The following is a 56,376-nucleotide window of genomic DNA, read 5'->3' as shown; positions in this document are numbered from 1 at the left end:
TCCACATGACGAAGCGATTCGAGGTCGGTGACCTCGTCCAGATCAAGTCGGAGTATGAGGTACACGGCAACCCGAGCCTCTTCCGGATCCGCGAGATCGCCGACGGCCAGGCACGGGTCGGCCAGTTGAGCAGTCAGTACGACGGGTTCGTCGGCGCCGACCCGTGGATCGACCTCGACGACCCCGAGTTGATCGCGCCGCACCCAGAGATTCTGCAGCGCTACGCCAGGCGCTATAACTAAACCGCCCCAGCAACCAACGGAAGAGCGACATGCGATATGTCCTGGGCGCCGGCGGGGGTGGCGACACTGTCTGCCTCGACGTTACGGCCGACCAGCTGCACGGCATTGTGATCACCGGCGCCACCCGAAGCGGCGCCTTGCTCCCAAGCTCGCTCGTGCTGTCGGCGACCGAGGCTCAAGACCCCGACACACTGAGGGTGTGGCTGGTCCGACCCGATCGGACTGATCCAAGCATCCTCAAAGCAAAGCTGGCCTTCCTCGAACAGCAGCTACCGTCGACTGACCTGACGCAGCTACGTCAGGAAGTCGATGGTCGCGTAGAGGCATTCCACCGTGACACGCTGCTAAGCGCACTACCTCATGTCGACCACTTCATCGCCGGCGACGGCAGCGCCGCCATGCTCGCAGAACTTGCAGCCGCAGAAATCGACCGCCGACTCGATCTCCTGGATCGGGCCGGCACACAGGACTGGACGGACTACACCTGGCTGCGCAATCATCAACGGGCAGACCTCGCGCCGTTACCGCAAATCCTCATTCAAGCCGACCAGTACCCAACCCTGTTGGCATCCGAGGGGACAGACCCCCAAATCGCTGGTGCACTCAACAGGCTATGCGCGGCGGGCCGCTGTACGGGCATCGCACTGCAACTCTGTTCGACCGCGCTCACCTTCGAGACCGGCCGCAGTCTGCTGAGTTCCATGTCGTACGCGATCGCGATGGGCGACGTTGATCACGAAACTCTACGGATACTCGGCCGATCAGACATTGAAGCTGCCGCCCGGCCGGGCCGCGCCGTTCTGCACTATCGCGGCAATCTGACGACGTTCACGCCCACACACACGATGTGATCGCGGGGGTTCGCCATAAGGGGGTTAGCGGGCAGCCAGTTCGGTGCTTGCGCCACGCGCCAAGATCCACGACGGCCTGGCTGCTCACTGTTGAGCCCACGGAGCAACGGGGCCTTCGACTTGAACTCCTAGCCCTAGCGAATTGTCTCCTCTGGTGGGGGCTGAATCCGCAGTTGCCGTCGGGAAGGCAAGTGCACGACCGTGATACCAACATCACCGCATGCATCAACACCGGCTAACGGAGCATCGTCAACGGGCCATTCCTGCTGTCCCGCCTCACCGAACAGGGCGACTGCGTTAGGCCGCGGCCCTGTCGTGAACCGTGTCTGATAGCGAGTGCCGGATAGGCCACTCCCGTGGAATGCTGCCGCCCAGGCCTGCGGAAGACGGTAGTCCGCGCACGTCCCCAGCTCGCGCGTCAAACCGAAATGTGCTGCGCCATCGTGGCACGTGTTGGCCAACCATCGCCCTGCCGGCACCCGCAGCCTCGACACATGAGTCCGCGCCGCAGCCTCGAACGTGACCACGCCCTGATTGACCAGAGCGTGACCGAAGCGTTCACGCAGGGCCGTTTCGAGATCCGTTGCCAAATAACATGTTCCATTCGGCGGGACAAGATCGAACCGCCCAGAAAGATCGCTGGAGAACCACCACGGCGACAGTCCGACACCGTGCGCACGCAGTAGGTCGTGCGTCGGCCGCAACCGCCATTTAGGAAACCGGACGATATCCTTCGGCGGCGGCCTGAGTGCTGTCCGCTGACGTCGCGTAGTCACGAATCCCAGCCCGCAGCTGTCCGCCGCGCAGCTTCAAGGACCAACTCGGGGTCGCGGCCGCGACGCAGCCAATCACTTGGCCGATCACCGTCGAGCTCGTCGTTCGGGGCGCGCATCCACAACGCGATCATCCAGGCATCATCGGTGCCGGCGGCCAGTGCCTCCAGAACATCGGCCAGGTGGGGGATCGTCGCGCGGTTGGTCAGGAACTGCCACGCGGGATACACCGACCCGCCGTCAGAGAGAGGGCACGCCAGGATCGCCTGGCGACCGACCTTCTGGTGAAGCGCCTGACGGCTGATGCCTAGCCAGCGGGTCAAGCCCGCAGTGTCATAGAACGGGCCCGAGATTTTGTCGTAGACATGGCCGAGTGGCAGGACGGCAGCCATAGCTTCGGCTAGCTCCTCAGGATCCCCAAACATCGCGACGTCAACGTTGGCGTCGTCGGCGTTGCGCAGGCGCTCATGCACCTTTCCGCTCAGCGAACTGATCAGTCGCCGCTCGAACGCCCCGACATCGGTCATAGACCCACAGTAAACACGGCCCGTCAAGACGGTCAAGCAGGTAACGTCAACCGTGTCAAGCAAAACAAGAACGCTATGGGTCGCAACATGCATGTCGCCGGCACGTAACCACCGGCCCGTACCCTCGCCGCTATGCCCGCTGCAGAATCGACCGACCTGGCCGAAAAGATCTTCCGCGAGCTGCTCACCGCGGCTATCGCAAGGGGCCGCCAACCCCACCACACCGCGGCGCTGGGCCCCACAACATGGCTCGCCATCGACGTGCTCGCCCGCGAACACCCCGAAGCCACCCCGGACCACATCGTGGCCGCGCACGACGCCTTCAACCGAGAGCACCGCGGCACCCCCTGCGCCGAATACGGCGACGATCCACACACCGCGCGAGCCGCGGAATACGCGGCCATCGACAACCTCGTAGCCCAACTGCGAATCACATATCCAACGGTCGCACCCGAGGCGATCGCCACGACCGTCCGCCGCATCCACGCCGACTTCGACACCCACAACGACCGCGACTTAATTCCCCTGTTCGTCGAGCAGGCCGTCCGCGAGCACCTCGCCTGACCAAACTGGCGCGTCGCCGACGGCTGCCGAGGCCTGAGGAAGGCCGCTCCGAGGCCTGCTAGTTTGCTGATGAGGCGCTCTACGACAGGGAATCTGGGAGGGAACGTGAAGATCACCACGTCAACGAACCTGATGGTCGCTGCGGTTACCGCCGCTGCGAGCGTCAGCGTCTTCTACGCGCCGGCGGCGATTGCCGACGACTCGGTGACCCACACGCTTGGCAGCGCCGCGGAGCTGAACAACGGTGATGTTGTGCAGGCCTGGACCGTCGGTGACCTGAAGCCCAGTTCCGACGCCATTCCCTATCCGGTGGCAGGAACGCTGTGGGAGGCGACGGCTACCGATCACGCGATACGCGGGACAGTCGTTCCGATCGTGTCCAACCTGAACGCCCGCGCGCGCAGCGGACAGACCTATCGGGTGCTGTTCGGCGTCGCGACACCCCAGGGTGTGAACCCATCGACCCTGCCGCAAGGCCAGAAGACGACCGGCAAGGTCTACTTCGACGTGACCGGCGACGCCCCGGACAGCGTGGTCTACAACGCTGGCGGCCCTGATTTGGCGGTGTGGGTACAGCCACCGCCGGCGCCACCGCGATCGTCGTCGACCGGCTCCGGTTCGAGTTCGTACACCTCTCCGGGGACCGGCGCGTCGACGCCGACGCCGGCCGGATCCGCCCCAGTATCGCCGACCCCGACCGCCGCGCCAGCTGCAGCACCGGGCGCCCCGGGCGCCCTGCCGCCAGAAGGCAGCCAAGGAACGCCGTTGCCGCCAGTGAGTCAGGGCACGCCGCTGCCGGCGGATAGTCAAGGGACGCCCATCCCGTCCACACCGGGCCCCACGATGCCGGGTGCGCCGACCACTTCTGCGGTAACCCCAGCGCCGGCGGCCGCGGAACAGACCCCGGCTCCGGCCGCGGCGGACAGCGCGGGCACACCGGTGACCCACGGTGGAGCTGGGCAAGCCCCCGGAACCGCCGCGCCGGCGCCGTCGACGACGATGGTGGTCCCGCCGCCGGCGACCTAGAGCCAGCAAAGGGGAGATCTGCGATGGGTTGGGATTCGATCCCCGGCACTGAGAGCGGAGCTCGGCCCCGACTGTCGATCGCTGCGGCGCTGCAGCGTGAGTACCCGAATGCAGTCGCGATCGACGCGAGCGTCGCGAAGGGCCGTGCCTATCTTGCCGTCCGCTGCGAGGACGGAGAGGTGCGACCGTTGTACCTCCTACTAGACCGCGAAGGATTCGCACACCTTGGTGACCCGGGCGATGATCCCGTGTGGGCCAAGGTGTTTCCGCTCGAAGAATCGCCATTGCGCTGGCCCGAGAAGGTAGCGCATGCGCTCACAACCTGGGACTGGCCGACAGTTCGGTGAAGCCGGCATTCCATGACGAGCGCCTGAAGCGGCTGCAGTGTGACACGTCGACATCGCCAGGCCGGCTCTCGGTTACCGGCGGCGTAGGTTGACGCCGAGCATTGCCGCCAGGAACGCATCGAGTGCGTCGGTGGCCGGTCCGAAGTTCCTCGGGCCGGCTGGTTCGTCCGGGTGCTCGACGCTGGTCTCGACGGGTTCACCGCGGTTTTGGCTGACCAGGAATCGGCGGCCGCCGCGTTCGACGGCGTAGATCATTCGCTGCTCCACGCGGTCCGGGTGTTGGGGGACTGCGCCGGCGGCCGCGGCCCTGGCTGCGTTGTCCCATTCGTCTGCATTTGCGGGCACAGTCACAGACCACGCTTCGCAGAAGAACGCCAGGCCGAACAGTCCTGGTGGAACTGCCCGCCGTAGTGCGTCCTGCTGGGCGGCGACCTCCCGGGCCAATCCGGCCAGCACATCAGTAGGGCGATGCCCGGTGTCGAAGACACTCTGGTCAATCGGGAATAGGTGCATCGTTACCTGGCCGGCGGTGAGTTCGAGCCAGTACAGCTGAGCGGCTTCGTCCCATTGGCAGCGGGCGGTTATGTTCTCGACCAGTGCGCGCGAGACCTTCTCGACGAGTCCCACGGCGATTACCGCCGTCCTCGGGGCGCGGCGGCGGCCACGACGTGCTCGCGTTGAAGCAACAACGGGTGTCCTTTCCGGGGCGCGAAGCGCAGCCCTGCGCCGACATACGCGCACTACGCGCGCAGGTTGGTGACGACGCGTTCCGTGTCAAACCTAGCGCGTCACAGGCGCCTGCCCACCCGGCCGACCTACCATGGAAACCGGGAGGACCACCGTGATGGAACAGCAGCTCAGCTTCGAAGATCTCGACGCCGAAGCGTTCGACGCAGTATCCGCAGTCGCCGACGACACCCGAGGTTGGCGTGGACCGGCAGCATGCGCCGTCGTGGGCATCACCTACCGACAACTCGACTACTGGGCACGAACTGAGCTGGTCCAACCATCCATCGCCACCGCGTCCGGATCCGGAACCGTGCGTCTCTACAGCTTCCGCGACCTCCTCGTCCTGCGGATCGTGAAACGACTCCTCGACGCCGGCATATCTCTGGCCAACATTCGCACCGCCGTGGCAGCGCTACGCGATCGCGGCGTCACGGACCTCACCGGACTCACCCTCGTCTCCGACGGTGTCGGCATCTACGAATGCACCACCGCCAGCGAAGTCGTCGATCTGCTCGCCGGAGGCCAAGGCGTCTTCGGCATCGCCGTGGGCGCCTCCCTGCCTAGCCTCCGTGAAGACATCCGCCAATTCCCATCAGAAACAGCCACCGGTGAGCGCCAACCCGGCGCCGTCGACGACGAACTCGCCAAACGGCGCAACCAAGTCGCCTAGGAGTGTTCGTGAAGGAATTTGACGGCCATCTCAGCGAAAACGATGAGTTGCTCGTCGACAAGGGCGTCGACGTTGGCGTCGCGATCGACACGAACGAGCAGATGTCGCTCGTCGAGATCACGCCGAACCTGCTGGCCGAACTCCTCGGCGATCACGCCGAAGGGGTGAGCGTCCGATCCGGAATCGTCTTCTGGTTCAGCGCAGCCGGAACATGGGCGACGGTCAACAGGATGGCGACCCTGAACCTGCTTGCAGCCAGTTCATTTCTGCCGCGCACCGTCCCCCTGCTATGGGGCCCGGTACTCATCACCGGCGCCGCGGTCGATGGAAAACCACAAGGCCTCACCGACCCGCAAATCGACGTCCTGACAGACGGACCGGAACCGAACTGGCTCGAACAACGCGTCCTGTACCTACGTCAGCAGCGAGCCGAACGACGGCGACGCAACAGCACACTCCACCGTCCGGCGTAGCGCCCTTGTGTCACATGAATGTTGGGCTGCCGTCGAGCGTTGACTGGTGAGCGGAACGGGTAAGCGCCGGGTTCATTTCTGCCTCGTCCTGCCTGGAACATAGATCCCGCACTCGGTCATCGACGACACAGCCTCGGCCACTGCGTCATCGATCGAGTCGTACACGAGCGTGTTTCCGAAACCAATCTCTTGGAATTCCCCATCGCATATCTGCCGTTCGAGCCGATAGGAAATCCGGTATTTCTCTCTCGTCGAATCCTGCAGCGCCATAACAACCACCCCTCTCAGTTTGGTGCGCCGCAGGGTAAACCGATGCACCGACAACCTCCGCGAGGCAAAGGCTAAACGCGGTAGGCCATCGACAATCGCGCGACGAGCCATCTCCGCCCTCCCTGGGAGCAACAACCGTGTCGAGGTGCAGCATCGCACCGGGCACCGACAACGCTCGAAAACACACGCCGTGGCGAAGGGCTTGCTGGCCAGACAGGCGCCACAATGTCGTACCCGCCGGGCACGATGACGAGACAGAACGAATAGGGCGTCCCCGAGAGGAACATCAACAGCATGAACGAGAAGGAGCAGTGTCTTGGGATACCGGAAGACGACCCCATTGCGTGGTGGCGAGCACACGCGGCACACCTCCGCAGTGACCTCAACGAGGTTTGCATTCCCGCCTACAACGGGTTGCCCTATGCGCCAGTAGAAGTCGTCGACACGGCGGCCGCTGAATCACATCATCATCACGGCGCCGGCGAGGAGGAGACCAGCACAACCTCGGCGCTCCGTCGTCCGGCCGATTGGGACTGCTGGCCTGAAGTCAGCCTGCAGCACGACAGCACACGGGCCTTCGCCCATATCGCGGAGCTGGCCCACCACCGCGAGTGTGCCGAGACCAGCTGCATCACGGTGTGGGCCAATGCCCTGCAGCGCCAGCGATCATTCGGAGCGCGCACCTTCGTATTCGCGACCAGCCCGATTGTCTCCGAACGATTCGTTCCAACAGTGCTCCCGATCGACAATTGTGCTGGTCGCCTCAAACACCTCCGCTGGACTGGCATGACGATCGACGACTTGCCGCCTTTCTACGAGGTAGCGCCCCACACTGCGGACGATCTGCGCGCTCAGCGGATGCCCACCGCCCCACCTCTCGACCCGACCGAGTACGTCAATCACTCCGATGCGCCGCCGCAAGCGGAGTGATCGGTCCGACCAGTGAGTGCCGACGAAAATTCACAGAACAGACTTCAGCTACGGACTCGTCGGCCGATTGCGGCGCTGAGGGCATCCAACTCCAACAGCACATCGCGAGCCGCCCAGATCCGATTCCGGCGTGATGCAGACACCACTTCAAGCACACCGGCCTCCGTGAGCCGATCCAGCGCCTTGTACGTGCTCGGCTCACTGGTCCCGGTGATCTCAAAAGCGGTCGCGGCGTTCAGGATTGGCGTATCCAGGAGCCGATCCACCAGGTTCTCGTCGGCGGAATTCGCCCGCGGCCGGGCCATCGAGCGCCAGTGATCGGGTAGCCCGCTCAAGCGGGCCGCGGACTGCTCGGCCGCCGAGCTCGCGATCACTGCCGCCTCCGACACGTAGCGCACAAAACTATCTGCATCGCCGCGGCGGTATGCGGTCAACTCACCGAAGTAGCGGCTGATGTCGGCGAGCATCACCGACGCCAGCGGAACTGTGACCCGCCGGGTGAGTCCACGCCGGCGCAACGTCGCGCTGATCAACGCTCGCCCGATGCGCCCATTGCCGTCGGTGAACGGGTGAATCGACAGAAACTGCGCGTGCGCGATGGCCGCCTGGGCCACGGTGGGCAGGTCTGTGCGGTCGACGAAGGACATCAAATCGGCCATCAGGTCCGAGACCAGCTCGGGCGGGGGAGCCACGTACATCGCATCCAAGGGCGTGTAGTCGCTGCCGCCGATCCAGTTCTGCACCGTCCGCAGCGCACCGCTCTCCGCGGCGGCGTAGTAGTCCGGCGACATGAGCAGCCGATGCGCCTCCAGGACGCCAGCCAGCGTGATCGGACCCGCTCCTGCATCGTCGACCATCGCCGCCAGGGCCCGCGTCGCCGCCAACTGCGACTGAGCTTCGTCGCTGGCCCGCCCACCCGCGACCGCCTTGGCAAATGCCGGCCAACCAGCATCGACATGCTCGATCTTCGACGATGCGACCGACTCGCTGCGCAGCAGAAAATCAGCCAACGGGGCCAGGTGCTCGCCGAACCCTGCCTCAAGCCGCGCCACCGCGACGAGTGCGTCCTCGTGCACGCGAGCTGTCGGACCGGTGGGGTCGTAGTCGAGTCCGGCGATAGCCGGCGGGATGGTCACGTCAACGTAGGTGAGCGTGCGGTCAGCGCGGCTGCCGTGGCGGCCCCGTGCCACCCACGGCCTGGTCTCCGAGGTGTGTGCCGGCCAAGTCATATGCCACCATCTCCGGAGGGAAACTTAACTAACACCACTTATACTAAAGGAAGATACATACAACATTAAGCACAGAGTCATGTGCTGAACGAAACGATCAGTCGAGTGTCACCGGGGCCCTCTACATTCCACAGCATGCAACTACTGCGCGACCTGATCACCAGAATCCGAACGCGTTCGCCCCGCCGCGCCACCACCGGCAGGCTCGCCGATGTTCACATGTGGACGATCCGGGACGGGTGGACTTCACGGGCTCAGGCCTTCCGCGACGAGACCGGCCGAACGTTCGCGGTGATCACCCGCCGCGCCGGTGACACCGGGCCCGGGCACATCAACGGCGCCGAGATGTTCCGCGCCGACGCCTGGGCACAGTTCTTCCCCGCCGAGCAGGCGCCACCAATCCTGGTCGCCAACGTCCTTGATCCCCTCTTCAAGTTCAAGGACTCCCCGCAGATCGTGACGCTGGACTTCGACGATGACGGGATATTCGACCGCCACCACGCCACCGACCCCGCCGACATCGAGACCCTGAACCGGCTCGGCGCCGAATGGGACGAAGGCGCCGACTTCCTGCCATACACACCGCCCCCACCCAAGTACGCCCACGTCTGGCGCCGGTTCCCGGTGAAAGACCTCCCGCCACGGCGCCTCTTCCGCGACATGGAGCCTTTCATGACCGCCGACTGGGGCAAGGCGGTGGAGGTAGCCATCCACGCGATTCAGGATGGCGGCCACATCCCCGACGACGTACCACCGAGAGTGGACGCAGCCGCGAGAACCCTGCTGTACGAGTCCATCGAACTCGGCCGCGAACCCGACAACGTCTGGTACATCAACGGACAACACCGCACCGAAGCGATGCTGCGCCAAGGCGTCGAAGAAACAGTCCTGCGCGAGACAAGACTCATCGCCGAGCCACCGCTGCCCGGCGAAATCGGCCAGATAGGGGAGTCCTAGTGAGCGGCCCACTCACCGGCGACGCCCTCGACGTGCGGCCCGTCCACTCTCTGCGGAACAAGCCACCAAACTTCGACGGCAGACCGCCACCAACGGCCGTCAACTCCCAGCCTCGCAATACGAACGCGACCTCTATGCCGCCGAGGGACTCAAACCACCTACCAGCTAGAAGCCGCGTGCCGGCGCGGCGAAGAACTAGATGCAGGGCGGAATCGTCCTCGAAGGTGTCCACTTGAGTGCGGCCGACGCGCCTGATGGTCAATCGGAATCAAGCTCGGCACGCAGCTGAAACTCCGTGCCTTCGAGGAGCTCCTCAACCGTGGGAGTTTCCCTGCTCAGGTCGTTGCCTTGGCCCGCGAGCACGATGTTGATCACCGCGACAGCACACCGCCGATCGTCATCGCGCAGATCGTCGAACGTCGGCCGCGGACCGATGCCCTCCAGGAAGTCCAGGTAAGCGTTCACAGCGCGCTCGACAAGGTTCAATTCGTCGCCATCCATACACCTATGTCGTCCGCCCCGTACGAATCGAAAACCGCCCACGTCGCACGGTCCTCTTGAAACCGCCCCGACCGCTGCCAAGCATTAACCCCATGAAGCGTTTCCTCGCCGCGATTCGACGCCTCCACGCTGCCGATTCGCTGCACCGCACCACCACGGCTCCGCGGCCGCCAGACCACCAACCACTTCTACCCGTGCACGGCGCGCCACCAACGGCGGTGGCTACCCATGACATTCACCCGCCCACCACCAAGGAAGGCCCGCAACGATGACCATGACACCGCACCTCATTTCCGAGTTCCTGGCCCCATGGGCACTGGCAGTGCTGTCCTACCCGATCCTGCTGCGGTCCGCGCGCTGCCTCGTTGTCAGCGGTCCCCGCGTCGCGGCGTCGGTGCTGACTCGGCGGCCGCCGTACGGCAAAGGCCACTACCGCCCCTTCAAAAGAAGAGACGTGGAGTCACTGGCGAGCCTGGCAGTGGCGAGCGCCGCGCTGGCCCTGCTGATCGACGGCCTCGTGCCGGGGCCACAGTGGTGGACACACCCGCTGACGTCGGGATGGGAAATCAGCTTCGGATTCGCGATGGTCGCCGTCGCCGTCGCCGAACCGCTGCTGTCTGTGATGGCGGCACTGCTGACAGCGATGATCGGACTGGCGCTTGTGTCGTGGCTATCCGAGCCGGTCGACGACGAGCCGGAATCGCCAACCCGCATGCAGACGGCGCGGCGGGCATCAGCGCAGGCCTGGAACACCACGTTCCGCCGCGGCCGTCTCGCGCGTGAAGCAGGGCATGCCTGATGCGGTCGCGGATTGCGCAGCTGCTGTGGCGGTGGCGGGCTGGGCGCCCTCGTCGCGGTCCTGGCGATCGCCGGCCTGACACCCACCCCGCTGCCCAATCGCCGCTGCCCAACGCCATGGCCGTCCTCAACCCGAACGCGACGGCCGCGGTACGCCAGGCCCTCACCGCGACCGAGGCGCGAGACAACCTCCGCAACCGAGTAGCCGTCGGCCCGATTTCACGCAGTGCGGCCGAGATGCTCTGGGACGAGCCACAACCTAAGAACGCCGACACGCACCCGCTCCCACCCGTCATTCCCGTTGACCTCGCAGCGGCGAGGCCCGGCGACATCGCAGTATTCGCCGACCACACCGCAATCGTCGCCGACAACGGTCAACTGATCGGGCACGATGGCCGGCTCAGCGACCAAACGGGACCGGGATTCCAAGGCTTTTACCGCCCCGCGTGATCCTTCAGGCACGCCAGTTGCGGCTACCTGCCGACAGAACGCGAAGCATGACGCCACCACGTCCGCTAACGCAAACATCAACGAAATCAAAGGAGTCGGCGAAATATGACCGAGATCGACCAAGAGGATGAAGTTCTCGCCGAAACGATTCCGGCCCAGCTACTGACGATGACCGGCGCCGACATCCGGTGGCTCTTCGCAAGCGGCTACGGCGAAGGATCAATCGCCATCTACAACCGCCGCGCGACGGAGATGAGCATCGCCTACGAAGCCGAAAACGGCGACGTCTACATCCAAGCCGTCAAGACCCGAGACGAAGACGGCACCCCTCTACCAGACGTCACCGCCGTTTCAGGCGACGACGAAACCGAGTACCTGGCCTGGATACCTACGGGCCGTGGTTTGGAATTTGCACGAGAAACGCTCCCCTACCGGCGCGTACACCGCCACCCCCGCGCCGCCGAGGGTGAGTCATGACGCCGATCGAGCTCCTCACCAACGCCTACACCCGGCTCTTGCCGTTCACGACAACCACCATCGGAGCGTTCCTGTTCACCGGTATCGCCATGATGATCATGATGATCACTGTCCGGATCCTCTGCCCAGCCCCACTCGCCACCAGACTGCGGACAGCGACGGTATCGGTACTGCTGGCCACCGCCTGCGCCCTCGTCGTCATCGGCGGCATCGGGGCGGCGCTGCGGATGCCCACCGGACCCGACATCTGCATGTGCGTCTCCACCTGGTACCGCTGAACATGCTCCGCCACCGCCACCCGACAGCTCTCTACGCACCAACAAGCCACACCAGCGGGTGCGGCCGGACCAGCGCAGAACCCACGCGCCTCCGAAGCGATGGAGGACCGCGGCGGGCCGACTCCCAACCACTTCTACCACGTGCACTTCGCCACCAAAGGCGTTGGCTACCCGTGACATTCACTCACCACCGCTGCACACCGCCAAGGAAAGGCGCAAAACAATGACCATGACAAGTCACAATCGGCATTGTCATGGGTAGGCCGTCCGCCCGGACGATCGCGATCCGCGACCAGATACTCGCCGCACTACGCACCGAGTGGCCGCTGCCGATATCGACGCGCCGCGTCTGCGAGCTGCTTGGCGCCCACCGATACAGTGAGACCGGTTACCGAATCTACGCGCAGATGTGCGCCCTTGACCGATTGGGCCTCGTCGAGCGCATCCGCCGCGACGCCGGATGTCGAGATGTCTTCTGGCGCTTTCTCGGTGACCCCACGGACGCTGATTTGAACGCGATCGTTGACGCCATTGACTCGCCTCAGCCCGCACCCGCGGCGCCCACGGACAGTACTGACCTACTTGACGCTGACACCGAGATGATGTTGTCGACGTTGGACAGCTACATCAACTCGCTCGATGCGGCAGAAGAGCGCTTCGTCAACGCCGCCGCATCGGGCAATCAAGACAAAGAGACCGATGCGGCCGACGACCTGGCTGCCCTGGTACGGCAATTCGTCGACTTCTGCAACAGCTGGCCCGCACCAGCGCCAACGAACAACGATCGTCCGAAATAACACGAGAGCACCGCGGAGACATGCCTCCGATGCCAGTGCGCTTCGCGTTGGGCTGGCGGGTGCCCCAGCTTGTCGGACCTCACGCATAACCTGCCGACCATGAGCTCTGAGCCGACCCTTGACCTTCGCGCGTACCGGTTCGCCCTCGACCTCACCCGACCCAGGAAGAGCTGCGCCGCAAGCACGCCGCCCCCGCGCTTAGGCTTACAACCACGCCCTGGTCGCCAAGTTCGCGGCACTCGACGAACGCCAACCCGTCATCGCACCGAACGACGAGAGACGCAACAATGGGGGAGAGCATCGTGAACGACACCACCTACGACCACGCCATAACCGTCAACGAGGACGGGGACGACCTCCGGTTCACCTGCAGCGCACCAAGCGGTGCAAAGTGCCGGCAATTCGACTGCACCCCCGAAAGCGCCCGACCGAGCGAGGCGGCAGGCAGCTGCGGAGCACTATTTTTCTTCGACCCGTCTCGCCCCGGGACTACCTATATCGGTACGACCGCGCAGCGCGAGTGGCGCTCTGGACCAATCGAAGTCGAGTGGGGCGAGGAGTACGGCCACTACTTGTGGCGTTTCCCCGGAGAAGAACGCGACCTACCAATGGACCCACAACTGCCGGCGAGTGCGTACGAAGAGGGAGACTCACGCCGCTGATGAAAGGCGAAGTCCGAAGTGGGGCCCGGGTCTGCCCCGCCTGAACGAACTGGTGCGACGACGCGTTTGAGGGAGCCACCGTCGCATTGGGATCGCCTGGCGCCCTACGTTTTAACGAAGCGCGTCTGCGGGTCGGCGTGCTCCGGCGAATCCCTCGATAGCTCGTCGGTGAACATCCACCGCCACTCTGAGCTGAGTCGCTATCTCCTCCGTCGGGAGATGCTCAAGTTGATACTCGGAGATGCCGTAGTCACGCAGATCCGCGAGCACGTCTTCGCGCTCCATTGCGGCTTGGTGCTCGCGCCGGGCGTGCTCCTGTTCGCGCCGGGCTTCTTCTTCACGTGCCTTCTGTTGCGATCGAGATCTGGTCCGCGCGAAGTCGATCTCGCGGTAGATGAGCCAGGCCAGCAAATAGAGACAGCCGATTAGAGCCGCCCCAAGCAGCATCAGCATCATCACATCGTCGCCGTCGTCCAGATACATCCTCTGCGCCCCCTTCGTGTGGTGCAGGTTGAGAACTCGGTGTCGCAATCTTGAAATGCTCGATTCTATGCCTGGTCCAAACCCGCGGCACTGGCCAGAAGTATTTCTGCCGTTGCTCGATTCGCCTGAGGGCGAAGCGCATGAACTAATCGATACAGAACTCCGGCCCGGGGAAGTGAGTGGTGGTCAGGCATGGACGCCGCGCACATCGACGCGATCCGTGGAAGGTAGAAGGGGACGACCCGGACTCCGCTCTGGAACGTTGGTTGTCCCAGATAGCCCGTAGAGGTCGGCCAGCGCACTTACCATTTACCGTGTGGGTTATCTCGCGAACGCGCACTGCGAACGGTGCCGGACACCGGTGCGCAAGAAGCGATACTGCGCCACCTGTCGACAGGCCATCGCCCATCTGGGGCCACAGTACAGATACGCCGCGGCGAACATTCTCGCCAGCTCAGGGCCCCTCAGCCAAGACTGGGCAAACCTTGAACAGTGGCGCAACGCAGTCAGTCTGCCGCTTGACAACCTGATCGCCGACCTTGCCGGCGACTGGTTGAACAGGTGCGCTTCCACCGCTTTGCTCGACGGCAACGTGACCGCAGAAGCCCTGGCGCTGTTCCAACGCGCTGCCGCCGCCCTGGGATGGCCACAATCCGCTGTAGCTCTCAATCAACAGCTCCAACGAGAGCACCAGCTAACCATGGTCCGAGCAGGACACCTACCCACCGTCGACGAGCAGAACTCGCTCATGCTGCCCCGAGGTGAACGCTGCCACATATGGGTGCAAGCGACCCGTTGGCGCGAACTCAAATCAGGCCCCCAAGCCACCAAAGGGTCGCTGATCATCACCGACAAACGCATCCAATTTCGGACCCTCCAAGCGTCAGGAGAAGTCGGCCTCAGCAAAGTTCTCGGCGTGCACTACAACCCGCCATGGGTCATATTCGAATCGACCAACCGCACAATGAGCGGCAACTTCCGCTTCGCCGACCCACAGTGGGTATCAACAGTCGCTCTCGCGGCGCTCCAAATCGAGCGCAAGATCCTGCACCCCGCCGGCCCCGCCGCAGCGAACCGTTCAGATGAGATCAATCTGATGACTGGCGAAGAGTTCGAGGACTACGTCGCAGAACTCCTCCGCCACGTCGGATGGCACGTAACCCACACGGCTCGAACCGGGGACTTCGGAGTCGATCTCATCGCCACCTCCGGACACATACGGAAAGCTGTCCAATGCAAACGGCTTTCCCAACCAGTCGGCGTATCCGCCGTCCAGGAAGTAGTAGCCGGAGGAACCCACCACGGCTGCACCAGCAGCATGGTCGTGACCAACACCGGCTTCACCCGGGCCGCACGAGACCTCGCGTACACGCACAACTGCGAACTGGTCGGCAGCGACCAGCTGCTGCGGGCACCTCTGGAGCCCGACCGCCAAATCTCCTGACCACCGAACACGGTTGTTCAACGAGGCAAGTCTTGCCGGGGCCCAAGCAACCGGCCACGTACGAGATCACCCCAGCGGCCCACTCAGAGCCCTGACCTGCACGAATCCTGTCTCTGTCGGATTCGCGACTGAACGCTTAGACTGGTTACCTGGACAAATAGGGGAGGCAGACGATGGCGATCCGCGGTGACACGACAGCCGGCGCGCAGGCAGCGCACTCGGCGAGCATGCACCTGTCCACCGACACGCCCGAGATCCCCACTGGAAGCGACACCAAGAGCACCGCGATCTCGACCGCCCTGCAGGCCATCGTCGACACCGGCAAGACCGAAACCACGACGTACAACACCAGCGTCGACCAGCTCCGCCAGGGCCTCGCAGCCGCAGCCGACCGAATCACCGCCGCCGACCAGCAAGGCGCCGCCACCGTAAACCAAAGCGGAGGGACCACATACGTATGACCACCTACGCACCGCAGAGCGCGCCAGGTCGCTGGATCAGTACGGCTGAACTCGCACGCGAGTCGGGCCTCCGCGAAGACCTGATCCAGCGATTCATGCCGGCTGACACCACCGGCCCTGTCCCGATGTACAGCGCCGGCGCCGTCCCGCTCGCCAAGTACGTGAAGCGCCTTACCGACATGGGCACGCCCTCGTCGGCGATCGACGCTGCCGTGCGCGAGCTCCACAACAACTCCGGCGCGATGATGCAGATCAGCCTGGCCGCACCAGTGGCCCCGAGCCGCCGTGGCCGGCTCCTCGCGATCTCCGGCGCGGCCGCAGCCGCCGCACTCATCATCGGTGGAGTCATCGGCGGGCTCATCGGGTCTGGCACTCGCGACACCGCCGCACCGACCGCGCCAGCGCCGGTAACCGTGACCGCAGAAGCGCCGCCGATCGACGTGAGTGTGCCCACGTCGGCGGATCCCGTCTGCGCCGAATGGTCTCCACTGGCAGATGGTTATCGCGCGAAGCGCGCGGCCTGGGTTGCCATCGATCCGAATATCTCCGCTGCTCAATGGACTCCCGACCAACGAGCGGCGAATATGGCGGTGATTCCGACGCTCCGCGCGGAAGCTGATGACCTGCGTCGACTCGCGGACAAGGCGCAAAACGATCTGCTGGCCACCTTGATGCGCAGCCAGGCGCAGTACGAGGACGCGTACGCGAATCGGCTGCCGAATTACCAGCCGAACGATCAGCGGCTCTGGCAGGCGGTGACTGATTTCGGTAATTCAGTGAACAGCGTGTGCACCGTCACGGGACCGCGCTAAGCGAGTCCGCATGATTGAGAAGCCGCCGAGTCCGCATGGGCTGATCGGTGACCATTGGCCTGAGATCGATGAGCTGGGCATAGCGAAGGTGGCGACAGCGCTCGCGAAGGCTGGCACCGGTGCGGGGACCGCAGAGCAGAAGTCGTACCAAGACGGCACTACGTACCAGACGTTGCTGCCAGAAGGCTTCGAAACGCAGGTCGATGCGGCGTTCAAGGTCGGCGGCATGGCCGCCGATCTATCTGGTTGGTTCGCCAAGTGCGCCACGGAAACCGGCGTGGTGGCGGAGGGTGTCGCGCTAGGGAAGCTCTTGATCGCGGTGACCACCATGGTCGCTGAAGCGGTGATCGCCTCGAAAGAGGCCGAGATAGTAATCCTCAGCCTGTTCCCGTCCGAGGCGAGCACACAGCGTATTCAGCAGCTACGCGCTGAGATCAAACAGATCACCGACGATGCCAAACAAGCGATCCAGGAGCTCTACGACGGTATCTACACACCGACGGCTCCAGCATCACCCGGCTTACAGCCGCTGATTCACAACGACCAACCATTCCCACAGTTTCAGTACGGAACGATTGTCCCCGCTGGTTCAGGTACCGGCTCTGAAACCGGCAAAGGTGATACCTCCGCGCTAGACAATCCGATCCCTGGCACAAAAGGCGATGTGAGCCAGGGCATGACCGACTCGAAAGGCGATGTCCGTCCTGCTGGCGACGGAACCGGTGCTACCGGGAAGGGTGATACAGGGAAGCCCGCCGAGCTTTCAAACTCGACGAAAGGCGATGTGCGACCGGCAGGTCTAGTTGAGAACTCGCAACCGAGTGTGGCGGCAACCCCGGGTTCGGCCGGCGCTCCGGCCCCGACAGTGCCAAGTACCTCTGCATCGAGTAGTGCGACGTCGGGTTTGTCTTCAGTGGGTAGCTCAATGCCGAAGATGCCCTCGACGCCGAGCGCGCCCTCCGGCGGCGGCCTTGGCGGGGGTAGCGGGTTGTCCGGGCTCGGCTCGGGTGGTGGTGCGTCTGCGTCGCCTGCTTCTCTGAATCCGACGCAGCAGTTCTTAAATGGTGCGGCGCAAGGGTTTTCGCAGTCTCCGGTAGCGACTGGTGCGTCGGCGGCGACTGCTGCTGCGCAGCCGTTCAGGCCGCCTGCGGGTTCGACGATGCAGACGTCGCCTGCGCCGTTGGCGCCGACGGCGCCGGCCGCCGCGACTCCATCGGCGCCGGCTGGTCCCCAGCAGGTGGTGACGTCGTCGCCGAGCGCGCCGGTCGGAGCGGGTACTCCGCCGATGGGCGCGGGCGCGGGTGGTGTGCCGTTGGCGCCGCCTCCGACAGCGGGTGTGCCGAATACTGCGCCGCCTCCGTCGCCGGTTGCTCCTCCTCCGGCGGCAGCACCGCCGCCAGGTGGCGGTGGTGGTGGGCCGGTGTCCGGTCCGCCGCCCGGGATCATGAATCTCGGCGGGAAGAATGCGGCGCTCAAGGCTATGCAGATGGGGGCTCACACGGTGGGAGAGGGGCTTCGGTCGACCCCGGAGTTCAGTGCGGCAATGGCGCTGGTGTCTGCGCTCAACGATCCGGAACGGCCGGCCGGCAGCCTCATCTTGGGTGGGTGGTCGTGCGCGGTGTTTGGGGCCGGTGCGTCGATGCGTTTCGTCGTCGCCGAGCGACACGGTCTGTCGTGGATTCCTGCCGGCGTCTACCTGCCGGCAGGGGTGACAGTGGCGCACCTGGATGAGCGGGTGCCCGCCGACGTGCGGCACTCCTGGCGTGGCCTCGACCCGTCGGCGCTTGTGCTCGCCGAGTACGCGAAAGCCATTGGGGAGCAACCACGCATCGTGGTCGCGCGTGCCTATCATCCCGGTATGCCGGGCTGGTTTGGGCGTGGTGTCGTGTTGGCTGCCGATGAGGCGAGTCGGGTGATCATTCCGAATCCGCTGCATGAGCCTGGCGGCCGGCACCGGCTGGAGTTGGCGGCGCCGGAGCATTGGCGATGGGTGATGTCCCTGCCGGATGCGGTGTTACCCGAGGAGGTCCAGGCGGTCGCCCAGTGGCTCGTCGGTGAGCACGACCAAATGTTCGCGCAGTGGCCCGATGCGGCCGAGGATGCGAAGCTGCGGGCCCTGGCGCTGTCTCAGATCGGCCGGGAGGGCGGCGCAGGTGATGTCAAGCAGCTGCTGGCCGCGAAGATGGGCGAGTTGGCCACCCGGTTGATCGGAGCTCCGAACTACGGGACGCCGCAATGGGGTATCCACACGGGCATGGAGATGGCTCTGCGTGGGTGGGAGGCGCTGCTGCTCAGCTTGGGGAGTCCGTCACGGACTGTGATGGCTGATATCCAGTACGCGGTGTTGATGGCGACGCAGCCGATCCTGCCGCCACCGATCGTGGTTGCCGCCGGCGCATAGGGTTGCTAGCCGCTGGCTAGCGGCTGCCGAAGCTGAAGCCGAGTTGGCCTGGGCCGGTGTCGTCGGGGTCGGTTTGGGTGGTGTAGTCGGGTTTGCGTTGTGGGTCGGCGCTGCTGGTGGGCCAGGTGACACCGGCGGCGGCGAGGTCGGTGTAGCTGGCCACAGGGTGGGAGAGGATCTCGTCGAGCAGCTCGGCTTGCACAGGGTGTAGGTCCACGAGTCGGGCGAGAATCGTTAGGAGGTCGATGAGTTCTGCGTTCCATTCGGTGGGCCAGGTGGTGGCGTTGATGTCGTCGAGGGAGCTAGTTCTGCGGCCGGTGGGGTTGGCTTTGCGGTAGTTGAACCATGCGTTGATGACCGGTTTGTCGTCGATGGTGTAGTCCCATACCTGTTGTGGGACGGGGCCGAACGTTCCTGATCCGATGTGTACGGTGGCCGTTTCAGGGTTGTAGGTGATGGCGTTCGGGATGGTGGTGACGGTGGTCTGGTTGGTGATACGGCGGGCGTCGTCTGATTGGTATCGGATTCCGTTGCGTCCGGCTGGGAATCGGTCGCCGTAGGTGTGTAGCCAGATGATGTCCCGGCCGATGTCAATTCCCCGTTGGAATAGGGTGGCGTCGGTGGTGATCGGTATACGAATACCTGGCGTGGTGAGTTCGTCGGCGAAGCGATCTACGTAGGCGGGGTGCGCTGCGACGCCGGCGATGTATGTGAGTAGGTCTTCAGCTGTGACGGTTGTTCCAGTGATCGTTGAGAGCGCGCCGAGGAGGCCGTTGGCGAAGTTGGGTCGACCCCCGGGGTGGTAGAGGGGCAGGGTTCGGCCGCCTTGGCTGCCGCGGAAGTGATGCATGTCGGGGATGAGGGAGCTGAATACGACGCCGGGCCCGTTGGCTATGGGCTTGGAGTGGAGTTCGACGGTGAAGACCTGGTTGGCTAGGCGTGCGGCGGCCCACAGCGGTGGCCGCGCCTGATCGAGGAGTCGGTTGTCGGCGATGATCCACTGCCGGTCGAACGAGCGGTATCCGTATTGCACGATGCGCGCGTTGGCGGCGTAGGCGAGGCTTTCTGCGCGGAGTGGCCGGTCGGTGTGCTGTTCGGTGCCTGGGCCTAGGGGTGTGGCCGTGGATGACAGGGTGCGATCCCGAGTCTCTTTGAATAGGTTAGCTTTTCGTGTGGTGTCAGCTTCGCTGATGAGCCGTGTGAGCCGGTCGCGCAGTACTACGGCTGTGGGTGCGGTGACCCAGTTGCGGTTTGATTTGACACCGGGGGTGCTCCATGGAAGTAGGTCATTGAGGGCTGGATAGGCGTCCCAGTCGGTGTCGGCGGCTGGGGTGAACGGGGCTTGCCAGCTGGTGCGGGCTGGACGCCACTGGGCGCCGGTCAGGGTGAGGCTGGCGAGCGCTCGGTATTTGTCGGCGCGGCGGCCGTGTACGGAAGTGTAGTGGATGGTGGCGGGGACGTCTCGGTCGCAGTGGGGCGTGCGGGTGAATAGTGCGATGGCAAGGGGTTGTTGGACTCCGGGAAATATGCGGGTAGCGACGTCGGGTCGGATGCCTTCGGGTGAGACGTCGATGATCCAACCTTCGGTGGTGTTGCGGCGCAGGTACTCTCGCATGCCTTTGAAGCCGGGGCCGCGCAGGTAGCCGGAGGTTGTGATGTAACAGACGATTCCGGTGTCGCCGTTGGGGATGCTGGCGTTGGCGTCGAATACTTTCCAGGTTCCCCATCGCCAGAAGTACACGTAGAGGTTCTTGAGGACATACTCTGCTCGGCCGTTGCCGGCGGCGCGGAAGTCGTCGAGGGGGCGGTAGGGGTCTGAGCCGTCGCCGTTTTCGATCCATCCTCCCATGCCTTCTGCACGTTCGCGGTAGGGCGGATTGCCAATAACCACAGTGACTTTCGTCTTTGACTTGACTTTGGCCGCGCGGGAGCGGGAGCGGCTGATGAGCTCTAGTCCGGAGCCGAGCTGGGTTTGTTCGGCGTAGGGGTCGTCGAGGGTGTCGGTGACAAAAAGGCCCAGTCCCCGATCTGGGAGGCTGGCTCCGACGTCGGCAAGCAGGTCGGTGGCGCGCAGCTCGGCGACGGCGAATGGGCCCATCTGCAGTTCGAATCCGTAGAGGCGTGTTGCAAGGTCGGTAACGGCGCCGGCGACCGCGCCTTGGCCGTCGCGGTCCGCGACGCGTTTTGCGACGTGCTCGATCACTTGTTGCAGATAGCCGCCGGTGCCTGCGGCTGTTATGTGCTCTCTCTGGGCGTGTCTCACGGACCAAGTAGCCCCCGGCGAATACGGTGGGGCGGATTGATCAGCGGGAGGTGACACGTTGCAGCTGTACTTCGCGGATTGGGCAGCGGTCGAGCAAAGCGAGTATCAGATCGATGTTGGCCCGGCCGACCGTCGGCTGGCCTGCGGCACTCCCATACTCGTCGATGACGCGATGCGGCCAATGGAGCCGTGGTGCACCTTCTTGCGGCTGTACTGCCAGAACCTGCGGACGAACTCGATTTACGCGTACGCCCGTGATGCGTTGGAGTTCGGACGGTTCTTGGACACGAGAGGCATCGGGGTGCTTGATGTCTCAGAGCCCGATCTCGTTGCATTCCGCAAGCACCGACTCGCCAACGGCGTGTCACCCAGTTCTTGGTCTCGACATCTTGTCGTCATTCGGGCGCTATTCACCTACCTGTACGAGACTGGCCAACGCGACAGCCTGCCCTGGATCCAGGTCGGGAGCAGGTCAGTCGTGACGCCCAGGACGCCACGCACGGAGATGGACGTCAGAGCGCTGTCACATTCGCAATGGCTGGCCCTGCGCAATATCGGATTTGGTGGAGAGCTGCCCTCAGGAGAGGTCGACCGCTCCTATCGTGGTCAATCGACCGTCCGCAACGTGTGCGCGGTCGACCTGGCCCTGACCACCGGCATGCGCCTCACCGAGTGGTCCACGCTGCTGGATGCCGAGATCCCGTCTTCCGACGGCGGCGCTTCGCTGGTGCTGGAAGCGTGTGCGAAGAATGCGCGCCGCCGGCGGGTCTATATCCCAGCCTCGACCGTCAAGGCAGTCGAACTCTACCGCGCCACAGAACGTAAATCCCTTGTCCGCAAAGCTCAGACCGCTCTGCGGCGCAGGCTGCCGACGCTGGCAGTCGCCACCCACATCGACCCGACCGCGGGCAAGCTCACATACCGTCAAAAAGGGATCGACACGCGGGAGGACTTCGCTGCGATCCCTCCCGAAGTGCGACGGCTCCTGGTCAGAGTCGACGCGGCTGGGTATATCGAGCCGTTGTCGCTATTTGTGGGTAAGGGCGGGCGCCCGCCGTCGCAGCGGCGCTGGCATCAATACTTTGAGGACGCCAACGACCGCCTTGCCGCGTTCGGGAGTTCCCCACCCACCATGCCTCCCGCGGTCACACCGCATGACCTGAGACATACATTCGCTGTGGTCATGCTGCGCAGCCTGCAGCGACGCGCGATGCTACTCGAACAGTCCAGGACGAGAACAGGATTCGGTACGATCAGCGAACACATCGTCCACAACCCGCTCTTAACTCTACAGCGTCTACTCGGCCACGCGAGCCCGTCTACGACTATGGTCTACCTCCGGTTTGTCGATGAGTCAGATGAGCTGATCCAGCGGGCGTTTGAATCCTGGAGCGACGATACCCGCGACTACGCCACCTACGTTCTGGACGAGCTGGAGCTGGAGGCGCAGTCGTCGTGACGCCCGCTGACCGTGAACCGCGCATGGTGCTCTTCCCGCCCGGCGGACCGATGAAGTCGGCGCGCATCGACCCAAGTAAGTATGTCGCCACACGGCTGGTCGCCGAGCTGGCCGACGCCTGGAAAGAGGCCGCCGAACATCTCGACCTGACCCCCGGAACAATCACTCGTCAAGGCGGGGTCATCAGACGAGTTGGCGAATTCTTGACCGACCGCGCCGACCGATTTCTCACCTTGTCTGGCGACGGCGGGGAGGTTGCGCGACGACTGCACGACTGGGAATCGGCAATGGTCCTGCGTTTCCCGCCTCCCAGCGTGCACGCGAAAGACCTCGGCATGGAGTTGCGCAATCACGTCGCCCGATATCTCCAATCACACGGGGTGCACGACGGTGTGCTCGCGGACTGGACCAGCGGATGGGTCTTGGACGGCAGCGCATGGGAGGGCTTACCGCTCGACGAATTCAGCAACGACGAACGACTCCACCTTGAGCAGACATGCCGAACGATCGTGCGCGACACCGAAACACGCCTCGCCCGCGGCAACACCTTGCTGAACGCCGGAAGGGATCCCCGCAGCCACGGCTGGAACCAAGTGGAGAACGTCCTGTGGGCCCTGCGGAACCTGCCCTACGACGAATCGTTCCACGTTCATCTGGCCGGGCCGCGTCGAGCACTGAACGGATGCGACGTCGACCAAGAGTCCGGAGTCAACCGCGATGCCCGATTGAAGGCACGCCCGCTGGTGACGGCCATAGGCGCATACCTCACCCCAGAGGACGAGTACCTTCTCGCCATCAGAGTGCTGCTCCACCTACAAACGGGGTGGGCACCTGAGGAGAGCCGCCGACTTCTGCGCAGTGACATCGAGATCGGCGACTCCTCCGTCCGTGTCCGAGCGACCAAGCTACGGGCCCAACGAATCCGCTGGCACACCCTGTCCTCAACGCCACAGCCATCCTGGGGATGGAAGGCCGGCGACCTGCTTCGACGCGCCGCACACGCGATGCAGCACGCGCACGCGCTCACTCCCGACGAGCCACTCTTCTGGGTGACAGGGGTCCGCTCTGCACGGGACCGGCGCGACGACGAGTATCCCCAATATGTGATCCGTGCAAGACATTTCGGATGCCCCAACTCGCTCAACAAGCTCATCGAGCGCCACGGACTGACGATCAGCGAACCGCACGATATGCGTAGGATCCGCAAGACGGTGAAAAGCGCGCGGGCCGCATTGCTCGGCACCCTCAACGGCGCCGCCGGTGACGACCACTCCGTCGAAGTCTTCCGGGGCCACTACGCCCAAACCACCACGGTTCACACCATCGCGGCACAGACAGTCCTGCGCGCCCAGCGCAAAGTCCTCGAACGCGCATCAAACGGACCGATGTTTATCGACGCGACGGCCGCCGACGTCGCCGCTGGCCCAAATGACTCCGATGTGGCCGCCCTCGCCATGTCGGTGGCCGAAGAATCACCCACAGAGCAGCAGCTGACACTTGCAGCATGCCGAGACCCCTACGATCCGCCGGTCGGGCAGACAGGATCGTTGTGCCACGCCTCGCCGTCGCTGTGCTTGCAGTGCCGAAACGCGGTCGTCTTCCGCGACCACCTGCCACGCCTCCTCATATACCGCAACGTGCTGGACGGCATCGAAAAGACCATGCCCCCAATCCAGTTCAGCGAAGTCTACGGCCAGCAACGCATCAACGTCGACGCCATCCTCACCGAATTCACCAGTGACCACATCGAAGCAGCGCGCCAACAAACCGCTCACCTTCATCGACCGTTCGGACAAAGGGCTGAACAGTGACCCGCCAACTCACATCACCGATAGCGGCGGCGTGGGATCCGCCCTTCGCTCCCGACGAACCCGTGCTACCGGCGGCTCGCCGGATCGCACCCGGTCCCGAGCTGCGATTCGACGATATGCCCCGCTGGGATCTGACCGCCGGCGGAATCGCCCCTAACCTGAGCGCGTCTCGTGCGCATCTGCGTTTCGATGACCTCCCCGAGGCCTGGGTGTCCATCGCCAAGACGTTGGCAATGGCGATGCTGCAACCAACCCATACCGTCCTTCGTGAAGCGCACGTCTACCGGTCCAACCGGCCCTACAAGATCAAGTCGATCCAGCACGCCCTCGCCGAGCTGCGGTATCTCGCGAAATGGGCTGAGGACCGTGGTTACACGGCCGACCTGTCGCTATGGACCGATGACGACAGCGAGGCGTATCTCGCATCGGTTCGCGCCACCCGCGCAGCCACCGCCGAGAAGTCAGCGAACGATCTCCTGCGCCACCTGGTGGCGTTCGGGCCGCTGATGCACAACGGCGGCCTGCGGGTACCGGTGGGGCGTTCCAAAACTGGCAGCTCGGGCGAGATCAAGACACCGGTCATCCCTCCAGACACATTCTGGCCACTGATTCGCGCCTGCTGGACCTATATCGACGTATTCGCCCCTGACGTTCTTGCCGCCCGCGACGAGATCGACACACTGGATGCCAGCCCACCTCCCGCAAAATGGCCGGCGGCACAAACCATCGACCGCGCAATCGACTCCTGGCTCACATCACCCGACGGTTTCATTCCGCTGCACATCTACACGCTTGGACGCGGAAAAGCCGGCGAGATCAACTGGGACGGCCTGGCGCTATGCACCACGCCGCGGATCCGGGCAGTCAACTTCTACAACGGCAGCGGAGCAGCCCGACGGCAACGAGTCCGCGACGCGATCGCCGCCGGCTTGCCCACCAAGTTCGGCTACTCCGCCGTTCCACCCACGGTCGTCGACCGACCCGACGGGACACGCGGACCATGGATCAGCGGATTCGACCGCGTCATCGTAAGCAAAGAACTCACCCAAATGCGCAACGCTGCTTATATTTTCGTCGCAATCATGACGATGATGCGGGACAGCGAAGTCCAAGGACTCGCCGCCGGAGCGATCGGCACGCACTATGGCGCCCCCGCGATCACCAGCAACCTCCATAAAGGCCAGACGGGTGCGGGTACACCACAGCGCTGGTGGGTAAGCCCGCCGGTCGTTCGCGCCCTCGAAGTCGCAGAACGCATTACCCGTGACCCAGGCAGGCTGTTCGGCAGTGTCCGCACCGGCGTCAACCGTGACCTCGCCGGGTTCGACCAGCACGAACAGATTCGGTCGTTCATCAACTGGGTCAATGACCACTCACCCCGTAACGGGCTGGAGCCGATCCTCGCAACAGCGTTGGCGCCGCATATGTTTCGCCGAACCATGGCCGTCCTCACCGCCAACGAACCCGACGGAGAGATCGCCCTCGGAATCACCCTCAAGCACAACGCCACGCGGGCACTGGCCAACGCGACCACCAGCGGTTATGGGGCACCGACACCAGAGTGGGCCAAAGAGTTCGAACACCACGCCAAGGAGGCCGCTGCCGGAGAGCTCGTCGCCGACTGGGCACGGCACGCCAACGGTGACCGAGAAGTGCGCGGCCCTGGCGCCGCCACATTCGTCAACAGCCTCGACAGCGTCACCGACCGTGCGAGCAGCACCGCCGCGGTAGGCGACACGCATGCTCCGAAACCTGCTGCGCGACGAGTTTGCCACGATCCGCCTGGGCACCCTCAACCACTGCCTCGGCGACCCGAACAAGGCACTCTGCCTGGAAGGCGCGTCCGCCGCAGTTAAAGCTGGCGGACCCATCCCGAGCATGTGCCAACCCGCCACCTGCCGAAACTCAGTGATCACCGACAAACACTTCCCGGTCTGGCGCCACGAGGAGGCCGACCTCGTCGAGAAACTCAAGGACAAGAAGATGGCCACCGTCCACCGCCAGCGCCTCGAAGCCCAACTCGCCGATGTCCGACGAATCACCCAGCAGGACCCCAAGTGACCGCCGTCAGCCCTGCGTCCGAGAAGAAGCTGCGCGACGCCATGCAGCGACTCCTCACAGGCCAATCCAGACGGACCGACGGGCGGCTCACCAAAGCCAACCTGCACGTCGAAGCCGGTGTCAGCCGCGCCACCATGAACCGGGCCGACGCCGTCCTCGCCGACTGGAATACCGCTGTCGGCGCCCGGGTCGCACCGCGCGACTCCCAGATCATCGAGTTGCAGGGAATAGTCACCAAGCTCAAGCAGACCATCGCGACGTTGCGGCAAAGCAACACCGACCTCGAACGAAAGAACCAAGCCGCGGTAACCGTGATCGCCGAGCTCCACTCACAGCTACAAGCGAGTCGCGGTGCCGTGCCGCGCGGAACCGTCACTCCGCTGCAGGGCCGTCATGCGCGACGGCGGTGGTGATCACAGGCTGACTTTCCGACCTCGACAGAGTCGGTTGAACCCGCAAATACACGGTCTAAATCGGTTCATCCCGCTAAGATCGACCAGTCGGCACGCAGGGGGTCGATAGTCAGGAGGTTGCCTGTGGCTGAGCCGTGGCTGTCAGCCGACGACATCGCCACCCACCTCGGCGTCACCAAGGACACGATCTACAGCTGGATCGCCGAGAAGGCCATGCCCGCTCACAAGGTGGGGCGCCTGTGGAAGTTCCAGGCGGCTGAGGTCGACGATTGGGTTCGTCGTAACGGGGCGACGGCCGCGGAGGACTGAACATGCACATCATCGACAACGTCAACGACCTCCTCGGCGATGATCTCAAGGCTGAGGTGCAGGCTGGGTCGAAGCTGCGTATCGCTGCATCGACGTTTTCCATCTTCGCGTTTGAGGCGCTGCGCAAGGAGTTGGAGCGCGTCGAAGAGCTCGAGTTCGTCTTCACCTCGCCGTCGTTTGTCGCCGCGGCGGCTACTGATCAGCTGCCCAAGGAACGCCGACAGTTTTTCATTCCGCCGGGGTCCAACGGGGAGTCGTCGCTTTACGGTTCGCAGTTCGAGATCCGTCTGCGCAACAAGCTGACGCAGCGGGCCATCGCGCGTGAATGCGCGGAATGGGTGCGCCGAAAGGTTCGCTTCCGGTCGAACCGGACCGGTGCCCCGATGCAGCAGTTCGTCGTTGTGGATGACAAGGTCGCCTACCAGCCGATCCAAGGCTTCACCTCCGCCGACCTTGGCTATGAGCGTGGGAACGCCGTGTCGAACGTCGTGACCAAGCTCGACGATGCTCCCATGGCACGGCAGTACGCCGCCCTGTTCGATCAGATCTGGAACAACCCCACGCAGCTCGAAGATGTTACCCAAGCGGTGTACGACCACATCGCGAGCGTGTACGCCGAAAACTCACCGGCGCGAATCTACTTCCTGATCCTGTACAACCTGTTCTCGGAGTTCCTCGACGACATCAGCGAGGACGTCCTGCCGAATGATCGCACCGGCTACCAGGAAACGCAGGTCTGGCAGAGCCTGTACAACTTCCAGCGGGACGCGGCGACGGGAATCATCAATAAGCTGGAGACCTACAACGGCTGCATCCTCGCTGACAGCGTGGGGCTCGGGAAGACCTTCACCGCGTTGGCAGTGATCAAGTACTACGAGCTGCGCAACAAGTCCGTCCTGGTGCTTGCACCGAAGAAGCTTGCGGAGAACTGGACCAACTACAACGCCAACCTGACGACGAACATCTTCGCTCAAGACCGGTTCAACTACGACGTCCTCGCCCACACCGATCTTTCCCGCACCAAGGGTGAATCGTTGGGGCTGCGGCTCGACCGAATCAATTGGGGCAACTACGACCTCGTCGTTATCGACGAGTCCCACAACTTCCGGAACGCGGACTACGCAGAAGAGAAAGAGTCGCGCTACCAACGGCTGATGCGTCAAGTCATCCGCGAGGGTGTGAAGACCAAGGTGCTCATGCTGTCGGCCACACCGGTCAACAACCGCTTCAACGACCTGAAGAACCAACTCCAACTTGCCTACGAAGGAGAGTCGGAGAACCTCAGCCAACACTTGAACATCTCGACCACGGTCGAGAAAGTGTTCAGCGACGCGCAGCGCGTCTTCAACGAGTGGTCCAAGCTCGACCCCGAGGCGCGCACCACCGACCGTATCCTGCAGATGCTCGACTTCGACTTCTTCGAACTGCTCGACTCGGTCACCATCGCACGGTCCCGCAAACACATTCAGGCGTTCTACGACACCACCGAAATCGGTACCTTCCCACAACGGCTCCCGCCGCGGTCCATTCGTGAGCCGCTCTCCGACCTCCCCGATGTGCCCGCATTCAACGAAATCTTCGGACAACTTCAAGCGCTCACCCTGGCCGTCTACACGCCGCTGTCCTACGTATTCCCAAGCCGAATCGGCAAGTACGAAGACCTCTACAACGTCAAGGGCGGCACGGCGCGCTCCAACATCGGGCAACTCGGCCGTGAGCAGGGCTTGAAAAAGCTCATGACGGTCAACCTGCTCAAACGTTTGGAGAGTTCGGTCGAGGCGTTCCGGCTCACCCTCGCCAAAATTGAAGGCGCGGTCGACAACACTCTTATCCGAATCAAGTCACGAACAGGATCCTTGAACGATCTGAGCGTCGATTTCTCCGGCCTGGACCTCGATGTCGACGACGAGGATGACGCCAACGTCGAAGCGCTCTCGTTTGGCGAGAAGATCAAGATCGACCTCGATGACATCGACGTAGAATCCTGGCAGCGTGATCTGTGGAACGACCGTGAGACCCTCCGCGAGCTACTCGACGAGATGCGCAGGGTCACACCAGATCACGACCTCAAGCTGCAGGCGCTCAAACGACTCATCGAGGACAAGGCCGCCAACCCCCTCAACCCGCTAAATCGCAAGGCACTGATCTTCTCGGCGTTCGCCGACACTGCCGAGTACCTCTACAAACAGCTCGCGCCCACATTGAGCAACTCCGGGCTACACACCGCCCTCGTCACCGGCGGTGCCCACGCCGCGAAAACAACGCTGGGGACCGGCTACGACTTCCAGCAGGTCCTGACGCTGTTCTCGCCAAGGTCCAAGCAACGCCACCTCACCATGCCCAAAGACACCGGCGAACTCGATGTGCTGATCGGCACCGATGTCATCAGTGAAGGCCAAAACCTCCAGGACTGTGACTATCTCGTCAACTACGACATTCACTGGAACCCAGTACGGATCATCCAACGATTCGGCCGCATCGACCGCATCGGCTCGACCAACGCCCAGATCCAGCTCGTGAACTTCTGGCCCGACATCTCCCTCGACGAATACATCAACCTCAAGGAACGCGTCGAGAACCGCATGGTCATCGCCGACCTCGCCGGCACCGCCGACGACAACGTCCTCACCCTCGAAGGCAGCGACGCCGCGTTCCGCAAGGAGCAGCTCCGCAAGCTCCAAGACGAAGTCATCGAACTCGAAGACGTCCGCACCGGTGTATCCATCACCGATCTCGGCCTCAACGACTTCCGAATGGACCTGCTGGGATACCTCAAGAAGGCCGGCGACCTGGCCACCGCGCCGAAGGGACTTCACGCAGTAATCCCCGCAGACCCCTCCAGAGGCCTCCACCCCGGTGTGCTGTTCGCGCTGCGCAACGTCGACGCCAACGAGAACATCAATCGGGGCAACCGGCTGCACCCGCACTACCTGGTCTACCTCGACGACAACGGCAACGTCATCGCCGACCACACAGAGGTCAAACACCTTCTCGACCTGATTCGCGCAGGATGCCGGCCCCACGAGGAACCCGTCACCGAGGTCACCCGCGTCTTCAACGCTGCCACCCGCGAAGGCGCAGAGATGGGCAAGTACTCCGAATTGCTCACCGCAGCAATCCGATCCATGATCGACGTCACCGAAGAACGCGACATCGACAGCCTCTTCAGCGATGGACACACGACCGCCCTCACCCAGGCAATCGCCGGCCTCGACGACTTCGAACTCACCGCATTCATCGCGATCGTCGACGCCTCCGAAGGAACCACATGACGGCCCTGCTCTACCGCTGGCCCGCCGCCGCCAAATTCGGTCGTACCGTCCCGAAAACCAAGTTCTACGAACACGGCACTGTCTCCGGTGCAGTACGTGACAAATTCGTTTCCGAAGTCCAGCGCATCACCTGGGCCTACAAACTCGCCCAAGCCACCATCAACCTGCCCGGCAACACAGACGTCCCCGAGATCCAAGTTTTCCAGATCGACACAAAGGGCGACGATGTCAGCGAGTCCGTGCTCGCCGCCATCGACAAAGCGGTGAAGACCCCCATCATCTTCGAGATAGTCACCGGCGAAGGAGACGAGCAGCGAGTCCGGATGGCTGCATCGCACAAGCAGGTCGGCCCCGCTACGCCCAAGCTCAGCGCCTACTACACGACCGACTGGCAAACCCCGGATGCCGAGCGGCAGCCACTACCAACAGCGATCAGCCTGCCATCCCTGTACACCGCACTCCTCGCGCCGCTGACCCCGGTATCAGCACGGCCAGGAGAGGAATTGTCAGACGTCGCTGCCAGACTCCAGGCCGTGCGCAAGCTCGAACGCGAGGTCGCCTCCCTGGAGCGCAAACTCCGCGCCGAGCCGCAACTCAACCGCAAGGTAGAGCTTCGGCGCGCCCTGAAAACGAAGCAAGCAGAACTGGAACAGCAGAGGTAGCAGGTGGAGAAACTTCGCATGACATCGCCCGACTTGACCGAGGCCAATATCGAGAAGCTCGCCGAGCTGTTCCCCAACGTCATCACCGAGACGCTCGACGCCGACGGCAATCCCAAGAAGGCCATCGACTTCGACCTGCTGCGCCAGGAACTGTCGGATCATGTTGTCGAAGGCCCGCAGGAGCGCTACCGGCTCGACTGGCCCGGTAAGCGCGAAGCGGCATTCGCCGCCAACGCGCCGATTGCAAAGACTCTCAGGCCGGTTCGCGAAGAGTCGGTTGACTTCGACACTACCAAGAACCTGTTCATCGAGGGCGATAACCTCGACGCATTGAAGCTTCTTCAAGAGTCGTACCTGGGCAAAGTAAAGGTGCTGTTTGCAGACCCTCCATACAACACGGGTACCGACCTCGTTTACCACGATTCGTTCGCGGTCTCGCCGCCCACCTACCTAGCTCAATCAGGATTCGTTGACACCTCCGGCGCCAGGTTGGTCGCGAATCTGTCGACTAATGGGCGCTTCCATTCTGACTGGTTATCGATGATTTACCCGAGGATTCGATTGGCACGAAACCTGCTGACCGATGACGGCGTGATGTTCTTGACGATCGGAGATCAGGAGGGCGCCAACCTTAGAATCGTCATGGATGAAGTATTCGGCGCGAAAAATTTTGTTGCGACAATCATCTGGCAGTCCCGCACTTCAATATCTGACGACCAGGAAATCTCCGCGAACCACAATTACATTCTCGTGTATGCGCGAAACCGCGAACTCTTAACTTTCTGGGGTGAGCCCCTGCGGGCAGACGAGTATTCGAACACAGACTCCGATCCGCGAGGTCCGTGGAAGCTGGTCCCACTTGATGCCAATAAGCCAGGCGGTGATACACATTACGAAGTAGTTAATCCGGCCACCGGACAGGGTTTTTGGCCACCGGCTGGCCGATCCTGGGCTATCAACCGTGTATCTATGCAGCAGCTCATGGAGGACGGCCGAGTCAAGTTCGGGTTGAGGGGCGACTCAGCGCCAAAACGGAAGCTGTTTCTAAACGAGCGGGTCGAGCGCGGCGACACGCGGACACCCAGCTCGATTCTCCTCGACGCTGGGACCACGAAAGATGGTAGCGAGGAAGTCGCAAAGATGCTGGGATCGAAGAGGATATTCGACTATCCAAAGCCCGTCGCGTTGCTGAAACGCCTTATCCGGTACGGATCGACCGGAGCGCGTGATTGCCTAGTACTTGATTTCTTTGCCGGCAGCGGTACGACGGCCGAAGCTGTCATGCGGCTCAACGCTGACGATGGTGGTTCTAGGCGATTCGCAGTCGTTCAGTTCCCCGAGAAGGTTGCGCCGGAGTCGGCTGCAGGCAAGGCGGGTTTTGGTTCTATTAGCGAGATCGCTCGCCAGCGGATTCGGAAAGCTGGCACCGAAGTAAAAGACCGTGCAGGCTTAACCGCACCTGACATCGACTGTGGATTCCGAACATTCAAGGTCGATACAACAAGTATGGCTGACGTGTTGCGGGCCCCAGACGAGACTGGCCAGCAAGCACTCACTGAACTTGAGAGCAGCGTGAAGCCAGGTCGATCCGCGGAGGATCTGCTTTTCCAGGTGCTGCTGGACTGGGGTCTCGAACTGACCATGCCGATCGTGGTCGAGAAGCACGAATGCTACGACGTCTTTGTTGTTGAAGACGGCGCACTTATCGCCTGTTTCGATTCAGCAGTGAGCCCGGAGTTGGTGCGAACCATCGCCAAGCGCGAGCCACTGCGGGCGGTGTTCCGCGATGCCGGCTTTGCATCCGACGACGCTCGGATCAATGCGGAGCAGATCTTCCGTGAGATCTCGCCGGCGACGGATGTGAAGGCCATCTGACACTGATGAAGCTTCAGTTCAAGATTCAGCAGTATCAGACCGATGCCGTGGACGCGGTTGTCGACGCCTTCGCCGGACAGCCGAAATATGATGGCGTCTCTTATCGGATCGACCCGGGCAGGGCGAAGCCGGCTACGGCACCGACGCTGTTTGACGCGAGCTCGACCTCCGACTCGGGTCTACGAAATGCCGAGATCGCGTTGACACCAGAGCAGTTGCTAGAGAACGTTCAGCGCGTTCAACGGCTGCGAAACCTGCCGCTGTCGGACAAGCTGGTGGACAGCAAAGCCGCTCCGGGTGCTCCCAATCTCGACGTCGAGATGGAAACCGGTACCGGAAAGACCTACGTCTACATCAAGACGATCATGGAACTGCACAAGCGGTACGGCTGGTCAAAATTCATCATCGTAGTCCCGTCGGTCGCGATTCGCGAGGGCGTGAAGAAGTCAATTGATTTGACGGCCGAGCACTTCCAGCAGACGTACGGCAGCAAGCCTCGGTCCTTCATCTACAACTCATCTCAGCTGCATGAGTTGGAGCGATTCAGCTCGGACGCCGGGGTGCAGGTGATGATCATCAACATTCAGGCGTTCAATTCGACGAGCAAGGATAATCGCCGCATCTACGACGAACTCGACGACTTCCAGTCGCGACGTCCCATCGATGTCATCAGCGCAAACCGTCCCATCGTGATCATCGACGAACCGCAAAAGATCAGTGCACCAAAGTCATTAGAAGCGCTGTCGCGGTTCAATGCACTCATGGTGCTGCGCTACTCGGCAACTCACAAGGTCGAGCACACCAAAGTTCACCGCCTCGACGCCCTCGATGCGTACAACCAGAAGTTGGTCAAGAAGATCGCGGTGCGAGGCATCACCGTGAAGGGGCTGGCCGGCACGACGGCCTACCTGTATCTCGATGCCATCGAGATCGCCAAGGGCGCAAAACCGCGGGCCCGCGTGGAGATCGAGGTACAGACCAAAGGTGGGTCGATCGCGCGACAGGTCAAGCGCCTCGACGTGGGCGCCAACCTCCATGACATCTCCAATGGCATCGAGGCGTACAAGGGTCTCTTCATCACCGACATCGACGCCAACCGCGACATCATCGAACTCAGCAACGGTGATGTCGTCATCGCTGGACAGCTCTCCGACCGTGACGTCACTGAGGAAGCCAAGCGCCGCATTCAGATCCGGGAGGTGATTCGGGCGCACCTTGACAAGGAACGCGAACTGTTCACCCGAGGCATTAAGGTTCTATCGCTGTTCTTCATTGATGAGGTGGCGAAGTACCGCGATTACGACCGCGAGGACACGCTCGGTGACTATGCCCGGGTCTTCGAGGATGAGTACACCGCGATCGTCGATGAGGTTCTTGGGGAGCTGGAACTGGATCCCGCAACAGTGGCTTACCAGGCTTACTTGCGACGCGATGCCGTCCGAGCAGTGCACGAGGGCTACTTCTCGATCGACAAGAAGACCAGGCATGCGGTTGACGGGCCGGTGCACGCGACAGGTGACGAGAAGGGTCAATCCAAGGACGTCGACGCCTACGATCTGATCCTCAAGGACAAGGAGCGGCTGCTATCGCTGGCCGAGCCTGTTCGCTTCATCTTTTCCCACTCCGCCCTTCGGGAAGGCTGGGACAACCCCAACGTCTTCGTGATGGGCATGCTCAAGAAAAGCGATAACACCGTATCTCGGCGGCAAGAGATCGGCCGCGGCCTGCGCTTGGCCGTCGACCAACACGGCGAACGTATGGACAACCCCGTCACGGTGCACGACATCAACGAGCTGACGGTCGTTACCGATGAGTCCTACACCGACTTCGTCGCCGGGTTGCAAAAGGAAATCTCCGACTCGCTGGCCGCGCGGCCGCGCAAGGCAAGCGTGAAGTTCTTTGCCGGCAAGACAATTCAGACCGAAGACGGTGAGTCGGTGGTCGAGGAAGCCCTTGCGCAGGCCCTCTATAGGTACCTGATCAAGAACGACTACCTGAACGACGATGACACCCTTTCTGACGAGTACAAGGCAGCGAGAAGGCTGGCACCCTGGCAGAGCCGACATCAGAGGCCCTGAAACCGGTGCTCAAGTTCCTCTTGCCCTTGGTCGACTCGCTGAACATCGACGTGCCGATCCCGACCGACGACCGCAAGCCGAAGAAGATCCCGCTCAACGAGGCCAACTTCGCCAAGAAGGAGTTCCAGGCCCTGTGGCGCCGGATCAACCACAAGGCTGTCTATCAGGTCGAGTTCGACTCATCCGAGCTCATCGCCAAATGCATTCACGCACTCGACAAGCATCTCAAGGTCGCCGCGATGCAGTACGTCGTCCAGGCGGGCACGCAACGCGACTCGCTCGAAGCTGACGACCTCACCAGCGGTGCCGGATTCGACGTATCCAGCACCGCCACCCACACAGCGACAGTGTCGGCCGCATCCCAGGTCAAATACGACCTACTCGGTGAAATCACCGAGAAAACGCAGCTGACCCGTCGTAGCGCGGCAGCTATCCTCAGTGGAGTCACACCGGAGACGTTCGCCAAGTTCCGGCTCAATCCGGAGCAGTTCATCACCGAAGCTGCCCGACTCATCAACGAGCAGAAAGCAACCGCGATCATCGAGCACCTGACCTACGATGCGCTCGATGACCGTTTTGACACAGCGATTTTCACCGAGAACCAGACCAAGCAGGACCTCACGCACGCCGGCAACAAGCTGACGAAGCACATCTACGACTACGTCGTAACCGATTCCAAAGTGGAACGGAAATTCGTCACCGAACTCGATACCAGTCAGGAGGTTGCCGTCTACGCGAAGCTGCCACGCGGATTCTTCATCCCGACCCCCGTCGGTGACTACAACCCAGACTGGGCCATCGCGTTCACCGAGGGAACCGTCAAACACATCTACTTCGTCGCCGAAACCAAAGGCTCACTCTCGTCGCTTCAGCTCAAAGGAGTCGAGGACGCGAAAATCGAATGCGCCCGGAAGTTCTTCGCGTCGCTGAACGAGAAGAATGGCGAGAACGTCAAGTACGAGGTTGTCACCGACTACACCGAGCTGATGCAGCTCGTAACGGTGTGAGCCGGGGGGAGTCACGTGAAGGACGAGGGGCTGGAATCACAGGCTGTCGACGTCGAGGGGCCGCGCCCTCCCGACCCGCGTGAGACTCTCGCGACGTGGGCGAATGAGCAGGATGAATGGGTCCGCTCAATCGTCCGACGTGTACTGGGCACTGGTCGAGCCCTGTCAAGCGACGACATCGACGATGTGTACTCGCTCTTTCGACAAGAGAAAGGACTTGATGAACGAACCCTTCCAACGGAGCCTGGCCTTACAGCGGAGGTGTCGGAAGAGGACGCTGAACTCCCGCTTGCCATCACCAGACTTTCTGAGGTAACCGGCGTCAACGCGATCGTGACGGGTTCTGTGATCGAGCCGCATGCCGGAATGACCATCTTGTTTGGCGAGAACGGCACTGGGAAGACTGGTTACGCACGAATCTTCAAGGCGCTCGCAGGAAGTCGCACTGCGGATGCAATCCTCAGCGATATCACCGTGACCGAAGTTGCACCGACTTCGGCGAAAGTTGAGTACACGGTCGGACCTGAAGTCAAGGAGTTTGCGTGGACTGGTGAGCACGGACAAGCGCCCTTCACACGGATGTCGATCTTCGACAGTCCCGCGGTGCACTTCCACGTGGACGACGATCTGGAATACGTGTATGTCCCGACTGTCCTTGCCCTGTTCAATCATGTGAACACAGCCATCAAAGGCGTGCAGGAGCGCATAAACCAGGCCGTCGTGAACCTGTCGTCTGGCTCAACCACACTGCTGAATCGTTTTCCGCGAGATTCGGCAATCTATCCGCTCGTGGAAACACTCGGCGCGTCTACGGACCTCGCCGAACTCAACGCGCTGGCCGACAGAGGCGCTGACGTGGACCAGCGGATCGATGTCCTGCGCCGAGCAGTCGCCGCGCTTGAAGCCGACACCATCACCGCTCAGATCACAGAGCGACAGAGAGACGAGCGAGTGTTGCGGCAAGCAGTGCTTGCTATCACCACGCTCGGCTCACTAAACGTTGAAGAGCTCAATGCGCAGATCCAGCAACTCGGCGAGCTCCGAGCCGATTATCGCAGCTTCCGCACCGACCTCTTCGCAGCTGCCGATCTCCCGGCAGCCCCCGAAGACACCTGGGATGCGTTCGTTTCAAGCGGCGAACGGTACAGGATGCACCTGGAATCGCTTGGCGTGCACGATGCGGAGCGCTGCCTCTACTGCCGCCAGCCGTTGGCGGATCCAGCCAAGGCCCTTGTCTCAAAGTACGGTGAGTACCTCACCGACAAGATCAGCTCCGACATCGCCTCTGTGGAACAGAGCATCAAAAGTGCGACGGCACCGATCCTGGCGATCCAACTCAACGAGATCAACGCGTTCATAGATGATCACGGGACTGGAGCCGGCCAGCCGTCATACGACACGGCACTATCCGGCATCAGAGACGCCGCTATTGCTGCGGCGGAAGCGATTCGAGCGTTAGGCCCCATAGACACCTCCAGCATGGAGGGTCTGTCGGCCCTCAGCTCTGACGTGTCGGCGGCACACGCATCCGTTGAGGCAGAGATCGCGGATCTGAAGACACAGGCGGAGAACCGCGCCGATGCTCTTCGCGAGAAGACACTTGAGTTAGCGGAGCTGACGGCGGCCGCGGAGCTGACGAAGTCCTGGACAACGATTCAGGCCCAGGTAGAACGGGCAAAGGAGTCGGACAAACTGCGTGTCTTGGCCGGCAAGTTCTCCTCTTTGGGTCGGTCGGTGACGGAGCTCGCAAAGGCTGCGAGCGACCAGCTCATCAACCAGAGCTTCGACAAGCTCTTCGCTGAGGAATGCGACGCACTGCGGGCACCTGGGCTCCAGGTTGAGTTCGTCGGCCGGCAAGGGCGAGCGCAACGTCGCAAGACCCTGGCGGGTCAGCACAAGCCTTCCAAGGTTCTGTCTGAGGGAGAACAAAAGGTACTGGCGCTTGCCGATTTCCTTGCTGAGGCTCGCCTGGCGGGGATCACAGCACCGGTCATCTTCGATGATCCTGTCTCCAGCCTGGACCATAGGCGCATTAACGAGGTTGCCCGCCGGATGGCGAGCCTTGCCGAACACAATCAGGTGATCGTCTTTACGCACGATGTCTTCTTTGCGGCCACGTTGTTGTCTCTCTTCGAAACGTCGAAGCGATGTGCCTACTTTCACGTGACTGATGAGGACGGGAAGGGCAAGGTCACGAGAGCGTCTGGCCCGCGCTGGGATTCACTCGGAAACCTTAGATCTCACATCAACAAAACGATCGAGGCCGCCCGCGCTGTGGATGGCGAAGCACGCGCAGCGTTGGTCCGCGAGGGTTATAGCTGGATCAGGTCGTGGTGTGAAGTGTTCACGGAAACGGAGCTGCTGAAGGGCGTATCGCAGCGGCTACAGCCCAACATCCGAATGACGACGCTCCGCGAGATCAAGGTAGGCGCACTGCCGGCCGCCTCCGAGGTTGTGACCCGCATATTCGAGGACGCCTGCCGATACACCGAGGCGCATTCCCAACCACTACCGACCCTTGGAGTCGGTCCGAGCCTGTCCAGTCTTGAAACTCATTGGAAGGAACTGCAGGATGCGCGCAAGCAGTACCTAGAGGCGACCGAGTAACACTGTGGTTACCGTGAAACGCTGCGTGCGTCAAGCGAACGTAGATGCAGCTTGCCGGGAGCTCAACCGTTCACGGTGCACAGTGTCTCGTGAGACATAGAAATTTCGCATAACCGCCGGATCCGCGAGGACCACCGTGGGGTCGGCGAATCCGTTGGGGCGGTCGAGGCGTTGGATGAGCACGTCTTCGGCGAGGCGGACCATCTGCTCGATCACCTGGTGGGGTGTGTAGTAGGAGCCGGATAGTCGGCGCAGGTCCGGGTCGTACTCCTCAAGAAATCGTTCGTACAGGTGCAGGTAGGTGTCGCGATTTCCGGAGCGGACTTTCGGCCAGTCGACTGCGCCGATTACGCGCACGAGTAGGTCGAGGGTGACTTTGAAGTCTGCTGCGACGTAGTCGGTGAGCAGTTGCAGGGCGCGGGACATGAGTGAGTGTTGGCCGGCGAGCTTGGCGCCTACGTTGTGCAGGCCGCCGGCGTTCTCCAGGTCGATGTTTTCGGTGCGGGCCAGGAGCAGGGCGAAGGTGACGGCCTGGGCGTAGCCGTCTGCGAAGACGTCGTCGGTGGCGGTCGGGAAGAGCAGGGCGCGCCAGTCTCGCGCGAGGCCGTGGAAGGGTTGTTCGCTTTCAGGGGCGCCCGCGGCGATCGCGTGCTTCTCGTCGGCGAGCTGGTCGATGACCTCGCCGCGCAGTAGGCGGCACAGTGGTGCGATTGCTCTGACGAGGGCGATGACGCCGGTGATCGGTGCGGGCTTCCACCGCAGGAAGTCGGTGAGGAGCTGTTCGAAGTTGTCGCCGCAGGACAGCTTGTTGCCGGCGGCGCGCAGGGTGCCTCCTGTGAGGTGGACGGGGTCGCCGACTTGTTCGTTGTCGCGGTAGAGGCGCCATTCGGTGCCGTTGGTGTAGACGAGGTTGGGCAGGTCACGTTGGCGCTGCCATTGATTGAGGTTGTGTCCGGTGAACGATTCGGGATCGAGGTTCGCGCCTGGTTTCTTGATTTCGACATAACCGGTGATCGCGCCGTTGACGCTAATGGCGTAGTCGGGGCGCACTCCGCGGTCGTTGTCGCGGACTTCGTCGTGAGGGACGACGGTTAGGGACAGGTGTTGGCCGGCGGCGGCGAGGAGTTCCTCGATCGGTGCACGGATGGCCGCTTCGGGTTCTCCGGGGCCGGAGAGCTTCCTCTTGCACGTGTCACCCATGGCCGCGGTCGCGTCGATGAGCCATTGGCCAGGCACAGATTCCCTCGCATATTGCTTGTGCCGCGCCGTGGCGGCGGTTCCGGTGGACTATCAGTTATCCAACACTGGTCGGGCTGGTTGAGCCGGTATTTCGTGGCCTGGAAGATGGGTGAGCGTGCCACCGGGTCCAGTCCTCTTGAACTTCCGGCGGCGGCCAGTAATCGATCGCTAATCGGTCGGACCACTTCCTCCGTGAACGCCAAGAATGGCCCACATCCGCCAGCGGATCGGCCTTGAGGTCGGTGCGGCGGCGGGCCCGGGCGGGCGGCCCTTCGGCCGCTGCGGCGCTGACTGTCTCTGGGCATCCTTACGCCGTGACCACTATCCGACATGCGGTAGATGTGTCCACACTGGCATGGAGATGGCTCTGCGTGGTTGGGAAGCGCTGCTGCTCAGTTTGGGGAGTCCGTCGCGGACGGTGATGGCTGATATCCAGTACGCGGTGTTGATGGCGACGCAGCCGATCCTGCCCCCACCGATCGTTGTTGCCGCCGGCGCATAACACGGGCCGCAACCCTGCGCGCTGTTCGGTGCTGTGTAGCTCGCAGCTCAGTGTGCGTAGTTGATCTTTACAAGCACTGGCAGGCTGGGCGGGTGATGTAGTCGGAGACATGTGATGCGGTGGCGGCCGTCAGTGAAGCGGTTGTGGGCGAACTTGGCCGGGTGCCGTAGCCAACTCTGGGTGTCGAAGTCGAGCGAATCGAGCTCACGTGTCCATGTCGACCATGCTGTCGGGTCGCTGGTCTTCGTTCCGAGTAGTGGAGATCGCCGCGCAAGTTCTGTTGCCGTCATGACTGCGTCGAAAAGCCCTGCGCGCCATGGTGCGTCGGCGAACGCGCATTCGAGGATGGCGCGGTACTCGGCGTTGGTTTCGAAGGCGTGGCGGTTGACGTCTGGGTCGCGCCAGCTGATGCCCAGGAGTCGGCTGAGTCGGTATTCGAGGCCGGGGTATTCGAGGTTCTTGCCGAGGCCTGCGGGCCACGGCAGCGAGCCTAGGGTGCGGATCTCGTAGGCGATCATGGGTCAGCCTGCCATGCCGAGGAACACCAGTAGTGCGCGTTCAATCTGGAGTATCTCTGTCGTCGAGGCTTTGCCGATGCGTTGTCCGAGCTTGGATCTGGGGGCTGTGGTGATCTTGTCAATCATGACTTGGCTGGGTGTTGTCAACCCGTTAGTAGCGTTGGGCTGCAGGGGTATTCGTAGCAGTGGGGTGTTGGTGATGGCAGTGGTGAGCGGGCAGAAGGTGATGGAGTCTGTGGCGTCGAATCGATCGTCTTGGATGATGAGGACTGGGCGCGGCTTGCCTGCGTAGTCACGTCCTGATGCGGTCCAGAGTTCTCCGCGTCTCACTGGGTGTCGAAGTCGTCGTCGTTGAATTGCGAGATGTCGTCGACCCAAGCCTGATCTTCTGCTGCATCGTCTGCGGTGGCAACTCGGGCTGCCTGGCGGTGTGCTTCTTCGGCGAATCCTGGTGCGCGGGTGTCTGGCACCCAGATCTGGATGGGGCGCAGTCCTTGCTCGCGGAGTCGGTTTCGGTGATCGGCGACTCGCTTGCCGACGTCGCGGTTGACCATACGCGCTATGTTACATGTAACGGTGGGCAATCGGCCACTAGAGGACGCGCGCGCCTGTAGCGGTCGGGCGCCTGGGTTGGTCGAATATGAGTGGCGTACGGGCGGTGGAGGGCTTCGAGGTTGTCGTCTGCGGACTCGACGGGCACGGTTACCGCCGCCGATAGGTGCGCTTCACCGCGGTGGACGGGTCGTCGAAGAACTCGTCGATGCGAGCGCAGGTCGCCAGTCGGGAGCGCGAAGTAGGCTGCCTGCGCGCCCGACATGACTATGACCGGTTCCAGCACCAACACGCCGTCAGGTTCCTCGTGCAGGAAATAGGTCAAGTCCGGGTGGCCGGCCAGTATGACGCGGCCGTGGTTGTCCGTGCGGATCAGTTCACCCATGCCACCACGCTTCCCGGTTGCGGGCCAGACCCTGCAAGGGTAACGCCCCAAGTTTGGATTCACGCCTCTTGCGACTCTCTCGCGCGGGGCAGCTGGCGATGGAATCAACCGGCTATCCGGTCCTCTTGAACTTCCCGCGGTGGCCAGTAATCATCGCTGTAACCGTCGTGCCTGTGCGGCGGTCCTCGTTCGGAGTCCACGGCTTCGATGGATCGGGGCAACGCCCTTTGGGCGACGCGGGCGACCCGCCCTATTGGCTCAGCGGTGTTGTGGTGACCGTGGATCGCCTTACATCGACACTGCGATGCTTCGATAGGAAGGCAGGTACCGTCATGGCCGCCAATCCCGAACGTAAGCGGCGCAATAACGCGCGGAAATCCGCTGCGCGAGAGCTTCAACGGAAGAATCCAGGCATGGGCTATAAGGAGGCCTTGTCGCTGACCCCGTCATCAGACTCTCTGGCGATTGCGCGGTTTCTTCATCGCTCCGAGCAGCTGACGGTCGCGCTGGAGAACGTCGATAATGCTGTCTTCCGCGGTATGAGGGTGCGGCGCTCGGCGCCAGAAAATCCCTATCTGACAGTCGAACTCGATGGCTTGGGAGAACTGACGCGACTGTGGTTCACGGTGATCGCCCGCCATACCCCGGAGCAGATCGGCGCCATGACGATGGCGGCCATTGCCGAGTGCTACCACGCCCTGGGCGAATGCCAGCGCCGCGCGATGGACGCGGCGACCCTGGCCAACGGCCTCTCTTCGCGCCAAGGGGATGGTGAGTGGAGTGTTCCAAACTGGAGCGCTGTGGTTGCAGAGCCCGACGCGAAGCAGAGCTTCTCCGCGAGGCAGTTCACCGTAGTCGATCCAACCGGCTCGGTGTCTGTCTCGGTCTCCGGGCTCGGAAGGTTCACGGACGTCACTGTCACCTCGGCCGATGTTGACCACGAGTCGTTGGCAGACCAGATCGTCGCCGTTGCAGGGCTGGCAAGGGCCAAACGCCGCATGGACCTTCGGCTCTGGACGCTGGCCGCCCATGAGGCTGAAGTGCGTAAACCTGACCGGTTGGACCACTTCCTCCGTGAACATCAAAAATGCCCCACACCCGAGGAATACCGGGCTTTGGAAGATCGCGTGTTCGCCAGCGGACCGGCCTGAGGTCGGTGCGGCGGCGGGTCCGGGCGGGAGGCGATCTGGCCGCTGCGGCGCTGACTGTCCCCTGGGCATCCTTACGCCGCTACCGCTATGCGACATGCATTAGATGCCGTCACCGACCGGAGCGGTATGTAATACATGCCGGGCGGATGGTACGGTACTCCCATGGAGAGCCTTGGTGATCTGGTCGATCGGCTGATCAACGAGCGCGGCGAGACGTTGACCGCGTTCGCGGAGCGAATGGGAACCAACCGTCAGACAGTGCGCGGCTGGCGTACGAGCTTCCCGGCGCCGGCCACACTGCGCCGGATCGCTGAGACGCTCGAAGTGCCGTACTCGATGGTGCTCACCGCGGCGCTGTACACCGCCGACTACATCGAAGGCCTGGAAGACGTCTTGGCGAACCAAACAGTCCACGTTGTCGTTCGAAACGAAGGCAGCGCGTACGACCGGGGCGAGGCGGCACCCGTTGCGGTGTTCACAAATGCCGACAAGGCAACGGAATTCGTCGAGATCTCCGACGCGGTGACCCCGGACGCGGACTTCGTTGAGGGCCCCATCATCGTCGAATCGGCTGAACCACCGCCAGCGGTACGCGTTCACACGCTGACGTGGTCACACCGGGCAGACAAGATCGCCGAATCGTCGATGCTGTACGGCAGCGTGCCAACCCGCGTCGGTAGCGACGGCGTGAGCGCCGTTGAAGGCCTCGAATTGAGTGACACGGGCGAGATCTACCAGCTGCGGGTTGACAGCCTCGATCCGGATGCGGGACGTGAAGTACTCCAGGCGGCGTTGCGGAAGCTTCGGGGTGACGGCCGGCTCCTTCCACCGGAAGTCGACGTCGCCGGCGGCTACAGCGGGCTGTCCGCGTGGGCGTACGAGCAGAGCCTGTTGAGCCCGTTTGATATGTCACCGTTGCAGCGCATGGGCTCGCCGCTGCAGCGCATAGATTCCCTGCGCCCGCAGCGCATGCCCATTGCCGTGGCTCGCGGCGGCGGTATGACGCCAAGTCCTGCGAGGTTTGTGCCAGTCGAGACAGATGATCTCCAGGCGGGCGATCTCGGCATCTTCGACGACCACGCGGTCCTGGTCGCCGAGCCCGGACGGCTCATTGGCACCGACGGTCAGGACATACCGATAAGTGAGGTCGTCGACCATCCCGGATTCAAGGGATTCGTCCGCCACGCCAGCGCCGCGGAGCCTTCATCGCCGACCGATGGTGATCGCACCGGCCGATCTGAACAAGAGGCACACACCTTAGCGAAGGTGGCGAAGGCCGCCGAGCGCGCACTGGGAATGCCCTACGTCTGGGGCGGCGGGACCGGCCCAGAACGATCGCGCGCGAACGAGTTTCGTCCGCGACGGCGAGTGATCGTCAACATGGCAGAAACCGACGAGGGAGATAGCGGAGCATGACAACCCCAGAAACGATCGACCGAACAAGCGAGCGGTTCGTGTACGACTACGGCGATCCGGAACACAGCCCGGCCCGCATGGTCGACGTCGACGAACTCACCGAACGACTCGCACGCGATATCGAAGCACATCACTACGGTTATGCAGACTCCGACGCAGCGACTGTCTACCGATACGTCCCAGGCAGCCCGCCACGCCTCGAACAGCTCACCCTGACCTGTGTGCAGCGCGAAGAGTTCGACGAGGACGACTGGGCTTACCCAGCGTGGGAACTGACCGGCCCCGACGGCACGTCCTGGGCCGTGGTCGGAGTTCGAATAGACGGCCGAGCCTGACCGGAAGGTATGGGGTCTGCATGAGGGAAACGAAGAGGGCAGAGGGACAGCGTGGGTCGGGAGAGCCGCGAAACTCAATGGCGTCTTGGAGTGGACTGCAGGAGGATCGTCAGATGAATAGCTTCGAACAGATGTCAGTCGATGCGCTATTGGTCCGTGTTCGGGCGGCGAGAGTGCATCGGGATTGGCTGCATACTGGGCGGCGTCGTGGACCTGCGCGGTTCTTGACGGTCGTTGAGAAGGACTCAGCGGGAGCGTCTCAAATTCTTGCCTACCTGCCGATGGCCGATGAACGTGATCAGCGGGCGGCTTTTGAGTTTCCCGGCCATGTCGTGGTTCGGAGCGAGCGTATGTACGCGGTCGAGAAGTTGGCCGCCGACGGTGTGAGCGTTGACGAGTCGCGGTTTGTGTCCCCGGAGCAGGCCGCGATGTTTCTCCTGGAGGTGGCCGACTTGGATATCAGCGAAGACCTCCTACGGCAGGGTGGGCTCTGTGAGTTCTTGGCATACTTTCGCGCCCATCCGATCGCGAAGCCAGCCTTAACCGAAGCATGAGCAAGCTGCCGTACTGTGTTCGGCCATGCGCTAATTGCCCGTGGCGCAGGGATTCTGCGGCGGGCGAATTCCCGGCCGAGAGGTATGACGCATTGCGTGCGACGGCCGGAGTACCCGGACGAGAAGCCGAACTCGGTGCGCCAATCTTTGCCTGCCACAAATCAGAGTCGGGGCGGGACCGAGCGTGTGCGGGTTGGCTCGCGATCGCCGGAACTCAGCACCTCGGTATCCGGCTCGCAGTCGCGCTCGGTCGCCTACCGGCTGGTGTCCTCCAGCCTGGCGAGGACTGGCCCGATCTGTTCGGTTCCTACGACGAGATGGCCGAACGGAACGGGGTGAAGAGCGCCGACGCGCCGTGTTCGAACCTGCTGTTCGGGTGACAGCAGCGGTGATATCGCGGCCGAACGCTTGACGGCGCACTTTTCCCATTGTGGGAAAATGGGCGGTAGTATTGCTGCATGGAACCTGCGATTATCGAAACTGACGCGCGAAGCCGTGCTGTCCTCCCAGGTCAGCCGAATGCGCGGTTCTTGATGCGGGTCAACGAAGACGGGAGCATTCTGCTCCAGCCGGCACACGTCGTGACCGAAGCACAGCATGAATATGACTCGACGCCCGAACTGCGTGAGCTGCTGTCTCGGGCTGCGGGCTCGGCCACAGTGCGGCGGTCTCGGGCAAAACGCACGTGAGCTCGGAGGGCGACTACTCAGCTGTCGCTGACGGTCAACTCGATGACCTTGAGCAGGGTGCGGACATTGACTTGTACAACGCGGTGCTCGACGTCATCGAGCTCATTTTCCGAGCGCCCGGGCAGGCTCAGTTCTACTCGACGGCGATCACCACAGCAGAGGGAATCAGGATGCGATTGCCGGTTCCGGGCTTCGGCGACTACAAAGTGTTTTGGTCAACGGATGGACCACGAATCGAGGCCATCTTCAAGCACCCATAGGGGGCGGCGATGTCCGAATATGTGATCGCAGCAAGGGAATTCGCTCGGCGCGCACATACCGGGCAGCGAGACAAAGCTGACCGGGAGTACTTCGAGGGGCACCTCGTGCCGATCGCTTCGGCGGCGCAAGTGTTTGGACCTAACGTGGTCGCAGCTGCGTGGCTGCATGACGTCCTCGAAGACACCGCGGCGACGGCGGAGGATCTGGCCCGGGCAGGGATTCCCGCGCACATTATTGCTGGGGTGGAATCGGTCACCCGCAGATCGGGTGAGACGTACTCGGAGCTGATCCAACGAGCGTGCGCCGACTCTGTCGGCCAGTTCGTCAAGCTGGTCGACAACGCATGGAACATCACCGCGAATCCCAAGGTTAGATGCTGCTAATATACCCCCATGGCGAAGATGAAATCCGCTGGTCAGCGGGCTGGGGTGCGGTCGGCGGCGATTTACGCGCGTATCTCGGCTGATGTGGAGGGCACCGGGTTGGGGGTGGCGCGGCAGTTGGAGGATTGCCGCAAGCTGTCTGCTGACCGCGGTTGGCCGGTTGGCGATGAGTATGTGGATAACGATGTGTCGGCGTTCTCGGGCAAGCCGCGTCGGCAGTATGCGCGGATGCTGGCCGATCTGGCATCAGGGGCGCGGGATGCGGTGATCGTCTACAACTTGGACCGGTTGCATCGCCGACCGGTGGAGTTGGAAGAGTTTGTCGCTTTGTGTGAGTCGGTGGGTGTGCGAGACGTGGCTACCGTGACCGCCGATATTGACCTGGGTAACGATGACGGGTTGTTCATGGCCCGGATTTTCGCCGCGTTCGCCGCCAAGGAGTCCGGGCGCAAGTCCGCACGTATTCGCCGCAAGATGTTGCAGAACGCCGAACAGGGACTACCGCACGGCTCGGTGCGTCCGTTCGGCTACGAGGACGACAAGATCACGCTGCGGACGTCGGAGGCGGCGGTGGTGCGTGAGATGGTGGACCGCTACTTGGCGGGCCAGTCGTTGTTGTCGTTGACGGTGTGGCTCAACGACTCCGGCGTTTCCCCGGCGGTGGCCAAGTCGTGGCAGACCTCGGCGGTGCGCCAGATCCTGTGCTCGGGCCGTATCGCCGGGCTGCGGGAGCATCGTGGTGAGGTGATCGGCCCCGCGAAATGGCCGGCGATCATCACCCCGGCGGAGCGGGACCGGATCTTGGCGCGTATCGCGGCGCGGTCGGTGACCAAGACGCGGGCGGCGCGCACGTATGTGTTGTCGGGGATGCTGCGGTGTGGGCGTTGCGGTAATCGGCTGTATTCGCAAGCCCGGCACAGTAATCCCGATCATCGGGTGCGCCGCTATGTTTGTCTGAAAGGACCCGATCATGGCGGCTGTGGTCGGCTGACGGTGGTCGCCGAACCGGTTGAGGCGTTGTTGACTGATGCGGTGTTGACCCGCCTGGATTCTCGGGATCTGGCGAAGGTGTTGGCCGGCAAAGCCAGCCCTAATCATGATGTGGCGGCGTTGGCGGCGGCCGTGGAGGCCGATCAAACGCGCCTCGATGAGCTGGCCGGGTTGTATGCCGACGGCGCGATCAGCGCGCGGGAGTGGATCGCGGCCCGCGACCCGATCACCAGCCGCATCCAGCAGGCCAGGCGTGACATCGCTGAGGCCACCGATACCAGTGAGGTTTATGAGTTGGCGGGCACCGGCGGGGCATTGCGCCAAGGGTGGCCCGACCTCGACGTGGAACGTCAGCGGAGCATCGTTAAATCGATCTTGGATCACGCGGTGATCGCACCGGGCACCCCGGGTTCGCGCAGTCTGGACATTAACCGCGTGCAACCCTGTTGGCGTATCTAGGTTTTCGGCGTCGTGGATGATCCCTGGCGAGTGCCGAGTGTGTCTCTGGGTTGGTGGGCGGTCAAGGCCAAAGCCGCGCGCGCTCGAAGCCAGCTTCGAGCCTGGACAGCCCGCCAGCCCAGACGTCAGGAATGCTCTTATCGCCGGGAAGGGTTGTTTTGAAACGGCTTTCGTCGTCTATCCGGTTGGCCGGTGACGGTACGGTGCCATTGCGTGCTTAGCGCAGGAGGGTTGCGATGGCGGCCAGGGTGGTGGGGTCGGTGACGGTGACCGCCAAGTTCTGGCGTTCACATGAGGCGGTCAGCCAGGCTATGAACTCCGGGCGCTCGTGCAGCGGGACCGCGCCGGCATCGTGGTTGTTGGCGGCGCCGCCCGCGGGCGTCGTGGCCATCACCCTGCCCCGCGTGGTGGCGGCGGGATGCGGGTGGAGACAGTCCGGGATTCGGTGATACCGGTGATGCGGGCGCTGATGTGGCGCAGGGCTGCGGAGATGACCAGGACGCGGTCACCGGCGCTGGTGTGTCCGGCGCGGTCGAACTCCCACAGCATCTCATCGGTGTCGATCGGTTGCTGCTGCCTGCCTGTGCTCGCCGTCACGTCGTCAGCGAAATGGGCGGATTGCGTATCGTCCTGTCGCCCTGAATGTTTGGCTATCTGGTTACGGGTCCAGGTGGCGCGGGCGGCGCGCAGGGCACCCATGGTGGTCGAATAGCGCCGCGATTTGGTGGTGATGTGGCCGCGGTAGCCCAGGGTGTGCAGCCAGCGCCCGATCCCCGCCAACGACGGGCCTGCGGAGGCTGGGTGTTCGGCGAGTCCGGCGATGGTGGACAGGATGGCCCGCACATGTTCAGTAACGTCGAGTTCGCCGATCGCTTCTGCGGACAGCCGGCGCGCGGTGATGCCGAAGTCGTGCAGGGATTTGGTGACGTATTTCGCCAGATATGCCGCAACCCTGCGCGGCGACAACCGCGATGTCGTCATGCGCGCGGTGTCGTCGACTTCGGAATCGCTTGCGGTTATTGGTTCGGGTGTCAATGGTTGGGTATCAATTTGGGTGCCGAACCGCACCGTGCGCACCCCGCCCGGGTTGGGGTAATCGTCGTCGCCGGCGGGCACGTCGATACTGACGCGACTGGCGGCGTGTTGGATCAAGGCGGCCAGCTCGGCGGCGGTGATCGGTGACGACCAGCCGGGATGCTGCTCGGCTACCGGACGAGACACCCCACCACCCCGCGGGGCGGCGGGGCCGTGACGATCGTGGTCACCTGATTTCGTGGTGTCGTTGGTGGCGGGTGGCGGGTCGAGGCGGATCAGGGCATGGATGTGGGGTATGGCGCGGGCTTGCAATTCAACGACTTTGACAAAGCTGACCCGCACCGAGCCGGGCTTGACGCCAACTGTTTTCAGGTGCGTCGCCACGGCGCGCCGTAGTGCGATGGTGAACCGCCGCCACAGTTCGGGCAGATGCCAGGTGAACAAGACATGTCCCAGATAGTCGTAGCAGTCCGCGCACAATGGTTGGCCCACCACAGGGTCATCGACACTGTGGATTATGGTGCAGCGCAGGCAGTTTCCGTGCCGGCAGCGGCCCGCCGACCTGTTGGGTATGGCGTGACACGGGGTTCCGGTGGCGTTATGCACGGCCCCGTAGCTGGGGGCGGTCAAGGTGGTGAACACTTGCGGACGGTTGGCGACCTCGACGGGTATGTCGTGGTGGCCGCCGGCGGCTCCGGCGTGCACGAGTTGCCAGGTGTCACGGGCGTAGAGGTCTGAGCATGACGGGCACACCGACGCGCGGCGGTTGTTGCAGCGCGTCCACACCGTGTGCTGACGCCCGGCGGTGTCGGCACCGAGCAGCTGGATCGGGTGGGCGCAGTAACCGACCGATTCCACTCGCCGCCACCACGACCCGAAACCGGGTGAGGAGGCGCGCCGGCACATCTGGGTGACCACCGCATCGGCATCGATGGTGGCCGGCAGGCCCGGCAGCACGATCACCGGGCTCTGCGTCGTTACGGTCTTCACCGATTTCCCTGTTCGCCTGAACGCGGTGCCCGAAAGGTGCGGGCCAACAAGGTGATATCGCGATCGGTGACGTGAAAGGCCCGGACCCGTATCGGGTCGGCGGTGCCATCGATCATCACGTACCCGACACCGGGCGTGGCATCAGCGATCAGGTCGCATTCGGCGCCGGCATCGCGGGCTCCTTGACCCAAGACCATCGCGGTCTGGGTGGCTTCGGTCATGCGCAGCCCGATCCGCACGGTGAACAACTGCCGCACCGGCAGGGTGTCTTTGGCCGGGTCTTGCACCGCGGCCACCACCGATATCCCGACCGCGCGGCCTTGGGAGAGCAACAGGCCCAACAGTTGCTCGGTTTCGGTGCGCAATTTGCGGTCGCTGACATAGGCGGTCAGCGCGGCGATCTCGTCGATGATCACCACGATCAACGGCTCGGTGGTGCTGGGGGCGTGCAGGCGGGTGTGTCCGCGCAGCCGGTTGGCCCGCGCCTGCATCAACCCCACCAGCCCGCGCAGCAGTTCAACGGTGGGCTGGCCGGTGTGGTGGCAAAACACCGAAAACATCGGGGCGCCCGCACCCAGCTCCATGCCGCCTTTGGGGTCGATCACCCACAACCGCACCCGCCCTGTCGCGACCTGTGGTGCCAGTCCGGCGATCAGCGACCACAACACCGAGCCCTTCCCGGCTCCGGTGGCACCGGCGATCAAAATGTGCTGGCCCACAACGGGTAGCTGCCACCAGGTCCGCATCTCGGTGATCCCGACCCGCACCGCGGTCAAGTCGACCAAGGTTGCCCGCGTCGGCATGGGCAGGGCAATGGGTTGGGCCAGCACGTCACCGCGACTGATGATGATCCGCAGCTCACCGGGGGTGGTGGCGCGGATCATGAGCCGATTGGCGCGCCACGCCGCCGCCAGCGCGTCGCCGCACTTGTGCCAATCACGGATCGATTGGCCGGCCACCAGCCGCACGATGAGCACGTCGGCGTGGTCTCCGATCTGCACCGACCGCACCGCGGGTATCAGGGTGCGCTCACCCAGCCGGGCGGTCAAACCGTGCAGCGCGCACACCGAGTCCCAGGTGCGGTGATACCGCCACCACGACAGCCAGCGCTGGCGCACCGGCGCGGTTACCCACGCGGTGAACGAGGACGGCTCCAGCGCTGCCCAGCCGATATAGGCCGCAGCAGCTAGGGCGGCGGTCAGCGCACCTGCGCGGGGGCCGTGGCCGATGGCGACCCAGATCGAGACGATGACGGGGATACTGAGGACCGGGAACAGGATTGCCCACCACAGCAGCTGCCCGGCGGCTTTGACCAATCCCCAGATCAACTCACCGATCCAGTCATCATCAGATGACTGATTAGTGTTGCGGTTGTAGCGGTTTGAGGTGTTCGACATGATGGCACGCTTTCCATTGCGACGGGTTGTGGTGTTGCCGGGGCGGCCGGCCCGACAGCCACACCGCGCTCATGCGGGTGCTGCCGGGCCAGCCCTTCGGTTACCGGGCCTGCTGGCCCGCCTTCGCGGCCGCTGCCGGGTCGGCGGCGGTGATGGCCTCGGCGCGATACGCGATGCCCGAGCGGCCGTCTTGGGACCACGGCAACGCCACCAGATCCGACACCGCAACAGGTTGGCCGACAGTAACTTTCGGCTCGCCAACCACGGTGACTGCCAGCACCTCGCCGCCGGTGGCGTCCAGGGCGATCAGCTGGACCTGCCACAACGCCTGCCCGGTCGCCTTGTCGATGCGTGGTGCGCCGGTGTCGAAATTGGTGCGCTGCTCGGGAATCCGGGTGCACAGAAACGTCACGCCGGTGGTCTCGATTCGCAACTTCATGATGATGTGTCCTGTCTTCTCTGGTGAGCGGCCCAACGGTGTTGTTGGACGCGCCACCCAGTGCAGCCCGACACCAGCCAAGGTCGAGAACGGAGGACCAAAACACACAGCGCGGCTGTGCAAAACTGTGCGGTGCCTCGCACCGTCGCGCGTGGATTCACGGGTTGCCGCCGCCCCCGCCGGTGCCCGCTCTTGTCGTCAACGCCGCCAACGAGGCAGCCCGGTAGGGTGTGCTGCAACCGCGCACACGAGAACGACAACAACGCGCCACAGCCGTGTCGCACGTTGGGAGTGACATTGTTCGCACTGCTGGTCAGGTTCACTATTCGCGCGGGACACGAGGACGCCTTCGACGCACTCGTCGCGCACACATTGGCCGCGATCACTACCGAGGAACCCGACACGATCGTGTATGCCAGCCACACCCAGGCCGACGAGCCCAGCGTGCGGGTGTTCTACGAGTGCTACCGAAGCCACGACGCGTTCCAAGCACACGAAGCCGCGCCGCACACCCGCCGGTTCCTGGCCGAGCGGACCCAGCATCTGGCCGGCCCGCCCGAGGTGTGGACACTTACCCCCGTTGCCGGTGCGATCAACGGAAGGCCCCTTCGAGGCGACGGTGCCCCGCGCTGACCCCACACCCGGCGACCTGGTTCGTACCTACCGAGAAGAAAAGAACTGGTCACGGGAGCGCCTGGCCGGCCAGATGCACAAATCGGTCAGCTGGATCGCCCAGATCGAACGCGGCGAACTGCCGCTGGTCGACATCACGGTTTTGGGGCGACTCGCCGCGCTGCTGGGCGCCCCGCTGCAAGAGTTCATCGAAGCCGCCCTGGGACCCGACGCCGAGACCGCCCGCAACCGGCCCTACGTGGAGCGGCTTCGTCTGGCCATCGCCGGACACCCCGCCCCCGACAGCATCATCACACCGGTAGCCGACGGTCCACCCTGCGATGTGGAATCACTGCGACAACGCACCGGCCACATCTGGGAGCGCATCCACGCCAGCGCCTACCGCGACATGGGACCAGCCATCGCCGCCCTGATCGGCGAGCTGGAAAACGCTAGCCGCACCGCCGCGAAAACCCAACGTCCCGAACTGTTTCCGCTTCTTGCCCAGACCTATCAAGCCGCCGCGGCGATGCTGGTCAAAGTCGGTGACCGCGGTGCGGGATGGGTCGCCGCCGACCGGGCCATCGCCGCCGCCGAACGCACCCACGACCCCGCCCTGATCCTGGCCGGTCAACTACGCATGGCCCGCACCCTGCTCGACTCCAGCGAACAAGCACTGGCCCGCCACGTCTTAACCCAAGCAACCCAACGACACGAATCCATCATCGCCGGCGGCGATCACGCCCTGATCTCACTCGTGGGCTCCAGCGCGCTGCTGTTGGCGATTCTGCACGCCCGCGACGCCAACACCGCGGACGCCGAACAATGTCTGACGGTGGCACGCCGGCTCGCCGCCGTCCTGAGCGCCGACCGCAACCACCACGACACCGAATTCGGACCCACCAACGTGGCCATGCACGCCGTCGGTGTCGCAGTCGAACTCGGCAACGGACAACAAGCCCTCGACCGCGCCGCCCATGTCCGCCACCCCGAGCAGCTCTCACCCGAACGGCAAGCCCGGTACCTGGTCGACCTCGCCCGCGCCCACCTGCTCACCCGCTCCGGGCGCGGCGCACTGCTGGCCCTGATCAAAGCCGAACAGATCGCTGCCGAAGAACTCGCCGAATCACCGCGCGTCGCCGAACTCATCGACGACATCGAAGCCCTGCACCGACGCCCGCGCCTGTCCGGCCTGCGTGAACTCCGCCAACGCCTCTACGGGTAAACGCCCACTCCCGCGATCCCCGCGACACGGCCGCTGCCGGCCCGCCGCCTCGGCCACCGCAGCACCGTTCCCACAGCTCACCACCCACCTGAGCAGATCCGCCCTGGCGGGTGGCTACCTCCGGGCTCCGCTGCGCTCCCTCTGCTTCCGTCCGCTGGCGCTTCCGTCCGCGCCGGTCGCTGCACTGCGCCCTGCGTCCGCCACCCGCCACCGAGACCAGCCCACCGGTGAGCCGTGAGAGAACTTCCGCCGGCCGGCCGGACATCGGGCAGCGACGATCGTGCGCATGGCGCTCCCAGGCGCAGCCGTCGAGTCGCCCTCGCTGGCGCAGATCAGATCACGACCGACTCCTGAAACAATGATGTCTGACATCGGCGGTGAGGACTTTCTTCACTGCTATCAGGCGCGGTTTCGTCCTTCAAATTCCGAGGAAACCCCTGACGCCGCAGCGTCTCGCCTGCTACGTTCAGGAGCTATGACTACGCCGAACTACCCGCAGCTCGCAACAACTTTCCAGCAACTTACTGACAAGGCTCAGTCTCTGGTGCAACAGTTCCAGAAACAGGGCACTGCAGGTAGCCCTCAACTGGTGAGCATCACCACTCCCGGCTCCTACACCGTCCAGATCCCGTCCGGTGCGACTTCGGTCGACATGATCGCGCGTGGCGGTGGTGGTGGCGGCGGCGGATACGACGACGAGTCCGGCGTCGCGGGCGGGACGGACGGCGGCGAAACGACCGCATCGGTGAACGGTGGAGGTGTCTCGATATATGCCACCGGCGGCACCGGAGGCGGCGAAGGCGATGGAGGCACTGCGGGCTACGGTGGTGACTCGCCGAGCGTCATCTTCAATGGGCAAAGTTACACGGGCGGTATCGGCGGTGCCGCAGGTGACAACAGCGCTGGGGGCAACGGTGCGTCGCCGGGCGGGGGCGGCGGCGGTGGCGCTGGCGGCACATCTGGCACCGAGGGCGGGGGCGGCGGTGGCGGTGGCGGGGTCGAGCGATACACCCAGACCATCAGCTCCGGGATGACCGAGATCGCAGTAACCGTCGGAGCCGGAGGTATTGGTGGTGCCTCAAGCACTAACGCACCGGGCGGCAACGGTGGTGACGGCGCCGTATACCTCTACTTCCATACCTGACCACCGCATGCTTGCGATTGACCGCGCCGCGCCCCCAGTCCTGTTTCTTAGGTCGCGGAATCAGCATGGCCGCCGCTGCCGTGCCGCGATGATTGGGATGGGTTTCGCCCCATGCTGACACCCCTGATGACGTGACTGAACGAGTGACCAACGACCCGGTAGCGGGGGAGGCTGTCGATGATGCGGGCGGGATATCGCTGGTGGGCCGGAGTGTGCGTGTCCGTGCTGCTGCTTGCCGTCGTGTGTGCCCCCGCCGCCTCTGCGGCGCTCCCGCTGGGCGGCGGAGCGGGCATCATCGTCGACGGCACGTACTGCACGCTGAACACGATCGGCCACGACAAAACCGGAGACCTGGTTGGGTTCACCGCCGCGAGCTGCGGCGGACCTGACTCCCCAGTGGTTGCCGAGGGTTCGGAAAACCTCGGTCCCGTAGGCACCGTGGTGGCCCTTGCCAACGACCCTGGTCTGAAGTACTCCGTGATCAAATTCGACCCCGCCAAAATCACCCCGATTGCTAACTTCGCCGGATTCGTCATCAACGGCATCGACACCAGCCCTTTCGAGCGGGGCCAGCCAGTGTGCCGACTCGGGGCCGCCACCGGTGACTTCTGCGGCCGCATCGGCTCCCTTCCATTCCGGAACCGGCGAATGTCCATGGGCGGGGGCGCCTATCAGCCAGGCGATGACGGCGGCCCGGCCACGTCCGATGGCCTGCTTCTCGGCCTGATCACCGGTGGCATGTTCATCCCGCCCGACCTGCAGGGAGCGCCGCCGCATCAATTCATAGAGATGACGACGTTCAGCGCCATCCTTGATGATGTCAACAGCACTGGTGGCCCCGGCGCGGGATACATCCCGGTTCCTGCCTAATGCTGGCAGTCCAAGGCCGGCGTGCGTTGGCCATTATATCGAGGCTGAGTCAACTTTGGACGGCTTGTTCAGGGACTGGAGTCGCTGTACTACGAGGAGGAATGTCGATCCTTGTCGATCGGGAATTGTCAGGCGACCTCTGTTCCGGTGATTTGCGAGTTCGGCGGCCGGTCTGATGTCGGTCGATCATTCCAGCGGTTTGCCATCGTTGAAGGTGGCAGCAGCTGGGACAGGACGATCAAGCTCGCCTGCGTTGACCTT

58 protein-coding genes and 1 pseudogene (1 of these 59 cut by a window edge) are annotated in these 56,376 nt (G+C 63.4%); 42 read left to right on the top strand and 17 right to left on the bottom strand.

Annotated elements, in window-relative coordinates; translation table 11 throughout:
- The first annotated feature begins 5 nt into the window (after window positions 1-5).
- The gene (locus tag AB8998_RS30290; protein ID WP_369741996.1) at window positions 6-242 is read left to right on the top strand and encodes a hypothetical protein; all 237 of its coding nucleotides are present in this window, start codon (window positions 6-8) and stop codon (window positions 240-242) included.
- A gap of 29 nt (window positions 243-271) precedes the next feature.
- On the top strand, window positions 272-1,093 hold the full coding sequence (locus AB8998_RS30285; protein WP_369741995.1) for a hypothetical protein: 822 nt from the start codon (window positions 272-274) through the stop codon (window positions 1,091-1,093).
- A gap of 134 nt (window positions 1,094-1,227) precedes the next feature.
- Here AB8998_RS30285 and AB8998_RS30280 read toward each other — a convergent pair whose 3' ends face one another.
- Window positions 1,228-1,869 carry an RES family NAD+ phosphorylase gene (locus AB8998_RS30280; protein WP_369741994.1) on the bottom strand — a complete coding sequence of 214 codons (642 nt, stop codon included), beginning with the start codon at window positions 1,867-1,869 and terminating at the stop codon, window positions 1,228-1,230.
- Window positions 1,866-2,393 carry a hypothetical protein gene (locus AB8998_RS30275; protein WP_369741993.1) on the bottom strand — a complete coding sequence of 176 codons (528 nt, stop codon included), beginning with the start codon at window positions 2,391-2,393 and terminating at the stop codon, window positions 1,866-1,868. The genes AB8998_RS30280 and AB8998_RS30275 overlap by 4 nt, the downstream gene beginning before the upstream one ends.
- Window positions 2,394-2,525: 132 nt before the next feature.
- Between AB8998_RS30275 and AB8998_RS30270 the strand changes: the two genes are divergently transcribed.
- Together AB8998_RS30270 and AB8998_RS30265 are read left to right on the top strand one after the other, a co-directional pair.
- Window positions 2,526-2,957 (top strand): three-helix bundle dimerization domain-containing protein, encoded by a 432-nt coding sequence (locus AB8998_RS30270; protein ID WP_346411225.1) that lies wholly within the window; start codon window positions 2,526-2,528, stop codon window positions 2,955-2,957.
- 105 nt (window positions 2,958-3,062) lie between these two features.
- Window positions 3,063-3,983: an MPT63 family protein gene (locus AB8998_RS30265; protein WP_369741992.1), complete on the top strand. Its 921-nt coding sequence runs from the start codon at window positions 3,063-3,065 to the stop codon at window positions 3,981-3,983.
- Window positions 3,984-4,402: 419 nt separating this feature from the next.
- Here the strand turns inward: AB8998_RS30265 and AB8998_RS30260 are convergent, their stop codons facing one another.
- Window positions 4,403-4,957, bottom strand: a complete 555-nt coding sequence (locus AB8998_RS30260) for a hypothetical protein (protein ID WP_029367938.1) — start codon at window positions 4,955-4,957, stop codon at window positions 4,403-4,405.
- Window positions 4,958-5,174: 217 nt separating this feature from the next.
- Between AB8998_RS30260 and AB8998_RS30255 the strand changes: the two genes are divergently transcribed.
- Window positions 5,175-5,729 (top strand): MerR family transcriptional regulator, encoded by a 555-nt coding sequence (locus tag AB8998_RS30255; RefSeq protein ID WP_369741991.1) that lies wholly within the window; start codon window positions 5,175-5,177, stop codon window positions 5,727-5,729.
- A gap of 8 nt (window positions 5,730-5,737) precedes the next feature.
- Window positions 5,738-6,202 carry a hypothetical protein gene (locus AB8998_RS30250; protein WP_369741990.1) on the top strand — a complete coding sequence of 155 codons (465 nt, stop codon included), beginning with the start codon at window positions 5,738-5,740 and terminating at the stop codon, window positions 6,200-6,202.
- Between the two features lie 72 nt (window positions 6,203-6,274).
- Here the strand turns inward: AB8998_RS30250 and AB8998_RS30245 are convergent, their stop codons facing one another.
- Entirely contained in the window at window positions 6,275-6,583 is a 309-nt protein-coding gene (locus AB8998_RS30245; protein ID WP_369741989.1) for a hypothetical protein, read from the bottom strand.
- 183 nt (window positions 6,584-6,766) lie between these two features.
- Between AB8998_RS30245 and AB8998_RS30240 the strand changes: the two genes are divergently transcribed.
- Complete coding sequence (locus tag AB8998_RS30240) at window positions 6,767-7,402, top strand: hypothetical protein (protein WP_369741988.1); 636 nt, start codon at window positions 6,767-6,769, stop codon at window positions 7,400-7,402.
- A 44-nt stretch (window positions 7,403-7,446) separates the two neighbouring features.
- Here the strand turns inward: AB8998_RS30240 and AB8998_RS30235 are convergent, their stop codons facing one another.
- Entirely contained in the window at window positions 7,447-8,631 is a 1,185-nt protein-coding gene (locus AB8998_RS30235; protein ID WP_369741987.1) for a Fic family protein, read from the bottom strand.
- 135 nt (window positions 8,632-8,766) lie between these two features.
- On the opposite strand from AB8998_RS30235, the gene AB8998_RS30230 reads away from it, so the two are divergent.
- The gene (locus tag AB8998_RS30230; protein WP_369741986.1) at window positions 8,767-9,588 is read left to right on the top strand and encodes a hypothetical protein; all 822 of its coding nucleotides are present in this window, start codon (window positions 8,767-8,769) and stop codon (window positions 9,586-9,588) included.
- A 258-nt stretch (window positions 9,589-9,846) separates the two neighbouring features.
- Here the strand turns inward: AB8998_RS30230 and AB8998_RS30225 are convergent, their stop codons facing one another.
- Window positions 9,847-10,089 carry a hypothetical protein gene (locus AB8998_RS30225; protein ID WP_369741985.1) on the bottom strand — a complete coding sequence of 81 codons (243 nt, stop codon included), beginning with the start codon at window positions 10,087-10,089 and terminating at the stop codon, window positions 9,847-9,849.
- Between the two features lie 268 nt (window positions 10,090-10,357).
- Here AB8998_RS30225 and AB8998_RS30220 point away from each other — a divergent pair, with 268 nt between their 5' ends.
- The 5 genes from AB8998_RS30220 (at window position 10,358) to AB8998_RS30200 (ending at window position 12,889) form a co-directional block, all read left to right on the top strand.
- A complete protein-coding gene (locus tag AB8998_RS30220) occupies window positions 10,358-10,888 on the top strand; it encodes a hypothetical protein (RefSeq protein WP_369741984.1) in 531 nt (176 codons plus the stop codon).
- Window positions 10,889-11,004: 116 nt separating this feature from the next.
- On the top strand, window positions 11,005-11,337 hold the full coding sequence (locus AB8998_RS30215) for a hypothetical protein (RefSeq protein WP_369741983.1): 333 nt from the start codon (window positions 11,005-11,007) through the stop codon (window positions 11,335-11,337).
- Window positions 11,338-11,442: 105 nt separating this feature from the next.
- On the top strand, window positions 11,443-11,814 hold the full coding sequence (locus tag AB8998_RS30210; RefSeq protein ID WP_369741982.1) for a hypothetical protein: 372 nt from the start codon (window positions 11,443-11,445) through the stop codon (window positions 11,812-11,814).
- On the top strand, window positions 11,811-12,092 hold the full coding sequence (locus AB8998_RS30205; RefSeq protein WP_369741981.1) for a hypothetical protein: 282 nt from the start codon (window positions 11,811-11,813) through the stop codon (window positions 12,090-12,092). The genes AB8998_RS30210 and AB8998_RS30205 overlap by 4 nt, the downstream gene beginning before the upstream one ends.
- A 425-nt stretch (window positions 12,093-12,517) precedes the next feature.
- Window positions 12,518-12,889 carry a hypothetical protein gene (locus AB8998_RS30200; protein WP_369741980.1) on the top strand — a complete coding sequence of 124 codons (372 nt, stop codon included), beginning with the start codon at window positions 12,518-12,520 and terminating at the stop codon, window positions 12,887-12,889.
- A 773-nt stretch (window positions 12,890-13,662) separates the two neighbouring features.
- Here the strand turns inward: AB8998_RS30200 and AB8998_RS30195 are convergent.
- Window positions 13,663-14,034, bottom strand: a complete 372-nt coding sequence (locus AB8998_RS30195) for a hypothetical protein (RefSeq protein WP_369741979.1) — start codon at window positions 14,032-14,034, stop codon at window positions 13,663-13,665.
- Between the two features lie 316 nt (window positions 14,035-14,350).
- Between AB8998_RS30195 and AB8998_RS30190 the strand changes: the two genes are divergently transcribed.
- The 4 genes from AB8998_RS30190 to AB8998_RS30175 all read left to right on the top strand — a co-directional run bounded on the left by AB8998_RS30190 (window position 14,351) and on the right by AB8998_RS30175 (window position 19,152).
- Window positions 14,351-15,478, top strand: coding sequence for a restriction endonuclease (locus AB8998_RS30190; RefSeq protein WP_369741978.1), 1,128 nt, complete (start codon window positions 14,351-14,353; stop codon window positions 15,476-15,478).
- Between the two features lie 173 nt (window positions 15,479-15,651).
- Complete coding sequence (locus AB8998_RS30185) at window positions 15,652-15,939, top strand: hypothetical protein (RefSeq protein WP_369741977.1); 288 nt, start codon at window positions 15,652-15,654, stop codon at window positions 15,937-15,939.
- Window positions 15,936-16,751 (top strand): hypothetical protein, encoded by an 816-nt coding sequence (locus AB8998_RS30180; RefSeq protein WP_369741976.1) that lies wholly within the window; start codon window positions 15,936-15,938, stop codon window positions 16,749-16,751. The genes AB8998_RS30185 and AB8998_RS30180 overlap by 4 nt, the downstream gene beginning before the upstream one ends.
- Window positions 16,752-16,761: 10 nt before the next feature.
- Window positions 16,762-19,152 (top strand): hypothetical protein, encoded by a 2,391-nt coding sequence (locus AB8998_RS30175; RefSeq protein WP_369741975.1) that lies wholly within the window; start codon window positions 16,762-16,764, stop codon window positions 19,150-19,152.
- 16 nt (window positions 19,153-19,168) lie between these two features.
- Here AB8998_RS30175 and AB8998_RS30170 read toward each other — a convergent pair whose 3' ends face one another.
- Window positions 19,169-21,355: a type ISP restriction/modification enzyme gene (locus AB8998_RS30170; protein ID WP_369741974.1), complete on the bottom strand. Its 2,187-nt coding sequence runs from the start codon at window positions 21,353-21,355 to the stop codon at window positions 19,169-19,171.
- Between the two features lie 118 nt (window positions 21,356-21,473).
- On the opposite strand from AB8998_RS30170, the gene AB8998_RS30165 reads away from it, so the two are divergent.
- The 11 genes and pseudogenes from AB8998_RS30165 (at window position 21,474) to AB8998_RS30115 (ending at window position 38,969) form a co-directional block, all read left to right on the top strand.
- Window positions 21,474-22,874, top strand: coding sequence for a tyrosine-type recombinase/integrase (locus AB8998_RS30165; protein ID WP_235848076.1), 1,401 nt, complete (start codon window positions 21,474-21,476; stop codon window positions 22,872-22,874).
- Window positions 22,875-22,897: 23 nt separating this feature from the next.
- Window positions 22,898-24,685 carry a hypothetical protein gene (locus AB8998_RS30160; RefSeq protein ID WP_369739986.1) on the top strand — a complete coding sequence of 596 codons (1,788 nt, stop codon included), beginning with the start codon at window positions 22,898-22,900 and terminating at the stop codon, window positions 24,683-24,685.
- Between the two features lie 116 nt (window positions 24,686-24,801).
- Window positions 24,802-26,541, top strand: a complete 1,740-nt coding sequence (locus AB8998_RS30155; protein ID WP_369741973.1) for a hypothetical protein — start codon at window positions 24,802-24,804, stop codon at window positions 26,539-26,541.
- 52 nt (window positions 26,542-26,593) lie between these two features.
- The gene (locus AB8998_RS30150) at window positions 26,594-26,746 is read left to right on the top strand and encodes a hypothetical protein (protein WP_369741972.1); all 153 of its coding nucleotides are present in this window, start codon (window positions 26,594-26,596) and stop codon (window positions 26,744-26,746) included.
- Window positions 26,743-27,159: a hypothetical protein gene (locus AB8998_RS30145; protein ID WP_019345303.1), complete on the top strand. Its 417-nt coding sequence runs from the start codon at window positions 26,743-26,745 to the stop codon at window positions 27,157-27,159. The genes AB8998_RS30150 and AB8998_RS30145 overlap by 4 nt, the downstream gene beginning before the upstream one ends.
- A gap of 123 nt (window positions 27,160-27,282) precedes the next feature.
- Complete coding sequence (locus tag AB8998_RS30140; protein WP_069404361.1) at window positions 27,283-27,468, top strand: helix-turn-helix domain-containing protein; 186 nt, start codon at window positions 27,283-27,285, stop codon at window positions 27,466-27,468.
- Between the two features lie 2 nt (window positions 27,469-27,470).
- Window positions 27,471-30,740 (top strand): helicase-related protein, encoded by a 3,270-nt coding sequence (locus tag AB8998_RS30135; RefSeq protein WP_369739989.1) that lies wholly within the window; start codon window positions 27,471-27,473, stop codon window positions 30,738-30,740.
- Entirely contained in the window at window positions 30,737-31,402 is a 666-nt protein-coding gene (locus AB8998_RS30130) for a DUF4391 domain-containing protein (protein ID WP_369739990.1), read from the top strand. The genes AB8998_RS30135 and AB8998_RS30130 overlap by 4 nt, the downstream gene beginning before the upstream one ends.
- Before the next feature lie 18 nt (window positions 31,403-31,420).
- Entirely contained in the window at window positions 31,421-33,277 is a 1,857-nt protein-coding gene (locus AB8998_RS30125; RefSeq protein ID WP_369739991.1) for a site-specific DNA-methyltransferase, read from the top strand.
- A 5-nt stretch (window positions 33,278-33,282) separates the two neighbouring features.
- Window positions 33,283-36,362, top strand: a pseudogene (locus AB8998_RS30120) (type III restriction-modification system endonuclease).
- Window positions 36,363-36,377: 15 nt separating this feature from the next.
- Window positions 36,378-38,969, top strand: coding sequence for an AAA family ATPase (locus tag AB8998_RS30115; RefSeq protein ID WP_369739994.1), 2,592 nt, complete (start codon window positions 36,378-36,380; stop codon window positions 38,967-38,969).
- 30 nt (window positions 38,970-38,999) lie between these two features.
- Here AB8998_RS30115 and AB8998_RS30110 read toward each other — a convergent pair whose 3' ends face one another.
- On the bottom strand, window positions 39,000-40,205 hold the full coding sequence (locus AB8998_RS30110; protein WP_369741971.1) for a hypothetical protein: 1,206 nt from the start codon (window positions 40,203-40,205) through the stop codon (window positions 39,000-39,002).
- Window positions 40,206-40,563: 358 nt separating this feature from the next.
- Here AB8998_RS30110 and AB8998_RS30105 point away from each other — a divergent pair, with 358 nt between their 5' ends.
- On the top strand, window positions 40,564-40,710 hold the full coding sequence (locus AB8998_RS30105; protein ID WP_369741970.1) for a hypothetical protein: 147 nt from the start codon (window positions 40,564-40,566) through the stop codon (window positions 40,708-40,710).
- A gap of 47 nt (window positions 40,711-40,757) precedes the next feature.
- On the opposite strand, the gene AB8998_RS30100 is transcribed toward AB8998_RS30105, so the two are convergent.
- Genes AB8998_RS30100 through AB8998_RS30085 form a run of 4 tightly spaced genes read right to left on the bottom strand, consistent with a single transcriptional unit; the run spans window position 40,758 to window position 42,165 of the window.
- Window positions 40,758-41,228 (bottom strand): transcriptional regulator, encoded by a 471-nt coding sequence (locus AB8998_RS30100; RefSeq protein WP_369741969.1) that lies wholly within the window; start codon window positions 41,226-41,228, stop codon window positions 40,758-40,760.
- A gap of 3 nt (window positions 41,229-41,231) precedes the next feature.
- Window positions 41,232-41,558, bottom strand: a complete 327-nt coding sequence (locus AB8998_RS30095) for a type II toxin-antitoxin system PemK/MazF family toxin (RefSeq protein WP_369741968.1) — start codon at window positions 41,556-41,558, stop codon at window positions 41,232-41,234.
- A complete protein-coding gene (locus tag AB8998_RS30090) occupies window positions 41,555-41,782 on the bottom strand; it encodes an antitoxin MazE family protein (protein WP_369741967.1) in 228 nt (75 codons plus the stop codon). The genes AB8998_RS30095 and AB8998_RS30090 overlap by 4 nt, the downstream gene beginning before the upstream one ends.
- Window positions 41,783-41,787: 5 nt before the next feature.
- Window positions 41,788-42,165: a hypothetical protein gene (locus AB8998_RS30085; protein WP_369741966.1), complete on the bottom strand. Its 378-nt coding sequence runs from the start codon at window positions 42,163-42,165 to the stop codon at window positions 41,788-41,790.
- 332 nt (window positions 42,166-42,497) lie between these two features.
- Between AB8998_RS30085 and AB8998_RS30080 the strand changes: the two genes are divergently transcribed.
- From AB8998_RS30080 to AB8998_RS30045, 8 genes are all read left to right on the top strand, one after another.
- Window positions 42,498-43,316, top strand: a complete 819-nt coding sequence (locus AB8998_RS30080; RefSeq protein ID WP_369741965.1) for a hypothetical protein — start codon at window positions 42,498-42,500, stop codon at window positions 43,314-43,316.
- A 162-nt stretch (window positions 43,317-43,478) separates the two neighbouring features.
- On the top strand, window positions 43,479-44,732 hold the full coding sequence (locus AB8998_RS30075; protein WP_369741964.1) for a helix-turn-helix domain-containing protein: 1,254 nt from the start codon (window positions 43,479-43,481) through the stop codon (window positions 44,730-44,732).
- Complete coding sequence (locus AB8998_RS30070; RefSeq protein ID WP_369741963.1) at window positions 44,729-45,067, top strand: hypothetical protein; 339 nt, start codon at window positions 44,729-44,731, stop codon at window positions 45,065-45,067. The genes AB8998_RS30075 and AB8998_RS30070 overlap by 4 nt, the downstream gene beginning before the upstream one ends.
- Before the next feature lie 113 nt (window positions 45,068-45,180).
- Complete coding sequence (locus tag AB8998_RS30065; RefSeq protein WP_369741962.1) at window positions 45,181-45,621, top strand: hypothetical protein; 441 nt, start codon at window positions 45,181-45,183, stop codon at window positions 45,619-45,621.
- A complete protein-coding gene (locus AB8998_RS30060) occupies window positions 45,618-46,001 on the top strand; it encodes a DUF6283 family protein (RefSeq protein WP_369741961.1) in 384 nt (127 codons plus the stop codon). Before AB8998_RS30065 ends, AB8998_RS30060 begins: the two co-directional genes overlap by 4 nt.
- 305 nt (window positions 46,002-46,306) lie before the next feature.
- On the top strand, window positions 46,307-46,570 hold the full coding sequence (locus tag AB8998_RS30055; RefSeq protein ID WP_369741960.1) for a hypothetical protein: 264 nt from the start codon (window positions 46,307-46,309) through the stop codon (window positions 46,568-46,570).
- A 9-nt stretch (window positions 46,571-46,579) separates the two neighbouring features.
- On the top strand, window positions 46,580-46,954 hold the full coding sequence (locus AB8998_RS30050) for a phosphohydrolase (RefSeq protein WP_369741959.1): 375 nt from the start codon (window positions 46,580-46,582) through the stop codon (window positions 46,952-46,954).
- A gap of 9 nt (window positions 46,955-46,963) precedes the next feature.
- Window positions 46,964-48,403 (top strand): recombinase family protein, encoded by a 1,440-nt coding sequence (locus tag AB8998_RS30045; RefSeq protein ID WP_369741958.1) that lies wholly within the window; start codon window positions 46,964-46,966, stop codon window positions 48,401-48,403.
- Window positions 48,404-48,620: 217 nt separating this feature from the next.
- On the opposite strand, the gene AB8998_RS30040 is transcribed toward AB8998_RS30045, so the two are convergent.
- From AB8998_RS30040 to AB8998_RS30025, 4 genes are all read right to left on the bottom strand, one after another.
- On the bottom strand, window positions 48,621-48,794 hold the full coding sequence (locus AB8998_RS30040; protein WP_369741957.1) for a hypothetical protein: 174 nt from the start codon (window positions 48,792-48,794) through the stop codon (window positions 48,621-48,623).
- Window positions 48,794-50,344, bottom strand: a complete 1,551-nt coding sequence (locus tag AB8998_RS30035; RefSeq protein ID WP_369742072.1) for a replication initiator — start codon at window positions 50,342-50,344, stop codon at window positions 48,794-48,796. The genes AB8998_RS30040 and AB8998_RS30035 overlap by 1 nt, the downstream gene beginning before the upstream one ends.
- Window positions 50,345-50,424: 80 nt before the next feature.
- On the bottom strand, window positions 50,425-51,825 hold the full coding sequence (locus tag AB8998_RS30030; RefSeq protein WP_369741956.1) for an FtsK/SpoIIIE domain-containing protein: 1,401 nt from the start codon (window positions 51,823-51,825) through the stop codon (window positions 50,425-50,427).
- Between the two features lie 100 nt (window positions 51,826-51,925).
- On the bottom strand, window positions 51,926-52,264 hold the full coding sequence (locus AB8998_RS30025) for an SCO3933 family regulatory protein (RefSeq protein WP_369741955.1): 339 nt from the start codon (window positions 52,262-52,264) through the stop codon (window positions 51,926-51,928).
- Window positions 52,265-52,555: 291 nt separating this feature from the next.
- Here AB8998_RS30025 and AB8998_RS30020 point away from each other — a divergent pair, with 291 nt between their 5' ends.
- The 5 genes from AB8998_RS30020 to AB8998_RS30000 form a co-directional block, all read left to right on the top strand.
- Entirely contained in the window at window positions 52,556-52,897 is a 342-nt protein-coding gene (locus tag AB8998_RS30020; RefSeq protein ID WP_369741954.1) for a putative quinol monooxygenase, read from the top strand.
- Entirely contained in the window at window positions 52,851-54,101 is a 1,251-nt protein-coding gene (locus AB8998_RS30015) for a helix-turn-helix domain-containing protein (RefSeq protein WP_369741953.1), read from the top strand. Before AB8998_RS30020 ends, AB8998_RS30015 begins: the two co-directional genes overlap by 47 nt.
- A gap of 475 nt (window positions 54,102-54,576) precedes the next feature.
- A complete protein-coding gene (locus tag AB8998_RS30010; protein ID WP_369741952.1) occupies window positions 54,577-55,245 on the top strand; it encodes a hypothetical protein in 669 nt (222 codons plus the stop codon).
- Window positions 55,246-55,425: 180 nt separating this feature from the next.
- Window positions 55,426-56,115 carry a chymotrypsin family serine protease gene (locus AB8998_RS30005; protein WP_369742071.1) on the top strand — a complete coding sequence of 230 codons (690 nt, stop codon included), beginning with the start codon at window positions 55,426-55,428 and terminating at the stop codon, window positions 56,113-56,115.
- Window positions 56,116-56,226: 111 nt separating this feature from the next.
- Window positions 56,227-56,376, top strand: the 5' portion of a protein-coding gene (locus AB8998_RS30000) for a hypothetical protein (protein ID WP_369741951.1). The gene runs 405 nt beyond the window's last position; the window shows 150 of its 555 coding nt (coding positions 1-150); its start codon is at window positions 56,227-56,229; the stop codon falls past the right edge of the window.

The sequence above is a fragment of the Mycobacterium sp. HUMS_12744610 genome, from assembly GCF_041206865.1.
GTDB lineage: Bacteria > Actinomycetota > Actinomycetes > Mycobacteriales > Mycobacteriaceae > Mycobacterium > Mycobacterium servetii.
The sequence above is the reverse complement of the archived record's forward strand: the minus strand, read 5'-3'. Positions and strand labels throughout refer to the sequence as shown.

What these genes read in the sequence shown, in the direction of transcription:
- AB8998_RS30285 (WP_369741995.1), top strand. Translation starts at nt 272, where the DNA reads ATGCGATATGTCCTGGGCGCCGGCGGGGGTGGCGACACTGTCTGCCTC.
- AB8998_RS30045 (WP_369741958.1), top strand. Translation starts at nt 46,964, where the DNA reads ATGGCGAAGATGAAATCCGCTGGTCAGCGGGCTGGGGTGCGGTCGGCG.
- AB8998_RS30225 (WP_369741985.1), bottom strand. Translation starts at nt 10,089, where the DNA reads ATGGATGGCGACGAATTGAACCTTGTCGAGCGCGCTGTGAACGCTTAC.
- AB8998_RS30230 (WP_369741986.1), top strand. Translation starts at nt 8,767, where the DNA reads ATGCAACTACTGCGCGACCTGATCACCAGAATCCGAACGCGTTCGCCC.
- AB8998_RS30255 (WP_369741991.1), top strand. Translation starts at nt 5,175, where the DNA reads ATGGAACAGCAGCTCAGCTTCGAAGATCTCGACGCCGAAGCGTTCGAC.
- AB8998_RS30100 (WP_369741969.1), bottom strand. Translation starts at nt 41,228, where the DNA reads ATGATCGCCTACGAGATCCGCACCCTAGGCTCGCTGCCGTGGCCCGCA.
- AB8998_RS30155 (WP_369741973.1), top strand. Translation starts at nt 24,802, where the DNA reads ATGCCCCGCTGGGATCTGACCGCCGGCGGAATCGCCCCTAACCTGAGC.
- AB8998_RS30085 (WP_369741966.1), bottom strand. Translation starts at nt 42,165, where the DNA reads ATGGGTGAACTGATCCGCACGGACAACCACGGCCGCGTCATACTGGCC.
- AB8998_RS30210 (WP_369741982.1), top strand. Translation starts at nt 11,443, where the DNA reads ATGACCGAGATCGACCAAGAGGATGAAGTTCTCGCCGAAACGATTCCG.
- AB8998_RS30070 (WP_369741963.1), top strand. Translation starts at nt 44,729, where the DNA reads ATGACAACCCCAGAAACGATCGACCGAACAAGCGAGCGGTTCGTGTAC.
- AB8998_RS30050 (WP_369741959.1), top strand. Translation starts at nt 46,580, where the DNA reads ATGTCCGAATATGTGATCGCAGCAAGGGAATTCGCTCGGCGCGCACAT.
- AB8998_RS30240 (WP_369741988.1), top strand. Translation starts at nt 6,767, where the DNA reads ATGAACGAGAAGGAGCAGTGTCTTGGGATACCGGAAGACGACCCCATT.
- AB8998_RS30075 (WP_369741964.1), top strand. Translation starts at nt 43,479, where the DNA reads ATGGAGAGCCTTGGTGATCTGGTCGATCGGCTGATCAACGAGCGCGGC.
- AB8998_RS30220 (WP_369741984.1), top strand. Translation starts at nt 10,358, where the DNA reads ATGACCATGACACCGCACCTCATTTCCGAGTTCCTGGCCCCATGGGCA.
- AB8998_RS30130 (WP_369739990.1), top strand. Translation starts at nt 30,737, where the DNA reads ATGACGGCCCTGCTCTACCGCTGGCCCGCCGCCGCCAAATTCGGTCGT.
- AB8998_RS30175 (WP_369741975.1), top strand. Translation starts at nt 16,762, where the DNA reads ATGATTGAGAAGCCGCCGAGTCCGCATGGGCTGATCGGTGACCATTGG.
- AB8998_RS30215 (WP_369741983.1), top strand. Translation starts at nt 11,005, where the DNA reads ATGGCCGTCCTCAACCCGAACGCGACGGCCGCGGTACGCCAGGCCCTC.
- AB8998_RS30180 (WP_369741976.1), top strand. Translation starts at nt 15,936, where the DNA reads ATGACCACCTACGCACCGCAGAGCGCGCCAGGTCGCTGGATCAGTACG.
- AB8998_RS30275 (WP_369741993.1), bottom strand. Translation starts at nt 2,393, where the DNA reads ATGACCGATGTCGGGGCGTTCGAGCGGCGACTGATCAGTTCGCTGAGC.
- AB8998_RS30080 (WP_369741965.1), top strand. Translation starts at nt 42,498, where the DNA reads ATGGCCGCCAATCCCGAACGTAAGCGGCGCAATAACGCGCGGAAATCC.
- AB8998_RS30185 (WP_369741977.1), top strand. Translation starts at nt 15,652, where the DNA reads ATGGCGATCCGCGGTGACACGACAGCCGGCGCGCAGGCAGCGCACTCG.
- AB8998_RS30030 (WP_369741956.1), bottom strand. Translation starts at nt 51,825, where the DNA reads ATGTCGAACACCTCAAACCGCTACAACCGCAACACTAATCAGTCATCT.
- AB8998_RS30105 (WP_369741970.1), top strand. Translation starts at nt 40,564, where the DNA reads ATGGAGATGGCTCTGCGTGGTTGGGAAGCGCTGCTGCTCAGTTTGGGG.
- AB8998_RS30245 (WP_369741989.1), bottom strand. Translation starts at nt 6,583, where the DNA reads ATGGCTCGTCGCGCGATTGTCGATGGCCTACCGCGTTTAGCCTTTGCC.
- AB8998_RS30270 (WP_346411225.1), top strand. Translation starts at nt 2,526, where the DNA reads ATGCCCGCTGCAGAATCGACCGACCTGGCCGAAAAGATCTTCCGCGAG.
- AB8998_RS30160 (WP_369739986.1), top strand. Translation starts at nt 22,898, where the DNA reads ATGGTGCTCTTCCCGCCCGGCGGACCGATGAAGTCGGCGCGCATCGAC.
- AB8998_RS30025 (WP_369741955.1), bottom strand. Translation starts at nt 52,264, where the DNA reads ATGAAGTTGCGAATCGAGACCACCGGCGTGACGTTTCTGTGCACCCGG.
- AB8998_RS30195 (WP_369741979.1), bottom strand. Translation starts at nt 14,034, where the DNA reads ATGTATCTGGACGACGGCGACGATGTGATGATGCTGATGCTGCTTGGG.
- AB8998_RS30005 (WP_369742071.1), top strand. Translation starts at nt 55,426, where the DNA reads ATGCGGGCGGGATATCGCTGGTGGGCCGGAGTGTGCGTGTCCGTGCTG.
- AB8998_RS30205 (WP_369741981.1), top strand. Translation starts at nt 11,811, where the DNA reads ATGACGCCGATCGAGCTCCTCACCAACGCCTACACCCGGCTCTTGCCG.
- AB8998_RS30035 (WP_369742072.1), bottom strand. Translation starts at nt 50,344, where the DNA reads ATGTGCCGGCGCGCCTCCTCACCCGGTTTCGGGTCGTGGTGGCGGCGA.
- AB8998_RS30060 (WP_369741961.1), top strand. Translation starts at nt 45,618, where the DNA reads ATGAGCAAGCTGCCGTACTGTGTTCGGCCATGCGCTAATTGCCCGTGG.
- AB8998_RS30235 (WP_369741987.1), bottom strand. Translation starts at nt 8,631, where the DNA reads ATGACTTGGCCGGCACACACCTCGGAGACCAGGCCGTGGGTGGCACGG.
- AB8998_RS30290 (WP_369741996.1), top strand. Translation starts at nt 6, where the DNA reads ATGACGAAGCGATTCGAGGTCGGTGACCTCGTCCAGATCAAGTCGGAG.
- AB8998_RS30010 (WP_369741952.1), top strand. Translation starts at nt 54,577, where the DNA reads ATGACTACGCCGAACTACCCGCAGCTCGCAACAACTTTCCAGCAACTT.
- AB8998_RS30065 (WP_369741962.1), top strand. Translation starts at nt 45,181, where the DNA reads ATGAATAGCTTCGAACAGATGTCAGTCGATGCGCTATTGGTCCGTGTT.
- AB8998_RS30090 (WP_369741967.1), bottom strand. Translation starts at nt 41,782, where the DNA reads ATGGTCAACCGCGACGTCGGCAAGCGAGTCGCCGATCACCGAAACCGA.
- AB8998_RS30125 (WP_369739991.1), top strand. Translation starts at nt 31,421, where the DNA reads ATGACATCGCCCGACTTGACCGAGGCCAATATCGAGAAGCTCGCCGAG.
- AB8998_RS30135 (WP_369739989.1), top strand. Translation starts at nt 27,471, where the DNA reads ATGCACATCATCGACAACGTCAACGACCTCCTCGGCGATGATCTCAAG.
- AB8998_RS30040 (WP_369741957.1), bottom strand. Translation starts at nt 48,794, where the DNA reads ATGGCCACGACGCCCGCGGGCGGCGCCGCCAACAACCACGATGCCGGC.